Below are 56885 nucleotides of genomic sequence, written 5' to 3' on the forward strand. Positions count from 1 at the left end.
GCGTCAGCCTTCGTAGTGGTCGCGGACCAGCCGGTCGAGCAACCGCACGCCAAACCCCGAAGCCCAGGACTGGTTGATCTCGGTGGCCGGCGAGGAGATCGCTGTGCCGGCGATGTCGAGATGCGCCCACGGCGTGTCCTTGACGAAACGCTGAAGGAACTGCGCGGCGGTGATCGACCCGCCGAAGCGGCCGCCGGTGTTCTTCATGTCGGCGTTCTTGGTGTCGATCATCTTGTCGTATTCGGCGCCCATCGGCATGCGCCACAGCCGCTCCTGCGTGGCCTGGCCAGCGGCGGCGAGTCGCTCGGCCAGTTCGTCATTGTTGCAGAACAGGCCGGCATACTGGTTGCCGAGCGCGACCATGATGGCACCGGTCAGCGTCGCCAGATCGACCATGAATTTCGGCTGGAAACGGTCGTTGCAGTACCAGAGCGCGTCGCCCAGAACGAGGCGGCCTTCCGCGTCGGTGTTGATGACCTCGATGGTCTGGCCCGACATCGAGGTGACGATGTCGCCCGGGCGCTGGGCATTGCCGTCGGGCATGTTCTCAACGAGGCCGATTATGCCGACGACATTGGCCTTGGCTTTGCGGGCGGCGAGCACATGCATCAGTCCGGTCACGGCTGCAGCGCCCCCCATGTCGCCCTTCATGTCTTCCATGCCGGCGGCCTGCTTGATCGAGATGCCGCCCGTGTCGAAGACGACACCCTTGCCGATGAAGGCGACGGGCTTGTCCTTCGCCTTGCCGCCATTCCACTGCATGACCACCAGCCGGGGCGGCCGCACCGAACCCTGGGCGACGCCGAGCAGAGCGTTCATGCCGAGCTTGCGCATTTCCTTCTCGGTCAGCACCTCGACGGTGACGCCGAGTTCCTTCAACTCCGACGCCCTGGCGGCGAATTCGACCGGGCCGAGCACATTGGCCGGCTGGTTGACCAGGTCGCGCGCCAGCCACACACCGTCGACCACCCCTTCCGTCTCTGCGAAGGCCTTCTTGGCCGCGGCCGGGTTGGCGCAGAGCACGGTGATGCGGGCCGCCTTGTCCGGCGCGGCGCCGTTGTCGTCCTTCTTGGTCTTGTAGGTGTCGAAGCTGTAGGCGCGCAACTGGATGCCAGCGGCGATTGCCGCCGCCTCCTGCGGGCCGATCGCGACGTCGGGGAGTTCGGCGACGACGGTCGCGTCCTTGCCTTTCTTCAACTGCGCGGCGATCGCGCCGCCGAGCCGCCACCAGCAATGTTCGGTGATCGCCGACGTCTTGCCCACTCCGACGGCAATGATGCGGTCGAGCGGCGATTGCTCCGGCGCGAGGACGTCGACGGCGGCGCCGAACTTGCCCTTGAATTCGGCGACCTCGAAAGCCCGCGGCAGCACGTTGCGCGGATCGCAGGCCTTGGCCGCGCCGGAAAGGCCATTGTCCTCCGCCGCGAGCACGATCGCCGCCCCCTTTTTGGGAGGTGCGAGCTTGGCAAAGCTTATCACGGGTCTAAGGGTCATCGGCATCCACTTCCACGGCTTCTGGCGGCGCAACCTTTGTGAGTTTTCGCCGGTTTGGCAAGAATCTTCACCTGTACCAAGGGTGCACCGTAGCGAAATCGTCGTCAAACCGTCGCCGCTGCCGCGGAACGCCGGGCGAGCGCGGCGTTTGGCCGTGGCCGGCCGCTGCGAACGTCGAAGATGAATTTTCGCCCAGCCTTCGCTATGTTTAAAATTTGCGATCTGCCGTTAAGCAGCTATTAACCCTGCCTCTTGGCGGTTTCTTAGCCCTAGGCGGTCGACAATGAGGTCATCCGGGACAGGGCGCGGCGATGAGGCGGGGGTCGCGCCAGTTGAACTACCTCGGGCTGGCGCATAGGTTAGACGGGCTCCGTCCTCGGCGGGCTCCGAGGGACGGCCATGGAATTCCTCCGCTGATGAACGTCATCGAGCGCTACATCTTCACGAAGGGCCTGTTGACCTTCATCGCGACGCTAAGCGGCACGATGGCGATCGTCTGGGTCACCCAGGTGCTACCGCGCCTCGACCTGGTGACCAGCAACGGCCAGAGCGCCGGCAACTTCATGTATCTGGCGAGCCTGATCCTGCCTTCGGTCGTGCCCGAAGTGCTGCCGTTCTCGATCGCGATCACGGTCGCGCAGATCTTCGCCTCGATGAATACCGATTCGGAACTGGCGGTGATCAATGCCTCAGGCGCCTCGCGCTGGACGGTGGTGAAGCCTATCCTGGTGCTGGCGACGATCGCCAGCCTTGCTTCGTTCCTGTTCGCCAACGTCATCGACCCGCTGTCCAAGCTGGAATTCCGCCGGTTGCTCGCCAGCGCGCGGGCCGACCTGATCTCGCTGGTGGTGCAGGAAGGCTCGTTCCGCCAGGTCGAGAAGGGGCTCTACATCCAGATCGGCGAGCGGCTGCCGGGCGGCGATCTGAGCAGCGTTTTCCTTGCCGATTCGCGCGAAGAGGGTGTCGATTTCATCTACTACGCCAAACGCGGGTCGGTGGTGGAGGAAGGAGACGACCGGACGCTGGTGATGAACGACGGCATGGTGCAGCGCAAATCGCGCAATGGCGACGTGTCCGTGATTCGGTTCGATTCCTATGCCTTCGACCTGTCGGCGCTGGCTTCCAAATCGGAAGGCAGCAAGATGTATGCAAAGGACCGCAACCTTCTTTACCTTTTCGATCCGGATCCGAACGATCCGATGTTTCAGCAAAAACCGCAGGAATTTCGCGCCCACCTTCACAGACGCCTCGCCGAATGGCCGTACTCGATCGTCTTCGCGCTGATCGGGCTTGCGGTCGCCGCAGATGCGAAATCGCACCGCGAAGGCCGCATCCATCCTCTGGTCACCACGCTGACGCTTGCGCTGTTCGTGCGCTGGCTGGGTTTCTTCATCGGCAACCAGGCACAGTCGTCGGTGCTGTTCATTCCGCTGATCTATGCGGTGCCGATCGCGGCATCGGCAATCTGCATATGGTTCATCGCCACGAACCGGTCGATGGAACTGCCGGTGACCTGGGCTGAATCGCTGACGGCATGGTCGCGCCGCATCGGCGACCGCATGGCCTTCCTGCGCATAAGGGGCGGCACCGAACCCGGGCAAGGATCGGCGCCATGATCTGGACGCTCGGACGCTACTTCTTCCTGCGCTATGCGACGATCACGGCGTGGTTCCTGGTCGGAATCTTCGCGCTGGTGTTCCTGATCGATTTCACGGAACTGTCGAGCCGCACCTCGGCCCTCAAGAATTTCACGGTGCAGATCGCGCTGGCGATCTCCATCCTGCGCGTGCCGATGATCGTCCAGCAGGTCATTCCCTTCATCTGCCTGTTCGGCGCGATGGCGACGCTGGTCTCGCTCAACCGCAAATACGAACTGGTGATCGCAAGGGCCGCAGGCATCTCGGCCTGGCAGTTCCTGTTCCCGATCTGTCTTGCGGCATTCGTCGTCGGTCTGCTGACCATCTTCGTGCTGAACCCGATCGCCGCGCGCGGATTGGCGCGCGCAGAAAACATCGAAGCCCATCTGAGGGAGGGCGATCTGGCGCCGCCGACGGCCTTCAACGTGCCCTGGATTCGCCAGAAGACCGCCGACACAGACACGATCGTCGGCGCCAAGATGGTGCTCAACCAGGGGCTGGAACTGGTCGACACAACCTTCTTCTCCTTCGATCCCGAAGGCAACATCGTAGAACGCCGCGATGCACGCCGCGCCTACCTGCGCGACGGCTACTGGGAGTTGCGGGATGTCAGGCGCCAGCGCGACGGCCAGCAGGTCGAGACGGTGGCGGAGGACCGCGTTCCCACCAACCTGACACCGCAATTCGTGCAGGAACGGCTGGCGCAACCGGAGACGATTCCCTTCTTCGAATTGCCCTCGAAGATCGAGGTGGCACGCACGTTCGGGTTGAAGGCCAATGCCTTCTCCATGCAATTCCACTCGCTCGTGGCGCTGCCGATGCTGCTTGTGGCAATGACGCTGATCGCCGCGACCGTGTCGATGCGCTTCGCCAGGCTCGGCCAATCCATCACGATGATTCTGGGTGGCGCGCTAGCTGGCTTTCTGCTTTATGTGGTGTCTGTTCTGGTGAGGGCCTTCGGCAACGCTGGATTCGTGCCACCTTATGTGGCTGCTTGGTTGCCGGTGGTGGTCACATTGTTCTTCGGGGTTACGTTCCTGCTTTACAAGGAAGACGGCTAGTGAGGGGTCCGTCAGACGCATACAGACCCAGAGCGGCTCGCCTCGTGCGCCTTTACGCCACGACGGCAATGGCCTGTGCGCTCGGTCTCGGCGCCGCCGGCTTCGCGGCCGCGCAGGACGTGGGCGCGCTCGCCGAGCGCATGGCGGGCGAAGCGCCAAGCGATTCGCAGATGCTGCTGGAAGCCGACACGCTCGTCTACGACGTCGACGCCGACATGGTGACGGCCGTCGGCGGGGTGCGGATCGATTACGGCGGCAACAAGCTTGTCGCCCAGAAGGTGAGCTACAACCGCAAGACGTCGCGCCTGGTGGCGAGCGGCGGCGTGCAGATCATCGACAGCAGCGGCACTAAGGTCTTTTCCGAAGAGATCGACATCACCGACGACTTCGCAGACGGCTTCGTCAACGCGCTTCGGGTCGAGACGATCGACAAGACCTACTTCGCGGCCGAAAGCGCCGAGCGCAAGGGTGGCCTGGTGACCACCTTCAACAACGGCGTCTACACCGCTTGCGCACCCTGCGAAGAGGAGCCGGATCGTGCGCCGGTGTGGCGCATCAAGGCCAAGAAGATCGTCTGGAACGGCAAGACCAAGACGGTCCGTTTCGAACAGTCGCGTTTCGAGTTCTTCGGCTTTCCGATCGCCACCCTGCCGGCGTTCGAGATCGCCGACCCGACAGTGAAGCGCAAGAGCGGATTCCTCTTCCCCAGTTTCGGGGGTAGTTCGGATCTCGGCTACGGCATATCGGTTCCCTACTATTTCGCCATTTCGCCGACCATGGACCTGACCCTGACCGGGACGGGCTACACCCAGCAGGGTTTCCTGGGCCAGGCCGAGTGGCGGCAGCGCTTCAACAATGGCGAGTACAGCCTGAAGATCGCCGGCATCCACCAGGAGGATCCCGGCAATTTCGACGACCAGAACAGCGTCAATTCGGGCCCGACCGGCGATCCGAACGACTGGCGCGCCATGGTCGGCACCAAGGGCCGGTTCGACATCAATCCGCGTTGGGAGTTCGGTTGGGACATCCTGTACCAGAGCGACAAGAACTTTTCGCGGACCTACGGAATCGAAGGCTTCGACAGCTTTGTGCAAAGGTCGGAAATCTACCTGACCGGCCTGAACGATCGCAATTTTTTCGACCTGCGCGGCATGAAATTCGACGTTCAGGAAGACGAGTTGGATTCCAGTCCATTCTCGACCGACGACTATCAGCCCTGGGTGCTGCCGAGCTTCGACTACAGCTACATTCCGGACGAGCCCATTGCCGGAGGCGAGTTACGCCTCGACGTCAATGCCCGCTCCATATACCGCTCGCGGCTCGACGATTCGACCTTCGATGCGGACGAGAACCTGCGGGACGATCTTGTCCAGGGCATCGAAGGCTATTCAAGCCGGCTGACGGCAGAGGCCGAGTGGAGGCGCTCCTTCGTCACCGACGGTGGACTTGTGGTGACGCCGCTGCTGCAATTCCAGGCCGACACCACCTATGTCAACCAGTCGCAGGCTTCGGTCGACGCCATCAATGCGCTCGCCACCACTCCCGGCGCCGCCGCGCCAGTCGACATCCGCTCCGACTACAACCGTGTGATGGCTACCGCCGGCATGGAGGTGCGCTGGCCGGTGCTGTTCTCCAGCGCCAACTCCTCGCATGTGCTGGAGCCGATGGCGCAGTTGTTCGCCCGACCGGACGAAAAATACGGTTCTGTCTATGCGATCCCCAACGAGGATGCCCAGAGCTTCGTCTTCGATGCCAGCACGCTGTTCGAACGCGACAAATTTTCGGGCTATGACCGCATCGAGGGTGGAACCCGAGCCAATCTCGGCCTTCGCTACAGCGGCACCTACGACAATGGCTGGATGACCAACGCGCTGTTCGGTCAGTCCTACCACATCGCCGGCGAGAACTCCTTCACCTCACCCGACCTCGTTCATGCGGGCGCGGAATCCGGCCTGGAAACCGACACGTCGGACTATGTGGGTCTTGTCGGCTTCGCTGCGCCATACGGCCTGTCGGCCTCGGTGAGCGGCCGGTTCGACGAACAGACTTTGGAACTTCGCCGCTCCGAGGCCAAGGCGGGCTATGTGAGCGGACCGGTGAGCCTCATCGGCAATTACACCTTCATCCAATCGCAGCCGCTTTACGGTTTCGACGAGGATCGTCACGAGGTCGGTGCCGGTGCATCGCTCCGCTTCCACGAGAACTGGCGTGTGTTCGGGTCGGGAACCTACGACATCGAGGCGGACATCATGGTTTCCGATTCCATCGGCTTGGCCTATGACGATGAATGTTTCGCCTTTGCCTTCACCTTGTCGAATTCGCGCGACGTCGACGGCAGCGACGACGACGAGCGGAAGTTCGGGTTCAGCATTTCATTGCGCACGCTCGGCGACGTCGGCGACGGGACGACGTCCTTCGGCTCCAACGATACGAATTCGTTTGTCCGCTAGAGTTCGGGCGCGTCATCGTTTCGCCCAAGACATCGTCCATCGAGCAGTTTGGTAAGCAGCAGGAAAGAGAACGGATTCCGTGAGGATCGCCTCCGTGAGAAAAACGCTTCTGTCGCTCAATGCGGCCATCTTCATCGTCGCGGCCGCATTTTCCGTGCCGACGGTGGGCCCCGCCTATGCCGCGAGCGAGATCAAATACGTCGTCAACAACGTACCGGTCACCAACTACGACATTCAGCGGCGCGCCGCCTTCCTGAAGCTGCAGCGCAAGAAGGGAAACCTGACGAAGCTTGCCGCCGACGACATGATCGATCAGACGCTGAAGCAGGGCGAGATGAGGCGCCTCAACATCAGGATGGCCGACACGGAGGTGGATGCGGCCTACGCTCGTTTCGCGAAGTCGAACAAGATGACGCCGGCACAGTTGAACGGCGTCCTCGACAAGGCTGGCGTCACCGCTCAGCATTTCAAGGACTACATTCGCACCCAGCTTGGATGGAACCGGGTGTTGTCTGCCCGCTTCCGGGCGCAGGGCGGCACGATGAGCGAACAGGACGCGGTGCGCCGCATGCTGCAGGACGGCGGCAACAAGCCGTCGGCCACCGAATACGTGCTGCAGCAGGTGATCTTCGTCGTACCTGCATCCGAACGCGGTTCCATGGGCAAGCGCAAGAAGGAAGCCGAGGCCATGCGCCAGCGCTTCACAAGCTGCGAGAGCACCCGCGAATTCGCCAAGGGCCTGATCGACGTGACCGTGCGTGATCTCGGACGCGTGCTGGCGCCGGAACTACCGGGCGACTGGGCCGAGCAAATCAAGGCGACCAAGATCGGCGGTGCGACGCCGGTTCGCGAGACCGACCGCGGCGTCGAATTCATCGGCATCTGCCGCACGCGAGAGGTTTCGGACGACCGCGTCGCCAAGTCTGTCTTCCAGGCCGAGGGCAGCGAGGATGATCAGGCCGGCGAACTCGACAAGAAATACATGACCGAGTTGCGCGAGCGCGCGAAGATCACCGAGCGCTGATTTTCATAGGCTCTCGCCCTGCGGGAAGCCCATGTCGGCGCGATCGATGCGGGTTCCGTGTAAGACTGTTCCACCAACAAGACTTTTGAGCGCCCCATGCCTTCGCCGGATCGACCGCCATTGGCGCTGACGGCCGGCGACCCCGCCGGGATCGGGCCGGAAGTGGCGCTCGCAGCGTGGTTGCGGCGCAAGGCCGGGGTGCCATGTTTCTACCTGCTCGGCGACGCGGCTCTCTTGGCGAACCGGGCCAAACGCCTCGGACTCGACGTGCCGGTCACCGAGGTCGCGCCGGTAGACGCCGGCAGGAGTTTCGCACAAGCACTGCCGGTGGCGCCGCTCGCAGCGCGATTCGCAGACCGGCCCGGCGAGCCGGACGTGGCGAATGTGCCGGGCATACTCGAATCCATCGACCGGGCGGTGGCGGACACGCTCGATGGCCGGGCTTCGGCGGTGGTCACCTGCCCTATCGCCAAGAAAGTGCTCTATGACGGAGGCTTCCGGTTCCCCGGCCACACGGAATATCTGGCGGAGCTGGCGCGGGCGCGCACCGGCGTGTCGGCGCGGCCGGTGATGTTGCTCGCCGGGCCGGACCTGCGGACAGTGCCGGTCACGATCCACATCGCGTTGGCCGAGGTGCCGGCGCAGCTTCGCCAGCAGGACATTTTCGAGACCTGCAAGATCGTCGCCGGGGAGCTGCGGCGGCGTTTCGGCATCCAAAGACCCCGCCTCGCGGTCGCCGGACTCAATCCGCATGCCGGCGAGGACGGCTCGATGGGTCTCGAGGACGAAAGGATCGTGCGACCGGCGGTGGAAGCATTGCAAGGCGAGGGCATAGACGCGCGCGGGCCGCTGCCGGCCGACACGCTGTTCCACGCGCGGGCGCGAAAGACCTATGACGCGGCGATCTGCATGTATCACGACCAGGCGCTGATCCCGGCCAAGACGCTTGCCTTCGACGACGCCGTCAACGTCACGCTCGGCCTGCCCTTCATCCGCACATCGCCCGACCACGGCACCGCCTTCGACATCGCCGGCAAGGGCGTGGCGAGGCCGGACAGCCTGATCGCGGCGCTGAGGCTCGCCGGCAACATGGCCGCACGGACCGTGCGATGACACTCGCAGCCGACGGCCTGCCGCCGCTGCGCGACGTGATCGAGCAGCATGGGCTGCAGGCGAAGAAGTCGCTCGGGCAGAATTTCCTGCTCGACCTCAACCTGACCGGCAAGGTCGCACGGACCGCGGGCGAACTGAGCGGCGCCACCGTCGTCGAGGTCGGCCCCGGCCCCGGAGGCCTGACCCGCGCGCTGCTGATGCACGGCGCGAAGCGGGTTGTGGCGATCGAGCGCGACGAGCGCTGCCTGGCGGCGCTCGCTGAAATCTCCGCGCATTATCCCGGACGGCTGGAGGTCGTCGCGGCGGATGCGCTGAAGACCGACATGGCGGCGCTGGCGCAGGGCGAGACCGTCAAGATCGTCGCCAACCTTCCCTACAATATCGGCACCGAGCTGCTGATCCGCTGGCTGACGCCGGCTGCGTGGCCGCCGTTCTGGCAGTCGCTCACTCTGATGTTCCAGAGAGAAGTCGCGGAGCGCATTGTCGCCGAACCGGGTGACGATGCCTATGGACGGCTCGGCGTGCTTGCCGGCTGGCGTTGCAAGGCCGATATCGCCTTCGACATTCCGGCGCGCGCCTTCACGCCGCCACCGAAGGTGACGTCGTCCGTCGTGCATCTGGAGCCGCGCGCGACGCCGCTCCCCGCCGACATCCGCAGGCTGGAGCGCGTGACCGAATCGGCATTCGGCCAGCGCCGAAAGATGCTGCGACAGAGCCTGAAGAGCCTCGGCGGCGAGGCGCTGCTGGAGGCAGCGGGGATCGACGGCACGCGGCGGGCGGAGACTCTCAGCGTAGAAGAGTTCGCACGGCTGGCGAACGCTATCTGAGGTCTGCCGAAATCGGTTGCATACAGCCCTCTCCGAAAATCGAAAGCTACGTGAGATGCCGCAAGCCAATACCGGCCTTGCTAGCTGCAAAGCTTGGTCTTAACCTTCAACCCGGGCCGGAAAACTTGGGGGTTAAAACCTGTGAGCGCAGGCGGGGAATATTCAGACCTATACTTCACCAGGGAACAACTGATGCTCTCGGCCGGAGAGACAGTCGAGGTGGCAACCGACCTGATGAACGGCGCGCCCGCGGAATTGGAGATAACCGATATCGACCGGGCCTTCGTTCAGCGGGCCCTGCTTATCGTCGTCGACAAAAGCGAGAAGACCACGGCATTGTTCGATGTATTCGCCTCGTTCATGACGAAGGCGCCGTCCGGCTCGGTCCTGAAGATCGTGCAAAACCTGGCCACGCGGACGGCCCGGCGCTGGTTCAAGCAATATATCGACGACACGCCGAAATACAGCGCCCTGGGCAGGGCCGGCTTCCTCTACTACAGCCCGATGCCCATGGAGTGGCGCGTCAGGGTGGCCACAAAGGACGTAGGGATGATCACCAACTATCTGCTGACCAAATAGCGCCGCACGGTTTTGCTTGGGTCGGTCCTCGACGTGCGATGGTCGAAGTCCGTTCCCGGAGCGTGTCGCCGCCGGAGCGAACGCTACACGCTCCGGGCGGCGGCGTTCATCACGTCTTCTCGTCCAACAATCCCGAGACGAAGTCGAACAGGCCGGGACGGCGGTCGCGGCGCAGACGCTCGGCAGTGACGATCGCTTTCACCTGCCCGAAGGCGCGGTCGAGATCGCGGTTGACGACGACGTAGTCATAGTCGCGCCAGTGCTCGATCTCCAGCCGCGCATTTTCGAGCCGCCGCGCGATCACCTCTTCGGAATCCTCGGCGCGGCGCTTCAGCCGGCTTTTCAGCTCGGTCATGGAAGGCGGCAGGATGAAGATGGAGACGATGTCGGCGCGCATCTTGTCCTTGAGCTGCAAGGCGCCTTGCCAGTCGATGTCGAACAGCATGTCGCGGCCTTCCGCCATGGCCGCCTCCACCGGCTCGCGCGGCGTGGCGTAGCAGTTGCCGTGGACCTCGGCCCATTCGAGCAGCGCGTCGGAATCGCGCAGGCGATCAAACTCGCGCTGCGAGACGAAGCGGTAGTGGACGCCGTCGATCTCGCTGCCGCGGCGGGCACGGGTGGTGACGCTGACGGAGAGGCTGAGTTCGTGATCGCTTTCGAGAAGATTGCGGGCAATTGTCGACTTGCCCGCGCCGGATGGCGAGGACAGAACCAGCATCAGGCCGCGGCGGCGAATGCCCGCTTTCTGCTGTCCGTTCTCCATCCCTACTCCAGATTCTGAACCTGCTCGCGGAACTGGTCCACCACTGCCTTGAGTTCAAGGCCGATGGCGGTAATCGCGGCCGCGTTCGACTTAGAACACAACGTGTTTGATTCGCGATTAAATTCCTGAGCAAGGAAATCCAGCTTGCGCCCGACCGGGCCGCCGGCGGCGAGCAGCGCGCGGCCGGACGCCACATGCGTCTTCAGCCGGTCGATTTCCTCGCGGATGTCGGCCTTGGTCGCCAGGAACGCCGCCTCCATGTGCAGGCGGCTTTCGTCCAGTCCGGCAGAGGCGTCCATGAGCAGGGCGACCTGTTCGGCGAGCCGGGCGCGGATTGAAGCCGGCTCACGCGAGGGGTCGGCCTCGGCCCGTGCAACCAGCCCCTCGATGGTGTCGATATGGCCGCGAAGCACCGCGCCGGTCGCTTCGCCTTCGACCTGGCGGGCCTTGCCAAGCTCAACGACAGCACGATCGAAGGCCGACAGGATCGCGGCGTCGAGGCCGGCGCGCGCCTCCTCCGTCTCCTGCAACTCCGACGGTTCCAAAACGCCACGCAGCGCAAGCAGCCCATCTGCGCTGGCCGGCGCAGTGCCGAACTGTTCCTGAAGCCGTTTGGCGAGGCCGGCAAGGTCCTTGAGAAGAGCTTCGTTGATGACCGGCTGCGCGCCGCCGACGCCGACGCGCCCGATCGTCAGCGTCGCCTGGAAATTGCCCCGAGCGAAACTCTTCTGCAGCGCCTGGCGCACGCCCTGCTCGAGGCGCTCGTAGCCGGGGGGCAGACGCAGCCTGACCTCGATCGTCTTGCCGTTGACCGATTTGAGTTCCCAGGCGATCGATGTTCCGTCGATCTCGCCCGTCGCCCGGGAAAATCCGGTCATGCTCTGAAGGATCATGGCGCGGGTTCTTCCTTCCATGGACTCGTACGCTGGAAGGCGGATGCTTCCGGGACAATTTTGAAGTCAGCCCATTGGATACCGGCTCGCGCCTGCCCCGTCCAGTCACGCAAAGCGGAGGTCGCGGCGACGCGTCGGAGCGACGCCACCTAGATGCCGGCATTCTATCCGCTGCCGCTGCCGACCGGCGGTGTCATATGCGTTCGGAATCCGTGCGGCTTTGCTGAGGCACGGCTCGCCAACAGGTGCAACCCGAGATAGTCTTGAGTTCGGACGCTCGACAGGAGGCATCATGCGTACCCGACTCATCGTGAGCGCAGCAACATTGCTGGCTTTGACGGCACTCGCTCTGGCAAAGGCACCCGCCGATATTGCAGACCTGGTGGGAGCCCGCGCACCCGGCGCGGAAAGCGAGATGCAGAACAGGGGCTACACCAACGTCAAGAACAATACCTGGTGGAACGCCGGCAGTAGCACCTGCGTCCGCGTCCACGTCTCACAGGGCAAATATTCCGGCATCACGCAGGTGAAACCATCGGCGTGCGGTCACGGTTCGGGTGGCAGCGCGGCAGTGGTGTGCCCGCCCGATCTCTCGCAAGCCGATCTCTACAAACATCCCGGCTGCAGCCTCTAGGGCAGGTTGCACTCGGGTTGGGCGCAAACTGCAATAGCTGCTGCGGCGGCTATTGCGCAGTGTCGGTGCCGGGCTCGCCCTGCTCGCCGGTCGTCCCGGCCTGCCCTTGCTGCTTCTGGACAGCCCGCCAGCGCGCGACATTCTTGTTGTGCTCATCGAGCGTGCTGGCGAAGACATGGCCACCGGTGCCGTCGGCCACAAAATAAAGATCGTCGGTCTGCAGCGGATTGGCCACAGCTTCGAGCGCGGCCCGCCCGGGATTGGCGATCGGCGTCGGCGGCAGACCGTTGATCACATAGGTGTTGTAGGGCGTCGGCTTCTCGATGTCGGACTGATAGATCGGCCGGTCGGCCGGCTTGCCGGCGCCGCCGAACAGACCGTAGATGATCGTCGGATCGGACTGGAGGCGCATCTTCTTGCGCAACCGGTTGACGAAGACGGACGCAACATGCGGGCGTTCTGAATCGACGCCGGTTTCCTTCTCGACGATCGAAGCCAGCGTGACAAATTCGTTGACGTCGGCGACCGGCAGGTCCGGCGCACGCTTTGCCCAGATCTCTTCGATCAGCGCAGCCTGCTGTGCCTGCATCTTTTCGACAATCGCCTTTCGCTGGGCACCGCGCGTGAAGCGTTGGGTATCGGCCGCAAGGCTGCCCTCCGGCGGCATCTGCGGCATGGCGCCGGATAGCGCTTCGTTGTCGGCGATGCGCCGGAACGCCTGCGCGACCGTCAATCCTTCGGGCACGGTCAGCGAATGCATCACCGACTTGCCGCTCTGTAATAGCCTGACGATGTCGTTCATCGAGGCGCCCACCGGCACCTCGTATTCGCCGGCCTTCAGCGTGTCCTTGCCGCCATAAGTGCGCAGGCCCAGCCGGAACACAACGGCGTCTGTGATGAACCCACCCTGCTCCAGTTGGGACCCGATCTGGCCGACGCCGCTGTTCTCCTTGACCAGGAACGTCCTCATCGCCGTGGTTGGTCCCGGCGCGAAGAAGGCTTGTCTGCCAAAGTAGACGAGGAGACCGGCCGCGACGACCGCCAGGATCACCAGCGAGACGAGGAAGTTCATGAAGACGACAATCTGGCTGCGCGATGCCCGCGAGCGGCGGACCGGCGGCGGCGTTCCCTTTTCCGGACGCAACGCCTCGCTCGCCGTCTTCGCAACGGGCGGCTTCTGCGGCTCTTCCCGGCGGCCGAACTCGGCTGTGCTGGTCTGTGTGTCGCTCATCGCCCTAGCCTGATGACTCTGTCTCCTGCGCCGAAACCCGCTTCCAGGACACTACGCGCGAATATGGCAAAATTCCCGGCAGTCTGAAGCGGCGGCCCGCCTCAGCCGTTGTAACGCTGGAACACCAGCGACGCGTTGGTTCCGCCGAAGCCGAAGGAGTTTGACAAAGCCACGTCGACCTGGCGCTGCCGCGCCTTGTGCGGCACCAGATCGATCGCGGTCTCGCGCTCCGGATTGTCGAGATTGATGGTCGGCGGCACGACGTTGTCGCGGATCGACAGTACCGAGAAGATGGCCTCGGCGGCTCCGGCGGCGCCCAAAAGATGGCCGATCGCCGACTTGGTCGACGACATCGATATTTTGGAGGCGGCATTGCCAACCAGCCGCTCGACCGCGCCCAGTTCGATCGTGTCGGCCATGGTCGAAGTACCATGCGCGTTGATGTAATCGATATCGGCAGGCTGGAGCCCGGCGCGCTTGATCGCGGCAGTCATGCAGCGGAACGCGCCGTCACCGTCCTCGGCGGGTGCGGTGATGTGATAGGCGTCTCCCGTCAGGCCGTAGCCCACGACCTCGGCATATATCTTGGCGCCGCGCGCCTTGGCATGCTCGAGCTCCTCGAGGATGACCACGCCGGCGCCCTCACCCATGACAAAACCGTCGCGGTCGCGGTCGAAGGGCCGCGATGCCGTCTCCGGCGCGTCGTTGCGATCGGTCGAAAGTGCCCGGCAAGCCGCAAACCCGGCCATCGACAGCCGCGTCACCGGGGCCTCGGAGCCACCAGCCAGCATCACGTCGGCATCGCCGAACATGATCAGCCGCGCCGCGTCCCCGATCGCGTGGGCGCCGGTCGAGCAAGCGGTGACAACAGCGTGGTTCGGTCCCTTCAGGCCGTGGCGGATCGACACCTGGCCGGACACCAGGTTGATGATGTTGCCCGGGATGAAGAAGGGGCTGATGCGGCGCGGGCCACGCTCGTTGAGCAACAGCGCGTTGTCGGCGATGCCATCGATGCCGCCGATGCCGGAACCGATCATGACGCCGGTGGCGTTGCGATCCTCATCGGTCTTGGGTTCCCAGCCGGAGTCCTTCAGCGCCTCGTCCGCCGCGGCGATGCCGTAGAGGATGAAATCGCCGATCTTGCGGAGCTCTTTCGGCTCCAGATAGGATTCTGGATGGAATGTGCTGTCGCTGCCGTCGCCGCGCGGGATGACATGGGCGATCTTACATGCGAGGTCGTCGACCTCGAACTCGGTGACCCGCCGGCAGGCGCTCCTGCCGGCAAGGATCTGCTTCCAGCCATGATCCACCCCGACACCGAACGGCGAGAGCAGACCCAGACCCGTGACTACGACACGCCTCATCGCAGCTTCTGGACGCGTTGACGGCATGCCGAACGGATCAGGCGGAAGCTTTGTCGATGTATTTCACCGCGTCGCCCACGGTGAGAATCGTCTCGGCGGCATCGTCCGGGATTTCGACGCCGAACTCTTCCTCGAAAGCCATGACGAGTTCGACCGTATCCAGGGAGTCGGCGCCCAGGTCATCGATGAAGCTCGCGGATTCCGTCACCTTGTCGGCTTCAACGCCGAGATGCTCGACCACGATCTTCTTGACGCGCTCTGCGGTGTCACTCATGTTGGCTTCCTCGTCTTAGGTTGTGTGCCTTCGTTAGCGGGCGGCTTGCCGCTAATCAAGCTGAAAGATGATGTTCGCCGCGACGCGCGGGTCGCGGCCGTGAATTGTTCGCTGGCCGTCAGTTCCAAGCCGATTACACGAAAACACCAGGCCGTCCAAGGCGGAAACGCCTGATTTCGGGCCGCGAGCCCTGACTTTGGGTCAGACGCTCAGATCATTGCCATGCCGCCGTTGACGTGAATCGTCTGGCCGGTGACGTAGGCCGCCTCGTTCGACGCGAGGAAGGCCACCGCCGCCGCGACCTCGGCGCCGGTGCCCATGCGCCTCGAAGGAATCGCGGCCATGATCGCCTCCTTCTGCTTGTCGTTCAGCTTGTCGGTCATCGCCGATTCGATGAAGCCCGGCGCCACGCAATTGACGGTGACGTTGCGGGTGGCGATCTCCTGCGCCAGCGATTTTGTGAAGCCGATCATGCCGGCCTTCGAGGCGCAGTAATTGGCCTGTCCGGGATTGCCGGTAACGCCGACCACCGAAGTGATGTTGACGATGCGGCCGCCGCGGCGGCGCATCATCGGATGCGTCAGCTCGCGAGTGAGCCGGAACACGGCGGTGAGATTCACCTCCAGCACCGCATCCCAGTCGGCGTCGGACATGCGCACGAACAGGCCGTCCTTGGTGATACCGGCATTGTTGACGAGGATGTCGACGCCTTCCAGATCGGCCTCCGCCTTCTGCCCGAGCGCCTTGACCTCGTCGCGGCTGGTCAGGTCGGCTGGGAACAGTTTTACGCGGTCGCCGAGATCGGCGGCGAGCGCCTCGAGCTTTTCCACGCGCGTGCCGTGAATGCCGACCGTCGCCCCCTGCGCGTGCAGGGTGCGGGCGATCGCCTCGCCGATGCCGCCGCTTGCGCCGGTGATCAGCGCCTTCTTTCCCGTGAGATCGAACATGACCGGATTCCTCAAAGTACAGGTTAGCCAGGCAATACCGCTGATATCAAAGGGCCGCCAGCGCGGCCTCGACATCCGCAGGCGTTCCAACATTGGCGGTTGCAATGTCGCGGTTGATGCGGCGCGCCAGGCCCGACAGAACCTTTCCCGCGCCGACCTCGTAGAGCGTGGTCACGCCGTTGGCGCCGAACCATTCGATCGTCTCGCGCCAGCGCACGCGGCCGGTGACCTGCTCGACAAGGCGCGCGGCGATCTCGTCTGGGTCGGCGAGCGGCCGGACCACGACATTGGCGACGACCGGCACGGCAGGCGCCTTCTTCGCGACCTTTGCCAGCGCCTCGCGCATCGCCTCGGCGGCGGGCGCCATCAAGGCCGAATGGAAGGGCGCGGAGACCGGAAGCATGATGGCGCGCTTGGCGCCCTTCTCGGTGCAGAGCTTTGCAGCGTTTTCGACCGCCGCCTTGCCGCCGGAGATCACCAGTTGCCCGCCGCCATTGTCGTTGGCGATCTGCACGCCCGGTCCGGCCTCGGCGCAGGCAGCCTCGACGTCGCCCTGCTCGAGACCGAGGATCGCTGCCATGGCGCCCTCGCCCACCGGCACCGCCGCCTGCATGGCGTTGCCGCGGATGCGCAGCAGACGCGCCGTGTCGGCGATCGAGAAGGTCCCGGCCGCGGCCAGCGCCGAATATTCGCCGAGCGAGTGACCGGCCACGTAGGACACCTTGTCCTTCAGGGAGAAACCCCGCGACTCCAGCGCGCACAGCGCCGCCAGCGACACCGCCATCAGCGCCGGCTGGGCGTTGGCGGTGAGCGTCAGGATCTCTTCCGGCCCCTCCCAGATCGTTTTCGACAGCTTTTCGCCGAGCGCCTCGTCGACTTCGTCGAAGACGGCCCTGGCCGCCGGAAAGGCGTCGGCGAGTTCCTTGCCCATGCCCACGGCCTGGCTTCCCTGTCCCGGAAAGGTGAACGCGATGGTCATCTCTGCCAGCCCTTGTTTCGGTTCGTTTGCGTGCCGTGTGGCGCGACGCCGCGAACGGAGTCAAGGACTATCGGTCGCATCCCCGCAATTCAATTTCCTACGCCGGCATTCAAATCCTTCCTGAATTTCGCCACAGGGTCTGGATTTTTATGACAAGGGAATGACATTACCGTGAAGGATGCGTGACAGGCGTCCGGCATCGAGTGCAGGGAAGCGCGCCTTGGGTTTTCGGACGCGGAGTTTACAGCCGCCACAGCGGCAACCGGGATCGGCGGGCGGCCAAGCTCGAGAGAGGCGCTGGACGACCTTGCGCGTCTTCGGTTCGATCGTGATTACGCTGGTGCTGGCGACGCTGCTGGTGTTCAGCGTCGAACTGGTTGCGCGCGGCTCGTTTGAGCAGACGCTGCAATTCTTCCAACAGCCGTTGCGGCCAGGCTGGACAACCGTGGTGTTGTTCGCGCTGCTGATCGTGTTCTTCGACGCGGTGCTCGGCAGGCCCTACCACGCCCTGTTCCTGATCGCCCCGGTGACCCTGGGGCTGGCCTTCGTCGGACACCAGAAGGCGTTCTATCTCGGTGATCCGCTCTACCCGGCCGATTTCCTCTATGCGCGGCAGATCGTCGAACTGATGCCGCTGCTGGTGCGCCAGCGTCCGTTCGCGGCGATCGGCTTCACGGTCGTCGGCATTGCCGCGGTCGCCGCGCTGGTGATGGCATGGCGCTACCGCTGCCGGCGCGCGCCGAAACTGTCGGTCCGGGCGCGCGCCTCGCGGCTGGTCGTGGCGCTGCCGGCGCTGCTGTTTTTCGGTTCGATCATGGACTACGCGACCTTCTCCTGGGCGCGCGACCGGTTGCAGATCTCGCCGGTGATGTGGGACCAGAAGGAGAACTACAACAGCAACGGGTTTGCCATCGCCTTCGCGCTCAACGTGCCGATGGCCAAGGTGACCGCGCCGAAGGGTTATTCGGAAGAAGCCATCGAGGCTTTTGCCGGAAAACCGCTGGCGCCGGTGTCGGTGCCCGCGGACAGGCCCGACATCATCATGGTGATGAGCGAATCCTTCTGGGATCCGACGCGGCTGCCGAAGACGACGATCACGCCCGACCCGATCCCGACGGTGCGCGCCATGCAGTCGGGCCACATGCTGTCGCCGGAATTCGGCGGCATGACCGCCAATGTCGAGTTCGAGGCGCTGACCGGCTTCTCCAACGCCTTCCTGCCCTATGGCAGCATCCCCTATCAGCAATATGTGCGCGCGCCGGTTCCGTCGCTCGCGCGGTTCCTGAAGAGCGAAGGCTACGACACCCGCGCCTTCCACCCTTATGCCGGCTGGTTCTGGAACCGGGCGACGGTCTACCGTGATTTCGGCTTCGACCGTTTCATGTCGGAGGAGACGCTGCCGGTGCTGGAAAAGCGCGGGCCGCTCGCCGCCGACACCGCTTTCATCGACGAGATCATCAAGAATGCGGAGCGGGCAAGCCAGCCGTTCTTCTATTTCGCGGTGACCTTGCAGGGGCACGGGCCCTATGAGCCGAACCGCTATCCGGATTCGACGCTCGTCGTGAAGGGCCCGATCAGCGAGGCGTCAAATAGCGCGCTGAAAACCTTTGCCACCGGCGCCGCGGATGCAGACCGCAGCCTAGCCACACTGATCGACTGGGCCAAGAAGCGCGAGCGGCACACGATCATCGCCTTCTTCGGCGACCATTTGCCGCCGCTCGGGCCGGTCTACACCGAGACGGGATTCATGAAGGACGTGGTGGCCGATCGCAACGCGCCGGCCGAAACGCTTGCCGCCGAGCACGAGACGCCGCTGGTCGTGTGGTCGAACCGCGTCGGTGCGGTGAGGGCCGTCGGCTCGGTCAGCCCGGCGTTCCTGCCGTATTATCTGATGCGCACCGGCGGCTTCAGCCACCCATACTACACTGGCTTCCTCGGCATGGTGCGCGACCGTTTTGCGGCGATCGACCGCAATATGCTGGTGAGCAGCAACGGCACGCCGACGCAGAACTGGTCGCGGGCCGAGGAGGTCGATGCGACGATCCGCGATTTCCGCTATCTCCAGTACGATCTGATGTTCGGAAAGCGCTTCGGTGAGGCCGCGCTGTTCCCGGAGTCGCAAGACCGGCCGAAAATCCTGCCGCCGCCGGTCTGAGGGCTGGCCGTCAGCCGGTGAACTGCAGTTTGGCGATGATGCTGGCGATGTTGCCAAAAATAGCCTTCAGCTTGGTGGGGTCGTTGGTGCCGAAATAGTACTCAGGCTTGGACGCGCAGTCTCCGTACAGCTTACGATTGGCGGCAGAATCGGCGCCAAGCAGGATTGTGAATATCTGCACGTTTTGTTTCTTAAGTTCCGTGCACATGGTGGACGTCCACGTGTTGACTTGGGTTACTGCCCTGCCCTTGTCCGTCGTGAGCATACGGTTGTCGGCCAGGAAACCGTAGGAGCCGTAGTCGGATTTATTGAGCGTCGTATCGTTCGCGCCAAAAACCTCATTCGTTCCGTCTGTGAAGACAACGACCCACTTGCTGACGTGCACATCATCGAATGGCTGGCCCTGCGTGTAGGGCTCACCAGGCGACAGGACGCGCCATCCCCAGGCCAGGCCCTCGGAGACGTTGGTGCCGGAACCGTTCCAGTAGGTCATCTTGCCGATCTGCGTCTTCAGCGAATCGAGATCCTCGGTCAGCGGCGCGATCGGTGTCGCGCAGGCACGGTTCGGACCATTCGTGAGCGGTGGCGTGGCCACGATGTTTTTCAATGTCGTCCCGTTGTACTTCGCCGCATTCCTCTGCTCCTTGACCTGCTTGGCCAGATCCTCGCTATTCGGCTTATTCGTCTTTGGCGCGGCATCGGCAAGGTAAGAATTGTTGAACGCAGACGCGTCGTTGCCGGGGGCGGTCTTGTCACCGGGCTCGTCGGGCGCGAAATAGGGTACGAACAACGTCTCCGGCTTCGTCTTGTCCGGAGCCGTGTCGTCGAGATTGTACGGGGCTGGCCGCGCCTCGACACAACCTTTCCATTCCACATTGAGCCGGTTGAACATGGCCAGTTGGTCGGGCCGCTTCCCGTCGACCGGATCGAAATGGACGCCGTTCAGCGAGTTCCCGCCGTTCTTGTCAATCCAATCTTCCTTGTAGTTTTCACCCTTGATGTTGACGGCGGTGACGAACGGCACGAGCGCGGCTCGCACCTTGCGTCCTGACACACCGCTGCCCTGCATGCCCTTCAGCGTGTCGACCAGGCTGCTGGCTGCATCGCGCAGCGATTTCATGCGGGCCTCGCCCATCGACCCGGTGTTGTCGAGCACCAGCGCCACCTCGACGTTCTTGCGCGATTCGAAAGCGACAGCCGTCACCTTGATCAGCGGATCGACCTTGAAGAACGGCATGAAATTGAGGTCGACATGCGATTGCGCGGTGGCCACGTTGCGGATGTCCACCAGTGTCTCGTTGACAGTGATGGTCGCGGTCGGATCGCGCAGCAGATTCTTGCCGGCGACGTTGGACGCGAAGAAGCGGTCGAACGTGTCCGTGCGCGAGACGTCGGTGGCGCCGATCCGCGACGCGGCCATGACCGCCGCGTCGAGCGACGCCTGGAGATCCGATTTCGCCGACATCATGTTGGTGACGTCGATGGCAAATCCCACGGCGAACAGCACTGCTGGAGAAGCCAGCGCCAGCGTCATGGCAAAATTGCCGGACGTCGACCGCAGGAACCGCTTGAACATTTTTTTGTCACCCCACCAGATTGCCCGGTGAGATTGCGGCCGGCGTCATGAAATTTCGGTTGAACCTGGCCGCCGCCGGCGGCCATTTCGACACAGGCTTAATGCCGCGTTGCAGTCCGTCAGGAAATTTTCATGATGCCGTCCGGTGCTCCTCGAGCCACGCTGCCGGTCGGACAACTCATCTAGTTCGGACAACTCACGTGCTTACGACATTCATGGTGGCCGATCTTGCGTCGCCGGCCAAATGCTGTATAGAGCGCGCTTCTGCCGGTCCCGGCTGGGGGCTGAACGGAGGGCCGGAGGTTTGAAAAAATCTCCGCTCGAAGGCAAACCGCCTTCAGCCTCCCGTGTCTCCGCTCTCCGACCGTCCATGCTCCTTTCTTCTCCTGAGGCGGCCGCCAGGCCCTCGACGGATCAGACAGGTTGCAGAGGCTTAGCCGCCGGTGCCGGGCAGAGTGTTGAAGAAAGGCGAAAAGCACAATGGCTCTCTACGAACATGTGTTTCTTGCCCGGCAGGACCTCTCGCAGCAGCAGGTCGATGCGCTTGTGGAACACTACAAGGGCATCATCTCCGCGAACGGAGGCACCGTCGGCCGGGTCGAGAACTGGGGACTGAAGTCCCTCACCTACCGGATCAAGAAGAACCGGAAGGCCTACTATACGCTGATGGACCTGACCTGCCCGCCGGCTGCGCTCAACGAACTCGAGCGCCAGCAGGGCCTGTCGGAAGACATCCTGCGCTTCCTGACGATCAAGGTCGAGAAGCACGAGGAAGGCCAGTCGGCCATGCTGCAGAAGCGCGAAGAGCGCAGCGAACGCGGCGGCTTCGGCGATCGCGACCGTGGGCCGCGCAGCTTCGGCGACCGTGACCGCGGTGACCGCGGCCCGCGCTCCTTCGGCGACCGCGAAGGCGGCGACCGTGGCCCGCGCAGCTTCGGCGACCGCGAGGACCGTCCTCGCCGTCCGCGTGAAACCGTTGAAGGAGGTGCCGCATAATGGTCGACATCAATCAGATCCCGACCCGGCGCCCGTTCCACCGCCGTCGCAAGACCTGCCCGTTCTCGGGCGCCAACGCGCCGAAGATCGACTACAAGGACGTGCGCCTGCTGCAGCGCTACATTTCCGAGCGCGGCAAGATCGTGCCGTCGCGCATCACCGCCGTCAGCCAGAAGAAGCAACGCGAGCTCGCCCAGGCGATCAAGCGCGCCCGCTTCCTCGGCCTGCTGCCCTATCTGGTGCGCTAACTGTCTTCGGGAGCCGGCTGCTTGCCGGCTCCCGGCTCTCCGCGACGGGCGCGGAGGGTTTTTCTGAAATCCCGAGTTGGGGCCAAAACCCCTAACTGCCGATACGGGCAGGACAGCGAACCGACGACCGACCTGTCAGACGCATCCTGTTCCGTTCCCCGAATTCCGCCGCCGCAAGCGGCCATTGAAGGAACAGAGACATGCAAGTCATTCTTCTCGAACGTATTTCCCGCCTCGGCCAGATGGGTGACACCGTCAAGGTCAAGGACGGCTTTGCCCGCAATTTCCTGCTGCCGCAGGGCAAGGCGCTGCGCGCCAACGAAGCCAACAAGAAGAAGTTCGAGGGCCAGCGCGTCCAACTCGAGGCCCGCAACCTTGAGCGCAAGACCGAAGCCCAGCAGATCGCCGACAGGCTCGACGGCAAGAGCTTCATCACCGTGCGCTCGGCCGGCGAGACCGGCCAGCTCTACGGCTCGGTGTCGACCCGCGACATCGCCGACCTGCTGACCGCCGAGGGCTACACGGTTGCCCGCAACCAGGTCGAACTCAACCAGCCGATCAAGACCATCGGCCTGACCAACGTGGCGATCGCGCTCCATCCGGAAGTCGAGGTCACGGTGACGCTGAACATCGCCCGCTCGACCGAAGAAGCGGAGCGCCAGGCGAAGGGCGAGACGCTGACGACCGCCGAGGCGATCTACGGCGACGACATCAACGAGAACGCTCGCCCGGATAATTTCTTCGATCCGGCCGCCGAGGAAGAGACCGAAGCCTGATCGTCAGGCTGTATATCCCATCGACAAGGCCCGGGTTCCGACCCGTGCTTTTTTGTTGCCGACGCGACCGCATGCAAGCGCTCCGTCGTCAGTGACACATGACGTGAGGACACCCAACCGAGCGCGAGGATCGACGAAAATCTCCTGACAATCGCCAAAAACGTATGAATTCCGCCGCTTTCAGCGCGACTGGCATCATTATCCATGCGGATTTTGTGCCAATCAGAACTTTTCAAGCTGCGACAAATTAAAGCAGAATAGGTCAGGCCCGCTGCCGAAGCGGCACCCGCGATTTGGGTAGGCACATGAACATTCTGTTGAAGCGCATCATCGACCGGGTGGTGCGGGTCGGAAACCTCAAGGTCACCAGCCCCGGCGGCACGGTCGACAGTTTCGGCGACGGCACCGGCCCGCTGGTGCACATGCACATCAAGACGCAGCATGCGGAGCGCGCGATCACGCTGCATCCGACGCTGGCGGTCGGCGAATCCTTCATGGACGAGGAGATCGACTTCATCCATGGCGACGTGCTTCTGTTCCTGCAGACCGTCTACCAGAACATGGCGCCGATCGGCGCCAACGACGCGCTGACGCGCGCCATCGAAGGCGTGCGCGTGGCGTTTCGGCGGCTGCAGCAGGTCAACACCCATGCCCGGTCGAAACGAAACGTGCAGCGCCACTACGATCTGTCGGGCGAGATCTACAAACTCTTCCTCGACGCCGACATGCAGTATTCCTGTGCCTATTTCGAGCGTCCCGACATGACGCTGGAAGAGGCGCAGCTTGCCAAGAAGCGCCACATCGCCGCCAAGCTGAAACTCGGCGCCGGCCATTCCGTGCTCGACATCGGCTCCGGCTGGGGCGGGCTCGGCCTCTACATCGCCAGGAATTTCCAGGCCGATGTGCTCGGCGTCACGCTGTCGACCGAGCAGCATGCCGTCTCCACCGAGCGGGTGCGCGCCGAGGGTCTGGAAGATCACGTGCATTTCGAGATCCGCGACTATCGCGACCTCAACGAACGCTTCGACCGCATCGTCTCGGTCGGCATGTTCGAGCATGTCGGCGTCAACCACTACCGCACCTTCTTCGAAAAATGCGCGACGCTGCTGAAGCCGGACGGCGTGATGCTCCTGCATTCGATCGGCCGCTTCGGTCCGCCGTCCGCCACCAACGCCTTCATCCGCAAGCACATCTTCCCGGGCGGCTACATTCCGGCGCTGTCGGAGGTGCTGCCGGTGATCGAGAAATCCGGACTAATGGTGGGCGACATCGAAATCCTGCGCCTGCACTACGCCGAGACGCTGAAACACTGGCGCGAACGTTTTCTCGCCAACCGCGACAAGGCGAAGGCGATCTACGACGAGCGCTTCTGCCGCATGTGGGAATTCTATCTGTCCGGCTCGGAAGCCGCGTTCCGCTGGCAGGACCTGATGGTCTTCCAGATCCAGTTGACGCGCAGGAACGACACGGCGCCGATTACGCGCGGCTACATGGAGAAGTGCGAGAAGGCGCTCGCAATGCATGAGATGGGGCATCGCGACATCGACGAGCACGGGGAAAAACCCAGGCGCGGCCGCAAAAAGGTTTCGGATAGGGAATAGCGGTTCGCCGCTCGTAGGCGGAGACGCGAAACCGCCGACCGAGCGCGCGTCTTTCGCGTCGATCGTGCGTCCTTCGAGGCTCGCCCGCCAAAGTTTTCTCTATAATTTCAAGGTTCTGCGGGCTCGCACCTCAGGATGAGGACGCTCGTGCCGGCAGCGCCAATCGCCAAGGTTCGTCAGATTTCCAGATACGCTCATGCCGCCATGGCGGAATTTCGCGTAGACGCTGAAAGTTGGCTTTTCAGGCACGACCGTCCTCATCCTGAGGTGCGAGCCCGCACAAGGTTGAAAACATTGACGAAAATCTTTGCGGCGAGCCTCGAAGGACGCACCCGACGGCAAAATTGTCCACTGGACAGCAATTCTCGCGAGTGATTCACGAACGTCGACGAGCGGAAAAAGCTGCGGGAGCAAATGTTGGTCCGGGCCAGAAATCAGACAACAGTCTAAGCTCCCGCAGAAAGGGATCTCGCGAGGAGCTTGGGCCGGATGAACTGCCTCGCGCCTTGCGGCTTCGACGAGGCCCACGTACTTCCAAGCATGTAAGGCAGTGATAGCATCGGTTCCGCGGCCAAAAAGGCACGAGCGGGCAAGAAGCTTCGAATCTTCGGCAAAACATTCCACGCAGGGCCGGCGGGACAGCCCAAGCGTTCGGCGAGCGGCCGCAACCGGGCTGCAACGGAGTGCGGCCGGCAAAACCCTTGAGCCCGCGGGCCGCTCCTGCCAGAAGAGGACGAAGCCACGGACCCCACCGATGAACTATGCGATATTCGCAGCCGCCGCCCTTGCCGAGATCGCCGGCTGCTTCGCCTTCTGGGCGTGGTGGCGGCTGGAAAAATCGCCGTTGTGGCTGGCGCCCGGCCTCCTGTCGCTCGTCGCCTTCGCCTGGCTGCTGACGCTGGCCGAGGCGGACGCCGCCGGCCGCGCTTACGCCGCCTATGGCGGCATCTACATCGCAGCGTCGCTCTGCTGGCTGTGGCTGGCGGAAGGCGTCCGCCCCGACCGCTGGGATCTCTTTGGCGCCGCGATCTGCATCGTCGGCGCCAGCGTGATCCTGTTCGCGCCGCGCGGCGCCTGAGGATGGAGCTTCCGCGCGCGCTGCGACAAGGCGTCGACCGGCTGCTCGAGAAGACGCCGCTGGCCGATCTGCAGCGAGCTTCCTCGCTACTGTCGTCGCGCTACCGCGCCGAACTGCGCGACGGACGCCTGCATCTCGACGGTGAACTCGCGGTGAAGTCGTATCTGGCCGCCCGCCTGCCCGCCACCTATGCGGCGATCCGCGCCAGCCTGGAAGCGGCGGCCGAACTGGTTCCTGATTTCGCGCCGAAAACCCTGCTCGACCTCGGCGCGGGGCCCGGCTCGGCGCTATGGGCGGCGCATGATCGCTGGCCGGAAATCGGCGATGCGGTGCTGGTGGAAGCGAGCGCCGCCGCGCGCAGTGTGGGCGGGACACTTTGCGCCGAGCTGCCGGCCGTCGCGGCGCGCTGGGTGGCCGGCGACGTGACGTCCGGCCTGCCCGACCTCAAGCCGGCCGACCTCGTCACGCTCTCCTACGTGCTCGACGAACTCGACCCGGCGCAACGCGGACCGCTGGTCGACCGTCTGTGGGCGCTGACCGCCGGCATACTGGTGATCGTCGAGCCGGGAACGCCGGCCGGCTGGCAAAGGATTCTCGCCGCACGCGGCCGGCTGATCGCCGCCGGGGCGCATCTCGTCGCGCCCTGTCCGCACGAACGCCCCTGCCCGCTGGCGCCGCCCGACTGGTGCCATTTTTCCCGCCGCGTCGCCCGCTCACGGCTGCACCGGCTGGCCAAGGGCGGCGACGTGCCGTGGGAGGACGAAAAGTACATTTTTGTCGCCGCCGCCCGGCAGCCAGTCCAGCCGCCGCAGGCGCGGGTGATCGCGCCGCCGCGCGGCGGCAAGGGGGTGGTGACCTTGAAGCTTTGCAAGGCGGATGGCGGTGCGGCCGAGCGCACCCTGAGCAAGCGCGACGGCGAGAATTTTCGCATCGCCCGGCGGCTGGACTGGAGCGATGCAGTGCAGCAGGATTTCGACAGCGGCAGCTAAGTGCCGAAGCTCTAAGCCTTGCCCAGATGCTTCGGCCAGAATTCCTGATGTATTTCGGCGGCTTCGTCTTCGAGGTCCGTCGGGCCAACGACAGCGACGATGCGCGCGCCGGTTTGCAACACCGCCCGGCTCGGCACGTTCAACCCGATCCCGGCAATCTCGCCAAGCCGCGCTTCGGAGCACGCAAACACCATGCGCCCGATGCCCGACCAGTAAATCGCCCCGGAGCACATCGCGCACGGCTCCGTGCTGGTGTAGAGCGTGCAGTCGGCGAGAAAAGCAGTGTCGTAGTGCCGCGCAGCCAGTTTAACCAGGTTCATCTCGGCGTGGTTCGTCATATCGTGGCCGGTGAAGACGCTGTTTTCGGCGCGCAGGATGACTTTGCCGTCCTTCACCAGCACCGAGCCAAACGGTTCGTCGCCGTGTTCCATCGCGGATCTCGAGAGCGCAATCGCCTCGCGCAAGAACGGCTCGTGGTTTTCCATCAGCGCCTCCCCCGAAAGCCAAAGCGAGATGATCTTGACTTGAATCAGAGGGATTTCCAAGGGCTGCACATCAGCTCCAAGTCTGCAAACCGTATCGCCACAACCGTCATTTTCTGGCTCTCATCAATGAGTCCTGAGCCAAGACTGTCCAGCTCCGGCTGAACCTCCGCAATGGGCCGGAAGCGGAGCTACACAGGTCCATCCGCGAGCTCGGCATCCAGCGCCGACGCAAGTTCGAAAAATCGCCTGCGGACGCCAGGCGAGTAGGGATTTGCACGCTCGATTGCCGCAAAGACCTCCGGCGCGTCGTGGCGGACCATGTTCACGGCCTCCAGCAACCGATCGAAGCTTTTGGTGGTCATGCGCTTCGGCAACGGCTCCATCTGCACCAGCACCTTTGCGATGAGATGCGTCAGCCCCTGGACCGTCGCCGCTTCGCGGTCATGGTCCTCAGGCGTGGTCATGATCACGTTCAATCGCAATTGATGCCGCAGGAACGCGGCCAGGCGAAAGCAGCGGCGGCCGCGGACCGGACATACGGCGATCTTCAATCCCGCGATGCCGTCGCGTGCGCTCTGCGGGCCGAACAGCGGGTGCGTCGCCACGATCTCGGCATGCTCGGGAATCCCGCGCTTCATGATGTCGGCCGGACCCAGTTTCACCGACCCCACGTCGAGCACGAGCGCTCCGGGCCGGATATGGGAAGCCACGGCATCGACGATCTCCCGCAGGCGTCCGACCGGCGTGGCAAGCACGACCACCGGGCAGCTCGCCGCCGTGTCAAGGTCGGTGAGCGCAACGCCAAGAGAATCGGCGATCGGCTGGAGGCCGGGGGCAGGATCATGGGCGCACAGCGCAAAGTACGGCCCAATGTGGCGGGCGATGAGCTGCCCAAAGGCGCCGAAGCCTATGATGCCGATTGTGGAGCCTGGCGTGATATCGCTGTCGTTTGGCATGGACTGACCTCAAAAAGGCTGCGAAGCCAGAGGCGTCCTGCTTGAACTCAACCGCTGGCGAGGCAGCGGTTGAACAACAAAGCACACCCGCCGCTATGAAAGCGGGGCGTAATACTGTGCGGCGGCGAAGAGTGCTTTCTTCATGCCGGGGCCTATAGGCGCCAGCGGATGGAATGTCAATTTATGTCGGCTTGGGGGGAAAGGCGGCCATCCGCGTCAGCCCTCATTCTCGCGTAGCGCCGCACGCCCAGTCGCTTTGGTCCGGCGATCCTTTTGCATCCCGACGATGGAACATCTGAGCCAGAGGAGAGAACTGGCCACACCACAAATTGCATAGGCCTTGCCCACAAAAGGCTGACTTGTGGGCTCGGCCAAGTTCGGGCAGGATTATCGTCCGGTCTGGGCAGGTGGGCGACCGTCAATCAACGTCCGGCGAGAGCTTCGACGTTGCCGGCAGCACATCTTGGTCTTGCAACTATCCAAACGCGACCTTGAGGGAGTTCGTCGTGGCGACTTTTACTGTGACCAATACCAACGATTCTGGAGCCGGCTCGCTGCGCGAGGCGATCGGCCTGGCCAACGCCAATGCCGACCCGGACACCATCAAGTTTGCCTCCGCGCTTACCGGGCAGACGATCGCGCTGACGACACTCCGCCTCGACGTCTCGACCGATATCACCATCGACGGCGACGTGAACGGAGACGACAAGGCCGACATCACGATTTCGGGCAGCGACGCCTTCCAGATCTTCAATATCACCGGAGGTTCAACGGACGTCACGCTGGCAAGCCTCGATCTGACCAAGGGTCGCGATAGCGGTAGCCCGGGCGCGGCTGTTGCTTGTAATGGCGGAACTCTGACCGTGGTCGACAGCACGATCTCGGACAACCATGCCGCCTCCAACGGCGGCGGCATTGGAGTGTTGTCCGGCACGCTGGCGGTCGTCAACTCCACGATCTCCGGCAACACGGCGCAGTCAGCCGGCGGCGGCGTGTATGTCGCCGCTGGTGGTCAAGCCAGCTTCGTGAACGCAACCATCGTCGACAATAGCGCCAAGAGCGGCGGCGGCATCTTAGCCCTCGATCCTGTCAACGAGCTGACGATCCGGAGCAGCACCATTGCGGGCAACAGCGCCAGCGAGTCAGGCGGTGGGCTGTATTCGGTTAGCACCGTCCCCATCAGCAACTCCGTCATCGCCGGCAACACGGCGCCGACCGACGCGGATGTCTATGGCGGAGCTGGCTTGATTTACGCCGATCATAGTTACTTCGGCACGACAATCTCAGGCTACACGGACAAGGGCGGCAGCATCAACGGCGGCGGCAACCCGCTGCTGGGCGGTTTGCTCGACAATGGCGGCACGGTGCTGACGCTCTCGCCGCTCGACGGCTCGCCGCTGATCGGCGCGGGCGGCAACGCCGGCCTGCCGGCCGACAGCTTCGACATCGATGGCGACGGCGACACTACGGAGCCCCTGCCGCTCGATGCGCGCGGCGGGACGCGCGTGGTCGGCGGCACGGTCGACATCGGCGCCGTCGAGCAGATCGTCGACGAGACCATCGGCGGCACGGCGGCGGCCGACACCATCGTCGGCGGATTGGGCAACGACGTGCTCCGTGGTGGCGCGGGGGGCGACACGATTGACGGGGGGGTGGGCATCGACACCGCGGACTATTCGGGTTCCGCGCTCGGCGTCAGTGTCAATCTTAACCTCGCCATACCTCAGATTTCTGCCGGGGATGCAAAGGACGACGTTCTGACCGGAATTGAAAACATCAGAGGTGGCGGGTTGGCTGACGTGCTGACAGGTGACTTTGGGGACAATGTGATCGACGGCCGCGCTGGCGCGGACATTTTGAGGGGTTTCGGTGGCGACGATCTCTTCTACGTCGACAATATGGGCGACATGGTTCTCGAAACAGCCGGCGAGGGCTTCGACCAGGTCGCAGCGCGAGGTGACTATACGCTCGGTGCCGGCCAGGACATCGAATGGCTCAACACCACCAATGCTGGTGCGGTGCGCAACATCGACCTGAAAGGCAATGAACTTGCCCAGACGATCGTTGGCAACAACGGCAACAACTGGCTTCACGACGGCGGTGTCGGCGGCGGCGATAGGCTTTGGGGTGGCGGGGGCAACGACTATTACACGGTCTATAATTCAACTGCCATCATTGTCGAAGGCAAAGGCCAGGGCGGCTTCGACCGTGTGGCCGCAGGGGTAAACTATACGCTCGGCGCAGGCGTCCAGGTCGAGTCGCTTCGCACCACCAGCCAGCATGCCGCCTACAGCATAAACCTCACCGGCAACGAGTTCGGCCAGCAGATCATCGGCAACGACGGCAACAACCGGCTGGATGGCAAGGGCGGCAGCGATACCATCCAGACCGGCCTCGGCAACGACACCGTGGTGTTCTCGGCCGCCCTTGACGGTAGTGCCGACACAATCACCGACTTCATCGTCTCCGACGATCAGATTGCACTGGACGACTTTGTATTCACGGCGCTTGGCGTCGGCGCGCTCGATGCATCCGCTTTCAAGGACGTCGCCCTTGCGCCGATGGATGCCGACGATCGCATCATCTACAACTCGAATACCGGATCGTTGTTCTATGACGCAGACGGGCTTGGCGGCGCGGCGGAAGTCAAGTTCGCGTCCGTCTCGATCGGCATTTCTCTGACCGCTGCCGATTTCGTGGTGATCTAGAAGGCTGCTGAGCAAGGCGTGTCTGGGGGCGAAAGCGGACATTCAAGCTCAGACGCCCTCGATCTTCTCCAGCAGTGCCGGCAATTCGCCGAGATGCGCGAGCTCGCGAAAACGCGCGTCTCCCGCCGGCGGCTCGACATGTTCAAGAACCCAGGTCAGCGGATGCGGCACGAACACGCCCCAGCTTCCGGCCCGGATCGCCGGCACCACGTCGGATTTCAGCGAGTTGCCGATCATCATCGCATGTTCGGCGCCGTCGCCGTGGCGGGCGAAGATGCGCTGGTAGGTGGCGGCCGACTTGTCGCTGACGATCTCCACCGCATCGAAAAAATCGCCCAGCCCGGACTGCGCCAATTTTCGTTCCTGGTCGAACAGGTCGCCCTTGGTGATCAGCACGATGCGGTATCGGCCCGCCAGCCCTGCAAGCGTGTCGGCCGCATGCGGCAAGGTCTCGACCGGATGCGACAGCATTTCGCGGCCGGCGTCGAGGATCTGGCCGATGACGGCGGCAGGCACTTTTCCATCGGTCACCTCGACCGCCGTCTCGATCATCGACAGCGTAAAGCCCTTTATGCCGAAGCCGTAGTGCGCAAGATTGCGTTTCTCCGCTGCGAGCAGCCGTTCAGCAAGATCCTTCGGCTCGGCGAAATCGGCCAGCAGCGCCTGGAACCGCTCCTCCGTCAGCCGGAAGAACTGCTCGTTCTGCCACAGCGTGTCGTCGGCATCGAAGCCTATGGTGGTCGGGGCGGGCATGGTCGCACCTCGTTCGTGCCGCAACGGGCTACCGCACCTTGGCCGTGGCGCGCAACCGGCTACGCACCCGACGGCGTCAGGCGCGCCTCCTCGAGAATCCAGTCGCGGAAGGCGACGATGCGCGGGTCGTCGGCGACCGCTGCCGGATAGGCCAGATGATAGGCATATTCCGGCCTCACCTTGATGCCGAGGTCGAAGGGCCGCACCAGCCGCCCCTCCGACAGGTCGTTTGCCACCATCGAGAAATCGCACAGCGCGACCACATTACCCTCGACCGCCGCCTGGATGACGAAGGATGAATCGGTGAAGAGCAGGCAGCGGCTGTCATCAAAATCCTCGACGCCGGCGGCCGCCATCCACATGCGCCAGTTCGGCCAGGTGACGCCCTGCCGCGACCATTCGATGTGGACCAGCGTGTGTTGCAGAAGGTCGCGCGGCTTCTCCAGCGGCGGCCCGGATTTCAGCAGGCGCGGGCTGCACACCGGGAAAATGACGTTGTCGAACAGCCGGTGCGTGGCGACGCCCGGATATCGTCCGGTGCCGAAGCGGATCGCGACATCCACGTCGTCCTGGTCGAAGTCGCGCAGGTCGGAGGAGATGTCGAAACGTAGGTCGATGCCCGGGCACTGGCCGCGAAACCGGTCGAGCCGCGGCACCATCCATTTTGAGGCGAAGGTGCCGTCCATGGTCAGCTTGAGCTGGGCGATGCCGCGCGCCAGTTTTTTCGCCCGCGCCACCGCGCTCGCCAAGCCCTCCAGCGCCTCGGCCGCCGCCTCGTGGAACACGGCGCCCGCCTCGGTGAGACGGATGCTGCGGCTGCTGCGGATGAACAGCGCCATGCCGAGCTGGTCCTCGGTCTCCTTGATCTGGTGGCTGACAGCGGCCGGGGTCAGGCCGAGTTCTTCCGCCGCGCGCGAAAAATTCAGGTGACGGCTGGCGGCGTCGAACACCTTCAGAGCGCGTGTGCCGGGAATGTGGAGCGCCATCGATCTTCAAATGAAATTTGCAGATGCGGCAAATATTGCTCGTTTTTCGTTTCTATTTCAATCGCCTATCTAAAAGGTACCAAATAGCTCTTGAAAAGGCATTTCAAATGTCCGCCCTTACCGTCACAACCGGCCGGCACCGCGATTCCAGCCTGTCGACGCTGGCCTTGCGCCTGCTCGAATTCCTGCACGCGAAAATCTCCCGGCGCCAGGCGATCGAGGAGCTGGAAAAACTCTCCGACCACGATCTGCAGGATGTCGGACTGGAACGCCGCGACATTGCGGCGGCAATCGACGGCGAGATGAACCGGATCAGTCTGCGCACGCTGGGCCGGTAGCCCGTCACCGCCGCAACGGCGTCAGGGTTTTGCCGGCGTCACGATCTCGTAGGTGCAGGCGAAGGATGCCGCCGCTATGCGGTAGGTATCGCTCGTATCGGTCGGAACCTGCACGATGGCGTCGCCGGGCTTTGCCGTCATTGCCTCGCCCCACGGTGCGGTGAAGCTGAATTCACCGATCTCGGCGGGCACGATGAAATAGCCCATGTCCGAGCCTTTCGGCGCGAAGGCGCGCCAGCCTTGCTCGTCAGGCTCGGACTGCGCCTCGCCATAGCGGGTCGGGAATTTCGCGGCCTTGACCAGAATCTCCTCGTTGCCGGTTTCCGGGCAGCGGTTGCGCACCACCCAGTCGCCTTCTTCCGCGGGTTTGGATCTTGTCTCCGCACCCTCGCCCTTGATGATGGTGACGATCACCTCGCCCGGCCTAGCCGGCCGGGCATCGACGGGTCTGGTCTTGCGGGCAATTCCGGTCCGAGCCTCGGCCTTCGCCTTTTCGAACAGCTCGATCTGGTTTCTTTCGGTCGTCGCGCCATAGGCATGGGGAGCGGTCGCCAACCCCGCCGCGACAAAAACGGAAAGCAGAACGGACTGTGCGGTTGCCATTTGCTCGCCCTCGATTGAACCCGGCACATCATAAACACGAAGCCTTGCCAAGCCAATGTGGCGGCCGGTTGAAGCGAATCTGGACCGCATTGATGTTCTTGATATGTTCGGGTTGAACTGCTAGCTTCGACGGATAGGAGTCAAGTCGATTCCGGTTGCTGAAAAACTGTCCTGTGGATCGTTTGCGGGCCCTGTGGACCGTGGGATCAAAGGTGCAAGGGTGGGCCGCCTGCAATTGACTCACCGCCATCCCCTTCTGCTACCGAATGGCGGGCTGGATTCGAGGACAAGATGGCAGAGGCAGCACGCAAGCTCAGCGTGGCGGAGACGCCGCTTTACCGGGAGGCGCCGAACAATATCGAGGCCGAGCAGGCGCTGCTCGGCGCCATTCTGGTCAACAACGACGCCTTCTACCGCGTCTCCGACTTCCTCAAGTCGGCGCATTTCTACGAGCCGCTGCACCGCAAGATTTTCGAGGTGGCGGGCGAACTGATCCGGATGGGCAAGATGGCCAATCCGGTGACCATGAAGACATTTTTGCCGGCCGACGAGAAGGTCGGCGACATGACGGTGGCGCACTATCTGGCGCGGCTGGCGGCGGAGGCCGTCACCGTCATCAACGCCGCAGACTACGGCCGCGCCATCTACGATCTCGCCACCCGCCGCGCGCTGATCACGGTGGGCGAGGACATGGTCAACATCGCCTATGACGCGCCGGTCGACATGTCGCCGCAGTCGCAGATCGAGGACGCCGAGCGGCGGCTGTTCGAGCTTGCGGAAACCGGCCGCTACGACGGCGGCTTCGAGAGTTTTTCCGACGCCATCAAGACGGCGATCGACATGGCCAGCGCCGCCTATATGCGCGACGGCCACCTCTCCGGCATCGCCACCGGCCTGCGCGACCTCGACAGCCGCATGGGCGGGCTGCAACCCTCCGACCTGATCGTGCTGGCGGGACGCCCCGGCATGGGCAAGACTTCGCTGGTCACCAACATCGCCTTCAACGTCGCCCATGCCTACGAGCCGGCGCAGCAGGCCGACGGTTCGTTCAAGGCGGCGAACGGCGGCGTCGTCGGTTTCTTCTCGCTCGAAATGTCGTCGGAACAGCTCGCCACCCGCATCATCTCCGAGCAGGCGGAGGTCCCCTCCTCCAAAATCCGCCGCGGCGACCTGACCGAGACCGATTTCGAAAAACTGGTCGGCTGCACGCAGATGCTGCAGAAAATCCCGCTGTTCATCGATTCGACCGGCGGCATCTCGATCGCCCAGCTCGCGGCGCGCGCCAGGCGGCTGAAGCGCCAGCGCGGGCTCGACGTTATCGTCATCGACTATATCCAGCTCATGACCGGCTCATCGAAGCGCGCCAGCGAGAACCGCGTGCAGGAAATCACCGAGATCACCACCGGGCTGAAGGCGCTGGCCAAGGAACTCGCCGTGCCGATCATCGCGCTGTCGCAGCTTTCCCGACAGGTGGAGAGCCGCGAGGACAAGCGGCCGCAGCTTTCGGACCTGCGCGAATCGGGCTCGATCGAACAGGACGCCGACGTGGTCATCTTCGTCTATCGCGAGGAATATTATCTCAAGAACAAGGAACCGAAGCCCGGAACCGACGAATACATCAAATGGGAAGGCGCAATGAACGATGCGCGCGGCAAGGCCGAGGTCATCGTCGCCAAGCAGCGCCACGGGCCGACGGGCACCGTGTCGCTGGCCTTCACCGGCGAATACACGCGCTTCTCCGACCTGGCCGAGGAGCATCATCTGCCGGAGAGGTATGAGTGAGCGGCGGTATCGCTCTGGAAAAAATCCGCATTCCATGCAATATATGCAACATGCATGAGGTGCATGAAAGGACGCGGACATGATCAAGGTCAGCTCGGCGGAATTCCAGCGCAACATCGGTCGCTACCAGGACATGGCCCTGACGCAGCCGGTTTTTGTCACGCGCAATGGGCGGGAACGGACGGTAACGGTCTCGGTCGAGGAGTATCGCCGGCTGAAGCGGCGGGATCGAGAAGTGCTGGGGCTGGACGATTTTACCGAAGAGATGATCGCGGCAATAGAGGCCAGCGAGCCCTCGCCGGAAGCCGAAGCCTTCAATCATGAATACAAAGGCTGATTTTGGCGCCCCTTCCGAAGCCGGTTCCAGGATTGGTCATTCGCTACAGCTATCTGTGGGCAAATGAACATGACGCCGGCCGGGAAGAGGGCCGCAAAGACAGGCCTTGCGCAATAATCGTGTCGGTCGAGACCGACGAAGGCACGACATCCGTTGTCGTGCTGCCGATATCGCATAGCCCGCCGGCGGGCGGCGTGCCCGCGATCGAAATCCCGCTGGACACCAAACGCCGTCTCGGGCTGGACGACGAGCGATCCTGGGTCGTTCTATCGGAAGCCAACCAATTCGTCTGGCCCGGTTTTGACCTGCGTTTCTCAAAACCGGGCGATGCATCGAGCGTTGCTTACGGCGAAATGCCCGCGAACTTCTTCCGCGATCTGCGTGCTGCTTTCGTCAAGGTGCTCCGCGAAAAGCGCGCGCGTCTGGTCTCCAGGACCCAATAATCAATGCCCAAACCCCGCATCCAGTTCATCTGCCAGGCCTGCGGCAACGTCACCTCGCGCTGGGCCGGCAAATGCGAAGCCTGCGGCGAGTGGAACACGCTCGTCGAGGAAGGCACGGCCGGCGGCATCGGCAGCGGCCCTTCCTCCCTGCGCTCGGCGCGAAAGGGCCGCGCCGTGGCGCTCACCTCGCTGTCGGGCGACATCGAGGACGCACCGCGCATCGCCAGCGGCATTTCGGAACTCGACCGCGCCACCGGCGGCGGTTTCGTGCGCGGCTCGGCGCTGCTGGTCGGCGGCGATCCCGGCATCGGAAAATCGACGCTGCTGACCCAGGCCGCCGCTGCGCTGGCGAGCAAGGGCCATCGCATCGTCTATGTCTCGGGCGAGGAGGCCGTCGCGCAGATCAGGCTGCGCGCCCAGCGCCTCGGCGTCGCCAATTCGTCGGTGGAACTCGCGGCCGAGACCAATGTCGAGGACATTCTGGCCACCATCGCCGATGGTCGCCGGCCGGACCTCGTCATCCTCGATTCGATCCAGACGCTGTGGACAGACGTCGCCGATTCGGCGCCGGGCACGGTGACGCAGGTGCGCGCCGCCGCGCAGACGCTGATCCGCTATGCGAAATCGACGGGTGCTGCGATCGTGCTGGTCGGCCACGTCACCAAGGAGGGCCAGATCGCCGGTCCGCGCGTGGTCGAGCACATGGTCGACGCCGTGCTCTATTTCGAGGGCGAAGGCGGCCACCACTACCGCATCCTGCGCACGGTGAAGAACCGATTTGGGCCCACCGACGAGATCGGCGTGTTCGAGATGTCGGACAAGGGGTTGCGCGAGGTTTCGAACCCTTCGGAATTGTTCCTCGGCGAGCGGCATGCCGCGGCGCCCGGCGCCGCGGTGTTCGCGGGCATGGAGGGCACGCGGCCGGTGCTGGTGGAAATCCAGGCGCTGGTGGCGCCGTCCTCGCTCGGCACGCCGCGCCGCGCGGTCGTCGGCTGGGACGGGGCGCGGCTCGCCATGGTGTTGGCCGTGCTGGAGGCGCATTGCGGCGTGCGCTTCGGCACGCACGACGTCTATCTGAACGTGGCCGGCGGCTACCGGATCTCCGAGCCGGCCGCCGATCTCGCGGTGGCGGCGGCGCTGGTGTCGTCCCTGACCGGCCTTGCCCTTCCCGCCGATTGCGTCTATTTCGGCGAAATCAGCCTTTCGGGTGCAATCAGGCCGGTTGCGCATGCGCAGCAGCGTCTGAAGGAAGCGGAAAAGCTGGGCTTTGGACAGGCGGTCCTGCCGCGCGGCAGCGATGAACAGAACGGCGCGAATGCCGGCATGTTCCAGCCGGCGACGCTGGCGGATCTGGTCGTGCGGATCGCCGGCTCACTGCGGCGCGACGCGGAAGACTGAATGGAAACGCCAGGCCCGCAGGCGGGGCGGCAGGCGCGAGGGGCCATGAAGTGGGGAATGAATGCCGATAACGCTGCTTGACGGAATTCTCGTCGGCTTCACGCTCGTTTCCGCGATGCTCGCCATGGTCCGCGGCTTCTCCCGCGAGGTCCTGTCGATCGTGTCATGGCTTGTGGCGGCTGCCGCCGCCTATTTCTTCTACAAGCCGGTCCTGCCCTATGTGCAGCCCTACATCGACAACGAGCAGTTCGCCATGGCGGCGGCGGCCGGCATCGTGTTCGTGGTGGCGCTGATCATCGTGTCGCTAATCACCATGAAGATCGCCGACCTGATCGTCGATTCGCGCATCGGCGCGCTCGACCGTACGCTCGGCTTCGTCTACGGCGCGGCGCGCGGCGTGCTGGTGGTTGCGGTTGCCCTGCTGCTGTTCAATTGGCTGGTCGGCAGCCAGAAGCCGCCGGCGGTCGCCAACGCCAAGTCGCTGCCGATGCTGGAAAGCATCGGCACATGGATCGAAGGCATGCTGGCGAAGCTGCCGGACAATCCGCAGGATTCGATCCTGAAGAAAATCGTCCCCGACGAAGGCGAACCCGGCGCGCCGCAGCCAGAAGCTCCGGCAACAGATGCGCCGGCGGAAAATCCGCCCGCCGAAACGCCGCCGGCCGACGCGGGCCCGGCGGACGCTCCACCCTCGGAAGCGGCCCCGACCGAGACGCCTCCGGCCAACAATTAGCGGCTCGCCGCTCGGCTTCTTCTTGACGGCACCAACCGCGTTGCCGTCCGGATCCGCCGGCACCGCATAGCTGGTGCTCGGCGGGCCCTGCCCTCCTCGTGCCTTGGGTGTGGTGCACTGCGATAAAATGCCGGTGGTATTGCCCGGGGCGTTGCCCTATATGACGGTTTTCCGACAGCAAGGTGGCGTTCCCCGATGGCAGACGCATCCTCTTTCCTCGCCGCCGAGGCCGACGATCATTTCCACGACGAATGCGGGGTGTTCGGCATCCTCGGGCGGCAGGACGCGGCGGCGATCGTCACGCTCGGCCTGCACGCGCTGCAGCATCGCGGCCAGGAGGCGGCGGGCATCGTCTCCTTCGACGGCACGCAGTTCCATGTCGAGCGCCATGTCGGCCTGATCGGCGACACTTTTACCAAACAGTCCGTCATCGACCGGCTGCCCGGCAGCCGCGCCATTGGCCACACGCGCTACGCCACCACCGGCGGCGCCGGCCTGCGCAACGTCCAGCCCTTTTTCGCCGAACTGGCGGAAGGCGGCCTCGCCATCGCCCACAACGGCAACATCACCAACGCCATGACCGTGCAGCGCGTGCTGCAGAAACAGGGCGCGATCTTCTCGTCGACCTCGGACACGGAGACGATCCTGCACCTCGTCGCCACCAGCAAGGAACGCGACACCAATTCGCGCTTCATCGAGGCGATCAAGCAACTCGAGGGTGCGTTCTCGCTGGTGGCGCTGACCGCCAAGAAGATGATCGGCTGCCGCGATCCGCTCGGCATCAGGCCGCTGGTGCTGGGCGACCTCGACGGCTCGTGGATCCTGGCTTCCGAGACCTGCGCGCTCGACATCATCGGCGCGCGTTTCGTGCGCGACCTGAAGCCCGGCGAGATGGTGGTCATCACCTCCAAGGGCATCGAGAGCATCTTTCCGTTCGAGCCGCAGAAACCGCGCTTCTGCGTCTTCGAATATGTCTATTTCGCCCGGCCGGATTCCTCGGTCGAGGGCCGCAACGTCTACGATGTGCGCAAGCGCATCGGCGCGGAGTTGGCGCTGGAGAGCCCGGTCGAGGCCGACATCGTCGTGCCGGTGCCGGATTCCGGCACGCCCGCCGCGATCGGCTTCAGCCAAGCCGCCGGCATCCCGTTCGAGCTCGGCATCATCCGCAACCACTATGTCGGCCGCACCTTCATCGCGCCGGGCGATTCGATCCGCCACATGGGCGTGAAGCTCAAGCACAACGCCAACCGGAAAATGATCGAGGGCAAGCGTGTGGTGCTGGTCGACGATTCGATCGTGCGCGGCACCACCAGCCAGAAGATCGTGCAGATGGTGCGCGACGCCGGCGCGCGCGAAGTGCATATGCGCATCGCCTCGCCGCCGACCCGCGCCTCCTGCTTCTACGGCGTCGACACGCCGGAAAAGGCAAAACTCTTGGCGTCGCGCATGACGGTCGAGGAGATGGCGAGCTTCATCCGCGTCGATTCGCTGGGCTTCCTGTCGCTCGACGGGCTTTACCGAGCCGTCGGGGAACCCGGCCGCGACAACGAGCAGCCGCAATTCTGCGACGCCTGTTTCTCCAACGAATATCCGACGCGGCTGCTCGACTTCGAAGGCCACGACAATGTGCGCACCCTGTCGCTGCTGGCGACCGGCGGGCAGTAGAACAGCGGCAGTATCGTTTGCCACGATGTTTGCCCTTGGCAATGTGTTAGTCGCTTGAATCCATTGACGTCAGATTCGGGCTGAGCCAGCTTTTTTACCCTTTCTACCAAGGAATTTGTCATTGCCGGGCGGAGCGTCCGCAAAGGGTGGAAAGCGGTCAGGCAGCTATTCGTTGGAAGCAGCGCAAAGCTGCCGTCTTGACCTCCCAGTAACGCTGCTTCTACAAGTAGGATATGGCAACAAACCTCTGATTAGCCGCGCCCAGCGGCATTGAGCGAAGCATAGTCACGCACAAATGCGGGACAGCTTCCATTTGCCATAGCCCAATCAGAGATTTTTGAATGGCCACGCTCCACCTTACTTGCGGTCTTCCCGGTTCCGGGAAAACGTCGCTGGCCAAGATCATTGAACGGGAAGCGTCTGCCCTGCGTCTCACCGGAGACGACTGGATGCACATGCTCTACCCCGGTGTTTCCACTCCGGAAGCCGAAACTGGTCCGTGTCGGGGTCGCATTGAGGGCTTGCAATGGCAGATCGCTCTGCGTGCCCTGAAGCTCGGCTGCAACGTCGTGGTCGATTGGGGAGTATGGTCACGGGCGGAACGTGATATCTGCAGGGAGCAAGCCCGTGCGGCTGGTGCGAAGGTCATGCTCTGCTTCCTCGATGTTCCCTTTGAGGAGCTTTGGGACCGGGTCTCCCGAAGAAACGCCGTGCTTCCTGCGGGCACATTCAACATCTCCCGAACAGACCTGCTAAGGTGGTCGAAGCTGTTCGAGCCACCCACCGCGGAAGAGATGGCGCTTTACGATGGGCCAGCTCACCCTAAGTCCTTCACCTGACCAACGGCAGCTTTCTGGCGGTCGCGCATATGTTGCGAAGGTCCGGCATGGGTCTAAACACGACGTTCATCTGAAATCCGGGGACAGTTTTATTACTCAATTCCTGTCGAGCGCTGCCGTGGCGGCCGGGCTTGAACCCGGAATTGAGTAACTGTCCCCGGGATTTCCAGCGCGAAAAAGGGGATGGAATTTTCGTCCCACCGGAAAATTTTCTCGAGAGCACGCCGGAAGATGCCGCCAAGCCCTTGTTTTTGCTGACGCCGCCTTTTCCCGCCCGACGCCGTGGAACGCCGTCGGATACGATTTTCATCTCCCTCTCCAAAACCATGCCTCATACTCTTCGCCGGTGCGGCGCAGAATCTGGATGAGCTGAAAGAGACGATCGGCTTTGCGCATATGCTGACTCCTGCTGCCACAATGGTGGCAACAGCGGTGTGAGACAAGCTTCGTGCCGAGCGGCAAAGGGGCCGCCATCGAAGGAGACAAATGTGAAATTGGCATCAGTGCGCATCATCGCCGGCAACATCAAGCAGATGGTAGCCTTCTACGAAATGGTCACCGGCGTGAAAGCGCAGTGGCTGGCGCCGGTCTTTGCGGAACTGGTCCTGCCTGGCGCCGTCCTGGCGATAGGATCGGTCGATACCGTGCCACTCTGGCAAGCCGGCAGCTCCGAGCCCGGAGCGAACCGCACGTTGTTTCTCGAGTTTCAGGTCGAGGATATCGAAGCGGACTATGCGCGCCTCAAGGACCAGGTCCCGTTGGTGCATGAACTCAAGACCATGCCCTGGGGCAATGAGACCTTTCAGTTCCGAGACCCCGAGGGTAATGCCATCTCGCTCTATATGCCGGCAACGGAAGAGGCCAAGAGACGGTTTGCAGGCCGATGAACTGAATGGGCGAGAAGCTTCGAGACCGAAACGCTATCGCGCCGATCGAGCCAAGAATTCATGGCTCGCGAATGGCAGCTTGCAGCCTTTCACGTCCGATGTACGAGTGGCGGGTCGAGACACGACGTTCATCTGAAATCCGGGGACAGTTTTGTTACTCAATTCCTGTGGAGCGCTGCCGTCGCGGCCGGGCTTGAACCCGGAATTGAGTGACTGTCCCCGGGATTTCCAGCGCGAAAAAGGGGATGGAATTTTCGTCCCATCGGAAAATTTTCTGGAGAGCACGCCGGCATATGCCGCCAAGTCCTTGCTTTTGCTGACCCCGCATTTTCCCGCCTGACGCGCGGACCACCGTCGGATACGATTTTCATCCCCCTCCCCAAAACCCTGCCTCATACTCTTCGCCGGTTTCCCTTACGAGAGGCCGTGATGGCGAAAGGGAGGGGTGGCGATGGAGAAAAGTCCGGCAATCGACAAGAACTGGGAAGCGTTGAAGCGCCTGCTGGCCATGCTCGTCGGCATGGCCGAGATGGCAGGCGGCGGCTCCACCCTGCCCCGCCATCTCCACCGCGCCATCCTCAAACTGCTGCGGCCGGCCGAGTCGGCGGCGCGGCGGCTGATCATCGCGGCGGCGCGGGGTCTGGTCGTGATCCTGCCGCCGCTTCGCCCACGCAAACCGAAGCCGAAGAAGCCAAAGCCGACATCCATCTTCGTGCGCGACGGCATTGGCACCGGCATCGTGCTGCGGCCCGGCGCGCCGATGCCGGCCCATCTGGCCCATCTCGTTCCTCGCAAGCCTGCCCAGCGCGCCAAAAACCTGTCGCTGCTCGATCCGCTCAAAAATCCGTTCCGCATCCACCGCCGCCATGTGCCGGCACGCAGCGTGCCGCGCATTTCGGGGCTCGATTTCAACGCACCGTACCGCCCCCTGCCTGCCCCGCCGTCGCCCGATGATCCGGTCGACGCGGCGCGTCTCGGCCAGCGGCTGGAAGCGCTGGGCCGCGCGCTCGACGACCTGCCGGGCGAGGCACAACGCTTCGCCCGCTGGAAGGCACGCAACGACGCCGCACGTGCGCGGGACAGGCAAGCCCGCGCCGCAGGCGGCGAACAAGCTTCCGGCGCGGTCCGGTTCCGGCGCGTCTCGCCGCTGCGGCGCGGGCGTCCGCCCGGCGGACGGCTGTCGCGCTACGACCCGACCGCCACCCATCCGCGCAACATCCGCGAGATCGACGAGATTCTGGCGCACGCCCATGCGCTCGCCGTCTACGCGCTGGAAACGCCCGACACGTCATGACGGCGCCGCCCAAGCGGGCAGATCCCGAAAGACGAAGCTTTCCAGCGGGCTCAATGGTCAGACGGAATAAAATCCGGGCGTGGCGACGATCCGTGCTGCCCGCCAGGAACGATGCGTGTCCGGTGGCAGAGCTGGCGGAACCTGCTCAGTTCTCGCGCTGCCAGATGATCCCGCGCCTGATCGCCAGCGTCTTTCCCGGTCCGTGCACCGCCGCGAAAAGCAGGCCGGCCAGGAAGGTAAAATGGTCGACGAAGAAGCCGAACTCATGCTGGTTGCCCTCCCACCGGCCGGGGCCGTGGAAGGCAAAGGCGAGGAAGATGACGTAGATGCCGGCGAGAAGCGACGCCTCGGAAAAGAACGCGCCGGTCAGGAAGCATAACATCAACGCCACTTCGAAGATCGCCGCGAGCCACGCCAGCAGCAGCGGAAACGGAAAGCCGGCGGCGGCGATGTAGCCGGCGGTGTCGGCCATGCCGGCGAACTTGAACGCGGCGGCCATGGCGAAAAGCCCGGCGAAGATCAGCCTGGCGACGAGAATTGCGGCGGTTCTGCCCATTTTCTTCCCTTATCCGAGAACGAGATCCTTGCAAGGACGCGTCGGCTTGGACGTTTCCGACACACTCGCTGGTTGTTTTGACGCCTTTTGTCGATTCGTGCCGGCGGCGGGGCAGCATGGCGGGTTCCCTGAAGGACGGATTCGTCCTATGCGAAGCCTTTCCCATCGCAGCATGCAACGGATGCCTTGATGACAGCCTCACCCGACCTCAGCGGCCGCGTCGCCCTCGTTACCGGCGCCTCGCGCGGCATCGGCTATTTCACTGCCAAACATCTGGCCGCGGCGGGCGCCCATGTAATCGCGGTCGCCCGCTCGGTCGGCGGGCTTGAGGAACTCGACGACGAGATCAAGGCGGCCGGCGGCCAGGCGACGCTGGTGCCGCTCGACATCACCGACATGCCCGGAATCGATCGGCTCGGCGCCGCTATCCACGAGCGCTGGGGCAGGCTCGACATCTTGGTCGCCAACGCCGCGATCCTCGGCGTGATCGCGCCGATCGGCCATGTCGAGGCAAAGACCTTCGAGAAGGTCATGACTGTCAACGTCACCGCCACGTGGCGGCTGATCCGCTCGGTCGATCCGCTGCTGCGGCTCTCGGATGCCGGCCGCGCCATCCTGCTCACCTCGGGCCTGGCGCACAGTGCGCGCGCCTTCTGGGCGCCCTACGCGGCCTCGAAGGCCGCCGTCGAGGCGCTGGCGCGGTCCTGGGCGCACGAGACGGAAAACATGCCGCTCCGGGTGAATTGCTTCGACCCCGGCGCCACCCGCACCGCCATGCGCGCCCAGGCCGTGCCGGGCGAAGACCCGATGAGCCTGCCGCATCCGTCCGACATCGCAAGAAAGATCCTGCCGTTCGCTGACCCCGCATTCGCCGGCACCGGGCTGATCTACCAGGCGAAACTCGACCGGCTGGTGCGCCACAAGGATCCGGAGCCGGTCTAGAGCATTTCCGGGCAAATCCGGGTCAGCTCTGTTTCTCCGATGGCGAGGCGATCCGCCAGGAGAGGTGCGAAGGTCGTGGCGGCGCCACGGCCGAGCGGCTCGACGCAGCGGGCGCCCGCCAGCGGGAAACCCTTCGGGCCGGGTGCATTTGGCCCAAATCCGTCGGGTTCCGGCTCGGCCGTATCACCGATACGACCTTCGCCGAAACCCTCGACCTTGGGCCAAATGCCCTCCGGCAGAGCGACCCGGATTTACCCGGAAATGCTCTAGCGTCTCTGCAGGCTCTCAGAGCGACAGACCCCAAGGCGGCGCGGCCGGTGTCGGCATCCGTGCTGCGCCAATCCTCCGCCATGTGTGGTGCAGCGCAACCGCCCTCACCGCCAGTATAGGCTGATGGCCCGGCGCCGCATCCGTGGCGTCGTCTCCGGTAACCCATGCAATGGCAAACGCCGCCACCGCCGATCCGGCCGACCGCGTGCTGCTCGGCATCCTGCTGACCAGCATCGCCTATTTTCTGTTTTCGGCCCAGGACGCCGCGATCAAACTCTTGGTCGCCGGCATCTCCGTTTGGCAGGTCATGGTCTTCCGCAGCCTCGTGGTGCTGGCCGGTTGTTATGCGAGCGGCGGCGCCGCGCTTTTCCGCGACGCCAGCCGTTCACCCGTCGTCAAGCCGATGCTGTTGCGCAGCGTGCTCACGCTCGCGGCCTGGCTCTGCTACTACACGGCGGCGAAATATCTGCAGCTTGCCGAGATGACGACGATCTATTTCGCCGCGCCGGTGATCGTCACCGCGCTCTCCGTCCTCATCCTGCGCGAGCAGGTGCCACTGCTGCGCTGGGCGGCCGTGTTCCTCGGCTTCGCCGGCGTGTTCATCGCCTGCGACCCGGCCACGCTGGGCATCACTTTTCCGATCCTGCTGGTGCTCGGCGCGGCCTTCTTCTGGGCGCTGGCGATCGTTCTGCTGCGCAAGATCGCGCTGCAGGAGCGCACCATCGTGCAGCTTCTGCTCAACAACATGTTCTTCCTGGTCGCCGCCGGGGTGCCGATGCTTTTCGTCTGGCGTACTCCCTCCGTTGGAGAGTTCCTCCTGCTGTTGACGGTCGGCGTGCTCGGCGGGGCGGCGCAACTGGCGCTGTTCGACGGCATGAAGCGGGCGGCGGCGTCGGTCATCGCGCCGTTCGAATACACCTCGCTGGTCTGGGCGTTCCTGTTCGGCTACCTGATCTGGCACGACGTACCGCGGCTGGAGGTGGTTGCCGGCGCGGTTCTCATCGTATTCGCCGGCCTGATCGTTATTTTCGGCGAGCATTTCAGCCGGCGCGGCTCCTCCAAGACAGTGCTCGAAAAAAGTTCGAAAAAATTCTCGTGACGATGGAACCAATCGCGCAGCCATGTGTTTATGCACCTGACGGGCACCCCCCAATGCCCACCCCCCAAGCCCGTCACCTACTTAAAGCCAGCTTTCGAGCTGGCTTTTTCTTTACCGCGGCGGAGCGTTCGGCTAGTCCGCGCATTGACGCTAGCGCCGGATCGACTACCCTCCGGCCGGGGTTCGAGGGAGCCCACAGGGAATGACGGGTTGGAAGGCGCGGCATGATCCCGACTGCCATTGTCCTTGGCGTGCTGGCCGCGGTCTATCTCGCCGCGAGCGGCGCGCAGATGTTGCGCCTCGGACTTTCGTTCCGGCAGGCCCTGCTCTACCTGCCGCTGAAGCTTGCCTATCGCATCGACGACAGCCGCGTCCGCTGGGCGCGCGGCGCCGAGGCGCCGGTCATCTATGTCGTCAGCCACCAGTCGCGGCTCGACCCGGCGCTGATGCTGGCGCTGCTGCCGGACGACACGCTGCACATTCTCGACGAAGCATCGGCCCGGGCAACATGGATGGAGCCATGGCGCGAACTTGCCAGGACGATCGCCTTCAACGCCGAGCACGTCTTCGTCAGCCGCCGGCTGGTGCGCGTGCTGAAACGCAAGGGACGCATAGCGGTCTACTTGCCTGAAAACGTCGAGCCGGACACGCGCGCCTTCCGACTCTATCGCGCGGTCTCGCGCATCGCGCTGCAGGGCGACGCGCGCATCGTGCCGATCTTCATCGACGGCGCCCGCCACAGCCGTTTCTCGCTGGCCGGCCAGGGCAATGCCGGCCGCCGCCTGCTGCCGAGGCTGCGCATCGGTGCGCTGGAACCGCTGACCATCAATGAGCTGGTCGCCCGCGCTGGCGCCGCCACGACGACCGCTTCGAATGCGCTGTTCGACCGGATCGCCGAAGCACGCGGCCTAACAACCCTGTCGCGGCGCAGCCTGTTCCAGGCGGTTCGCTCCGCCGCGCGGCGCTTCGGCCCCGACCGGACGATCGTCGAGGATGCGATCACCGGCGCGCTGACCTACCGGCAGTTGCTGATGGCGGCGCGCATCTTCGCCGGCCGTTTCGCGCGGATCACCGCTCCCGGAGAAGCGGTCGGCGTGCTGCTCCCCAATTCCAACGGCATCACCATCTCGCTGCTCGGTCTCCTGTCGGCGGGACGCGCCGCCGCCATGATCAACTACACCGCCGGCCCGGCCAACGTCACGTCGGCGACGCGCACCGCGCTCATCCGCACGATCGTGTCGTCGCGCGCCTTCATCGAAAAGGCCGGGCTGGAGGACATCGTCGAAGCAGTGCGGGCCGGGGGCGCGAAAATCGTCTGGATCGAAGATATCCGCGACGGCATCGGCAGTTTCGACCGGCTGGTCGCCGCGCTCTGCTGGCAAAGCCCGGTCGGCGGCCAGGATCCCTCCACCCCGGCGCTGATCATGTTCACTTCCGGCTCCGAGGGCGCGCCGAAGGCGGTGGTGTTGTCCAATGCCAATCTGGTCGCCAACGCCATGCAGGTCGAGGCGCGGCTGGCGATCGGCCCGGACGATTTCCTGTTGAACGTGCTGCCGGTGTTCCATTGCTTCGGGCTGCTCGGCGGGTTACTCCTGCCGCTGCTCACCGGCGTTCGCACGCTGCTCTACCCCTCGCCGCTGCACTACAAGCAGATCCCGCAGGTAGCAGCAAAACGGCGGCCGACCGTCCTGTTCAGCACCGACACGTTCCTCGCCGCCTACGCAAAGGCAGCCGACGACGACGATTTTTCCAGCCTGCGGTTCGCCGTAGCCGGGGCCGAACCGTTACGCGCCGAGACGCGGCGGGTCTGGAAGGAGCGCTTCGGCACTCAGGTTCTGGAAGGTTTCGGCCTGACCGAGGCAGCGCCGGTGGTGGCGGTCAGCACCGCCACACACAATCGCGAGGGCTCGGTCGGCCGCCTGCTGCCCGGCGTGCGGGTGCGGCTGGAACCGGTGGACGGTATTTCCGATGGCGGGCGCCTGTGGATCAGAGGCCCGAACGTGATGATGGGCTACATGTCCGCCGACCGGCCCGGCGTGCTTCAGGAGCCGCCGGACGGTTGGCACGACACCGGAGACATCGTCTCCTTCGACCGCGAGGGCTTCGTCTTCATCCGCGGCCGCGCCAAGCGTTTTGCAAAGATTGCCGGCGAGATGGTTTCACTCGGCGCGATCGAAGTTCTGGCGCAATCGCTTTGGCCGGAAAGCCGGCATGCGGTGGTTGCGGTGCCGGACAAGAAGCGCGGCGAACGGATCGTGCTGATCACCACCGCCGGCGAAGCCGAAGCCACCGCTTTGCGGCAGCGCGGCAAGGAGACCGGCGTGGCCGAACTGGCGTTGCCGCAGGACATCGTCATGGTCGACGACATCCCGATGCTGGGCACCGGCAAGATCGACTACCCCGCGACCAGAAGGTTAGCGCTCGACCGGCTCGGGCTTGCGGCTGCCGCCTGAGACCCCACGCCGCTGCAGAGTTGATTCAAAGCAACGCTGCAAATCCTTGATTTCGCCCGCGGAAACGCTCCCACGTAAGAGTCCGCTCGGCTCTGTTCTCAGCCGGCGTTCTCGACCGGCGGTCTCTCATCCTTGGCCGTCTCGGCCACGGAGCGGCGGGAATAGGCGCGCGCGCTGAGCGGCAGGAAGACGAGATAGGCGATGACACCCACCGTCAGCGTCTCCCATGGGTAGATGAAAAGCAGCAGGGCACAGAAAACGACGCCCAGGATCATCGGCATGACCGAATCGCCGGGGACCCGCAAGCGTTTTCCCGACCAGACCGGCAGGCGGCTGACCAGCAGGAAGGCCACCAGGACCGTGAAGCCCGATGCGATAAAGGCAGCCGTGCGGCTGGGCTCGACGGCGCCGATGAACAGCAGGTACACGGGTAGCAGCACGACCACCGCGCCGGCCGGCGCCGGCACGCCGACGAAATATTCGCCCTGCCAGGCCGGACGGGTCTTGTCCTCGTCGAGCACGTTGAAACGCGCCAGTCTCAGCCCGCACGCGATGGCGAACAGCAGCGCCGCGATCCAGCCGGGAGAGCCGGCGCGATCAAGGAGATATGCATAGAGAACGAGCGCCGGCGCCACGCCGAAATTGACGATGTCGGCCAGCGAATCCATCTGTGCGCCGAATTTCGACGTCGCCTTGAGCATACGGGCGAGGCGACCGTCTATGCCGTCCAGGAAGGCGGCGATCAGCACCATCATCACCGCCGTCTCGAAGCGGTTCTCGAAGGCGAGCCTGATGCCGGAGAGGCCGGCACAGATCGCCAGCACGGTAATCAGGTTCGGAAGCACCAGCCGCAGCGGAATCTCGCGGATGCGCGGGCCGCCATGGCCGTGCGGTTCGAAACGCTGGAACGGACCGGCCACCGGTCAGGAAACCCGGACCAGCGGCGTGGCGGGACTGCCGCCGAATTCGGCTATGACCGTCTCGCCGCCGACCGCCGTCTGGCCGACGGAGACTCGTGGCGTCGCCTCCGGCGGCAGGAAAACGTCGACGCGCGAGCCGAAGCGGATCAGCCCGAAACGTTCGCCGATGCCGATGTTTCCGCCCTGCTCGGCCCAGCAGACGATGCGCCGCGCCACCAGGCCGGCGATCTGCACGGCCGCCACCGTGCCGTTCGGACTGTCGATGACAAGACCGTTGCGTTCGTTCTCGCTGCTGGCCTTGTCCAGTTCGGCGTTCAGGAATTTGCCGGGACGGTGCTCGATCTTCGTGATCCGGCCGCGGACGGGGGAGCGGTTCACGTGGCAGGAAAAAACGTTCATGAACACGGAGATGCGAGTCATCTCGGCGCCGCCGAGGCCGAGTTCGCGCGGCGGCACGGCCGGGCCGACAGCCGAGACGATGCCATCGGCGGGGCTGATGACCAGCCGGTCGTCGGCCGGCGTGACACGCTGCGGATCCCGGAAAAAGTAGGCGCACCAGGCGGTCAGGATCAGGCCGATCCAGAACAGCGTGGTCGAGAACAGGCCCAGCACCAAAGTCACCACAGCGAAGCCGGCGATGAATGGCCAGCCCAGGCGATGGATCGGTACGAAGGCGTTCTTGATGGTATCGACGAGGGACATCGGTTCCCGACAGTTTGCTGACAACCGCGTCTATTTAGGCGATGACGCCGCGAGTGGCAACGCAGCCGCGATTTCGTCCAAGGCTCTCTGCGGCCTTGAGCGGGCGTTGCGCGGGCCATCCGCCCCGCGGCCCTGGGCCTGCCTGCACATTGGGCCACAGGACCCTCCGTAAGCGAATCGGTCCAACCAAGCCGGGGGAATGTTGCTCGCCTTAACTTGACTGTAGCACTCCAGATAATTAGGACCCTTTCCATCCGGGAAGCCAGCCCCTCGGCCAGCCACTGGAGGTTGCATGAAGCCAAGGGGCAAAAAATTGATTGGTTCTTCCGGCACGCGCGCCCGCCGCGCAGGTTTGTTCGCCGCATTGTCGCTGCCGCTCGGCATGGCGGCCGCCCATGCCCAGGAGACGGTGCTCAGGCAGATCACCGTAGAGGCCGAAAGCGACGACACGCTGGTGCAGGACGGCTATGTCGCCAAGCAGGACCGGCTTGGCACCAAGGTGGACACGCCGATCGTCGAGATCCCGCAGGCGATCTCGACCGTCACCCAGGACCAGATCGAAGACCAGAAGCCGAGGACGCTCAACGAGTCACTGGGTTACACAGCGGGCGCCAACCCGAACAGCTTCGGCTTCGACACACGCTACGACGCCTTCTTCCTGCGTGGCTTCCCGGCCTACTACAACGGCATGTTCCGCGACGGGCTGCGCCAGTACAACGGTCCTTCCGCCTGGTTCAAGACGGAGCCCTACGGTATCGAGGGCGTCACCATCCTGAAAGGTCCCGCCTCCTCGCTCTACGGCATCAGCGGTCCCGGCGGTCTCGTCAACGTGGTGACCAAACGCCCGAAGGACGAGCAGTTCCGCGAGGTGGAAATCCTGGGCGGCACCTATGACCGCGCCCAGGTCGGCTTCGACTTTTCCGGCCCGGCCAACGACAGCGGCTCGATCCTTTACCGCATGACCGGCCTCGGCCGGCTGAGCAACACCGAATTGCCCGGTTATCCCGACGACAAGGCCTATTTTGCGCCCGCAGTCACCTTCCAGCCCGACGAGGACACAAGACTCACCATTTTGGGCGAACTTTCCCATTCGGTGACGGGCGGCACGGCGGCCTTCTACAATCCGGCCTACGGAATGGTTTCCGACATCTACGAGGGCGACCCGAACTACAACGACTTCACCCAGACGCAGGGGCGCATCGGCTACGAATTCGAGCACCGGGTCAACGACTGGCTGATGCTGCGCCAGAACCTGCGCTTCAACGCCGTCGACGCCGACATCGAATATAGCGGCCACTATCCGAGCGGCGCCGACCTTGCGCGCTATTGGGGCCACTACACCGAGGACATGAAAAACTTCGTCGTCGACAACATGGCGCAGTTCGAGTTCGACACCGGCGACGCCAGCCATACGGCGGTGGCCGGCGTCGACTACGCCTGGGCCGACTACGACGCCCACAGCGGCATCGGCTACGTCTCGGCCGAGGACACGGCTGACACGCCCGCGCCTTACGCCGGCGGGCAGCGCATGAACAATGTCGGCATCTACCTGCACGACCAGGTGGAGTGGAGCGATTTCACGCTGTTCGCCAGCGGCCGCTATGACTGGGTCGACACCAAGTCGATCGCAGCCGACGAAACCGAGAGCACACAGAAGGACGATGCCTTCTCCTACCGGCTCGGCCTGTCCTACCGGACCGAATGGGGCATCGTGCCCTACGTCAATTACTCCACCTCGTTCTCGCCGAATATAGGCCTCGTCTATGACGACGTGACCAGCGACGTTGGACGGGCGGCGCGACCAACCGTCGGCACGCAGAAGGAGATCGGCGTCAAATACGAGGTGCCGGACTACAACGCGATAATCACCGCCTCCCTGTTCGACATCGACCAGGAAGACGGCGTGGTGTTCGACGCCTCCACCGGCATCAACAAGCAGCGCCAGCTCGACCTGAACTCGCGGGGCTTCGAGATCGAGGCCAACGCCTCGCTCGACAACGGCTTCAGCGTCATCGCCTCCTATACGCATCTGCGCATGAAGATCGAAAGCGGCGCGGAGGGAACCGACGGCAACGAACTGTCGGCCACGCCCAACGACATCTTTTCGCTGTGGGGCCATTACCTGTTCCAGGACGGGTCGCTGGCCGGGCTCGGGCTCGGCGCCGGCATTCGTTATGTCGGCAGCAGCTACGGCGACGACCAGAACACGTTCGAGAACGAGGCCCGCACCTTCGTCGACGCCGCGCTGTCCTACGATTTCGGCGCCAAGAACCCGGCCTGGGACGGCGTGATGCTGCAGGTCAACGCGAAAAACCTGTTCAACGAGCAGAAACCGATCTGCTCGGCCGGCTATTGCTACAAGGACGAGGGCCGCTCGGTGTTCGGCAGCCTGCGCTACCGGTTCTGATGGGCGCGTCGAAAAACGACGCGGGCTCCGCTGCCGGCGTGGTGTTAGCCATCGGCGGGCTTTATGTGGCGCAGAGCGTGATCGGCGGCATAACCTGGACGGGCCTGCCCGCTGTCATGCGCGACGACGGCCTGCCGCTGGACAGCGTCGGGCTGCTGTCGCTGATCGCCCTGCCCTGGGCGTTGAAATTCCTGTGGTCGCCTCAGGTCGAGCGGTTTCGCCTGCCGCGCAGCGGGCGTAACCGATCGGGTGTTGTCGTGCTCGTCGGTGGCCTGATCAGCATTCTCGGCCTGGCGCTTGCCGGCATTCTCGGCCCAGGGAACCTGTTTCCGGTGCTCGCTTGCCTGACGGTGGTAGCCTTCGCGGCGTCGACGGTGGACATTGCCTGCGACGGTTATGCGGTCGAGGCACTGGCGAAAAGATTCCACGGCTGGGGCAACGCCGCCCAGGTCGGCGGCGCCTATCTCGGCTCGGCCATCGGCGGCGGCCTGTTTCTGGTGCTCGTGGCCGCCATGGGCTGGCAGGTGGCGGTCTGGGCGATGGTGGCGCTGCTGGTGCTGCTCGGCGTTCCGTTCCTGTGGCATGCCCGCTCGCACGCGGCAATCGAGACGCGGTCGCACACGCCTTCGCTGGCGTCAGCGCTAAGGCGCAAGGACGTGCGCAGGGGATTGCTCGCCGCCGCGATCTACGTCGTCGCGCAGAAGGGCAGCATGATGATGCTGGGTCCCTTCCTGATCGACGCCGGCTTCGATCTCGCCACGGTTGGCCTGCTCAACGGCGTGGGAAGCCTGCTGGTCGGTTTCGCCGCTGCGCTTGCCGGCGGCGCGCTGGTGCAGGCGTGGGGTGCACGGGCCGTGCTGGTGGTCGCGCTGGCCCTCCAGGCCGCAGCGCTGCTGTTTTTCGCCGCCTACGGCCTGTTTCCGGGCATGCCTAAGCCGCTGCTGATGGCGGTGGCCAGCTCGTCGGGCGTGATGGCGCTGGGTTTCGTCGCGCTCTACGCCCAGTTCATGGGCTGGTCCGACCCGCGCCAGGGCGGCGTAGACTTCACCCTGTTCCAGTCGATGGACGCGCTGGTCAGCCTGGCCTGCGGCGTGCTCGCCGGCTATGCGGCCGAGCACTTCGGCTACACGGCCTTTTACGTCGGCGCGGGCGCCGTTGCGCTCGCCGCCATCCCGGCGATCGCGCTGGTCGCCGACGGCAAACCGTCCGGCGGTGCCACCGCCGGGCCGGGCGCAAAACCTTCCGGAGTATTCGAGCGATGAACGTAATGTTACCGCTGAAGGCCGAAACGCTGGTCCGTGTGCGCTCCCCCGAGACGGTGATGGCGCATCTGCACGAGCATTTTGGCGAGCATGGCCTGGTCTCCGGCGAGCACGGCGGCTGGTCGGTCGAATTCGAGATCGGCAAGGCGTCGGTCGCGCTCCGCGACGGCAGCCTTGCGTTCCGGGTCGAGGCCGGCGACGACACCTCGCTGTCGTTCCTGCAATGGAGCGTCGCCGAGCACGTCAACGAATTCGCGCCGGGCGAGGAGCCGGACATCGTCTGGCGGGGCGGCACGGCGCCCGGAGCGGCGCTGCCCTACTTCCGCGAGATGAAAGTCGTGCGCGCGGTCGACGTGACGCCGGCGATGCGCCGCCTGACGCTTGCGGGCGAAAATCTCGGCCGCTTCGCCCACGACGGCCTGCATGTGCGGCTGCTGTTTTCCCCGCGTCCCGGCGTGACCCCGGTGTGGCCGGTGATGGCGGCAGACGGCCGGCAGGCCTGGCCCGAGGGCGAGCGGCCGGTTGCGCGAGTCTACACCATCCGCAGGATCGACGTGGAGGCGGGCGAGATCGACATCGACTTCGTGCTGCATGACGGCGACGAGATGCCGGGCGCGCAGTTCGGCAGGGACGCTCGCGCCGGCGCCGTGGTCGGCATGACAGGTCCCGGCGGCGGCACGCTGCCGCCGGCGTCGCGTTATGTTATTGCCGGGGACGAGACTGCCCTGCCCGCCATCTCCCGCATGCTGGAGGAATTTCCGGCCGATGCACGCGCCACCGTGCTGGTCGAGATCGCGAATGATTCCGAGCGGCAGGAGTTTGCGGTCAAGCCGGGCATCGACCTGCACTGGCTGTCGCGCGAAAACCGGCCGGCCGGTTCGACGACGCTGCTGATAGACGCACTGCGGGCGCTGAATGCCTCGCACTGGCCGGACGAACTTTATGTCTGGGCCGGCTGCGAGCACACCGCCGCCCGCGCCATCCGCGGTTTCCTCAAAGCCGAGCGCGGCCTGCCGAAGAAGCGATTTCTTGTCGCCGCCTACTGGCGGCGCGGCCAAGCAGGCGAGGTGGAGGAGTAGTGGTGGAGCGCTCCAGATGCGGGCGCCCTACCCCACCTCCGGCGTCCGCCGCCTGACGACGACGCCAAGATCGTCTTCCTCGCGGGCGATGCGCAGACGCTCTTCCGCCTCGGTCGCCTCGCGCTGGCGCGCCCACATCGAGGCATAGAGGCCGTCCTTCGCCAGCAGTTCGGTGTGGTGGCCGCGCTCGGCGATCTGTCCGTCCTTCAGCACGATGATCTCGTCGGCTGAGATCACCGTCGACAGGCGGTGGGCAATCACGATGGTAGTGCGGCCGCGCGACACCATGTCCAGCGCCGCCTGGATCTCCTGCTCGGTGTGCGAATCCAGCGCCGAGGTCGCCTCGTCCAGCATCAGGATGGGCGGCGCCTTGAGGATGGTACGGGCAATCGCCACGCGCTGCTTCTCTCCACCCGACAGTTTCAGCCCGCGCTCGCCGACCATGGTCTTGAAGCCGTCGGGAAGACGCGCGATGAACGGCCCGATCTGGGCAAGGTCTGCGGCCTGACGGATGTCCTCTTCCGAAGCGCCTACGCGGCCGTAGCGGATGTTGTAGGCAATGGTGTCGTTGAACAGCACGGTGTCCTGCGGGACCATGCCGATGGCGCCGCGCAGACTCTCCTGTGTAACGTCGCGGACGTCCTGGCCGTCCACGAGTATTTGGCCGGACTGGATGTCGTAGAAGCGGAACAGCAGCCGCGAGATCGTCGACTTGCCGGCGCCAGACGGGCCGACGATGGCCACCGTGCGGCCCGCCGGAACCTCGAAGCTGATGCCCTTCAGGATTTCGCGGGCGGGGTCGTAGGAAAAATGCACGTCGCGGAATTCGACGCGCCCCTGGCCTACCGCAAGCGCCTTTGCGTCCGGCCTGTCGACGATCTCGGCCGGCACATCGAGCAGGTCGAACATCTGCTCGATGTCGGTCAGACCCTGCCGGATCTCGCGATAGATGAAGCCGATGAAGTTGAGTGGCACCGAAAGCTGCATCAGCATGGCGTTGAGGAAGACGAAGTCGCCGATGGTCTGCGTGCCCGCCTGCACCTCGCGCGCCGACAACACCATGATGGCAAGCATGCCGGCGCCGAAGATGACGCCCTGGCCGAAGTTCAGCCAGCCGAGCGAGGTCCAGGTCTTTGTGGCCGCCACCTCGTAGCGCGCCATGGAGCGGTCGAAGCGCTGGGCCTCCATATGCTCGTTGTTGAAATATTTGACCGTCTCGTAGTTGAGCAACGAGTCGATCGCCTTGGTGTTGGCGTCGGTGTCGGAATCATTCATCTCCCGGCGGATGGCGATGCGCCAGTCGCTCGCCCAGACGGTGAACCAGGTGTAGAGCGCCACCGTGACCGCCACGACGACCACGTAGATCCAGCCGTAGGCGACAGCGAAGATGACGGCCGTCAGCGCGAATTCCAGCACAGTCGGCAGCGTGTTCAATATGGTGAAGCGGACGATGGTCTCGATGCCCTTCACGCCGCGCTCGATGATGCGCGACAGGCCGCCGGTGCGGCGCTCCAGATGGAAACGCAGCGACAAATCGTGCATGTGCACGAAGGTCTTGTAGGCGAGTTTTCGCACCGCGTACTGGCCGACGCTGGCGAACAGCGCGTCGCGCAACTGGTTCAAACCGACCTGGACGATGCGCACCACGTTGTAGGCGATCACCAGGGCCGCCGGCACCAGCAGCCAGTCAGGCAACGGCGGCGTGCGGGCATGGTCGCCGGCGAGCGCATCGGTCGCCCATTTGAAGAAATAGGGCACGGCGACAAGTACGAGCTTGGAGACAATGAGAAAGAGTGTCGCCCAGGCGACACGCATGCGCAAATCGCCGCGCTCGGCCGGCCACATATAAGGTTTCAAGTTAAGCAGTGTCGTGAGCGTCGAGCCCGACTCCGCCGAGACAGTTTTTTCGGCCAATTTCTTCTTCCCTGTTTCCGACGCGGTTTCCGCCACGAAGGGCGGCCGGCGCGGATCGTTGGTACCTAGCCCAGGCTCAACACACGTGGTTCGGCGCAACCGGCCGCCTGCGGAGGGCAGCAGGCATCGGCCAGCGCGGTGACACGGCTCGCCGTGTCGGCCAGCGCGCCGCGGTCGATCTCGTAGATGGAACGCTGACGCTCCTGACGGACCCGCACCAGCCCGGCCTCGACCAGCACCTTCAGGTGCTGTGAGACGGTGGACTGGGCCAGATCGAGCCGACCGACGACATCCTTGCAGCAGCAGCAATCGGCGTCCGCCAGGTGTGTGAGTATCTCCAGCCGGGCCGGGTGGGAGAGCGCGCCGAGACGCAGGGCAAGCCGCT

General features: G+C 64.3%; 52 protein-coding genes (1 of these 52 cut by a window edge). 32 read left to right on the forward strand and 20 right to left on the reverse strand.

Annotated features, from left to right (window positions below; translation table 11 throughout):
- Positions 1-3: 3 nt before the first annotated feature.
- Complete coding sequence (locus RB623_RS13585) at positions 4-1494, reverse strand: leucyl aminopeptidase (RefSeq protein ID WP_308057379.1); 1491 nt, start codon at positions 1492-1494, stop codon at positions 4-6.
- A 416-nt stretch (positions 1495-1910) separates the two neighbouring features.
- Between RB623_RS13585 and lptF the strand changes: the two genes are divergently transcribed.
- From lptF to RB623_RS13620, 7 genes are all read left to right on the forward strand, one after another.
- Positions 1911-3110 (forward strand): LPS export ABC transporter permease LptF, encoded by a 1200-nt coding sequence (lptF, locus tag RB623_RS13590; protein WP_308057380.1) that lies wholly within the window; start codon positions 1911-1913, stop codon positions 3108-3110.
- Positions 3107-4192, forward strand: coding sequence for an LPS export ABC transporter permease LptG (gene lptG / locus RB623_RS13595; RefSeq protein WP_308057381.1), 1086 nt, complete (start codon positions 3107-3109; stop codon positions 4190-4192). The genes lptF and lptG overlap by 4 nt, the downstream gene beginning before the upstream one ends.
- Before the next feature lie 68 nt (positions 4193-4260).
- The gene (locus tag RB623_RS13600; protein ID WP_308057444.1) at positions 4261-6642 is read left to right on the forward strand and encodes an LPS-assembly protein LptD; all 2382 of its coding nucleotides are present in this window, start codon (positions 4261-4263) and stop codon (positions 6640-6642) included.
- Positions 6643-6727: 85 nt separating this feature from the next.
- Positions 6728-7666, forward strand: a complete 939-nt coding sequence (locus RB623_RS13605; protein WP_308057445.1) for a SurA N-terminal domain-containing protein — start codon at positions 6728-6730, stop codon at positions 7664-7666.
- 96 nt (positions 7667-7762) lie between these two features.
- Positions 7763-8779, forward strand: a complete 1017-nt coding sequence (gene pdxA / locus RB623_RS13610) for a 4-hydroxythreonine-4-phosphate dehydrogenase PdxA (RefSeq protein ID WP_308057382.1) — start codon at positions 7763-7765, stop codon at positions 8777-8779.
- Positions 8776-9606, forward strand: a complete 831-nt coding sequence (gene rsmA / locus RB623_RS13615) for a 16S rRNA (adenine(1518)-N(6)/adenine(1519)-N(6))-dimethyltransferase RsmA (protein ID WP_308057383.1) — start codon at positions 8776-8778, stop codon at positions 9604-9606. Before pdxA ends, rsmA begins: the two co-directional genes overlap by 4 nt.
- A 219-nt stretch (positions 9607-9825) precedes the next feature.
- Complete coding sequence (locus tag RB623_RS13620) at positions 9826-10185, forward strand: hypothetical protein (RefSeq protein WP_308057384.1); 360 nt, start codon at positions 9826-9828, stop codon at positions 10183-10185.
- A 109-nt stretch (positions 10186-10294) separates the two neighbouring features.
- Here the strand turns inward: RB623_RS13620 and gmk are convergent, their stop codons facing one another.
- Positions 10295-10948 carry a guanylate kinase gene (gene gmk / locus RB623_RS13625; RefSeq protein WP_308057385.1) on the reverse strand — a complete coding sequence of 218 codons (654 nt, stop codon included), beginning with the start codon at positions 10946-10948 and terminating at the stop codon, positions 10295-10297.
- A 2-nt stretch (positions 10949-10950) separates the two neighbouring features.
- Positions 10951-11841 (reverse strand): YicC/YloC family endoribonuclease, encoded by an 891-nt coding sequence (locus RB623_RS13630; protein ID WP_308057386.1) that lies wholly within the window; start codon positions 11839-11841, stop codon positions 10951-10953.
- Positions 11842-12133: 292 nt separating this feature from the next.
- Between RB623_RS13630 and RB623_RS13635 the strand changes: the two genes are divergently transcribed.
- Entirely contained in the window at positions 12134-12475 is a 342-nt protein-coding gene (locus tag RB623_RS13635; protein ID WP_308057387.1) for a hypothetical protein, read from the forward strand.
- Positions 12476-12524: 49 nt separating this feature from the next.
- On the opposite strand, the gene mltG is transcribed toward RB623_RS13635, so the two are convergent.
- The 5 genes from mltG to fabD form a co-directional block, all read right to left on the reverse strand.
- Positions 12525-13706, reverse strand: a complete 1182-nt coding sequence (gene mltG, locus RB623_RS13640) for an endolytic transglycosylase MltG (RefSeq protein WP_308057388.1) — start codon at positions 13704-13706, stop codon at positions 12525-12527.
- Between the two features lie 101 nt (positions 13707-13807).
- Positions 13808-15070, reverse strand: a complete 1263-nt coding sequence (fabF, locus tag RB623_RS13645) for a beta-ketoacyl-ACP synthase II (RefSeq protein ID WP_308057389.1) — start codon at positions 15068-15070, stop codon at positions 13808-13810.
- Between the two features lie 37 nt (positions 15071-15107).
- On the reverse strand, positions 15108-15344 hold the full coding sequence (locus RB623_RS13650) for an acyl carrier protein (protein ID WP_308057390.1): 237 nt from the start codon (positions 15342-15344) through the stop codon (positions 15108-15110).
- A 209-nt stretch (positions 15345-15553) separates the two neighbouring features.
- Complete coding sequence (gene fabG, locus RB623_RS13655) at positions 15554-16291, reverse strand: 3-oxoacyl-[acyl-carrier-protein] reductase (RefSeq protein ID WP_308057391.1); 738 nt, start codon at positions 16289-16291, stop codon at positions 15554-15556.
- 46 nt (positions 16292-16337) lie between these two features.
- A complete protein-coding gene (fabD, locus tag RB623_RS13660) occupies positions 16338-17270 on the reverse strand; it encodes an ACP S-malonyltransferase (protein WP_308057392.1) in 933 nt (310 codons plus the stop codon).
- A gap of 178 nt (positions 17271-17448) precedes the next feature.
- Here fabD and RB623_RS13665 point away from each other — a divergent pair, with 178 nt between their 5' ends.
- Entirely contained in the window at positions 17449-19425 is a 1977-nt protein-coding gene (locus RB623_RS13665; protein WP_374121672.1) for an LTA synthase family protein, read from the forward strand.
- A gap of 10 nt (positions 19426-19435) precedes the next feature.
- Here the strand turns inward: RB623_RS13665 and RB623_RS13670 are convergent, their stop codons facing one another.
- Positions 19436-21001, reverse strand: a complete 1566-nt coding sequence (locus RB623_RS13670; RefSeq protein ID WP_308057394.1) for a pilus assembly protein — start codon at positions 20999-21001, stop codon at positions 19436-19438.
- 480 nt (positions 21002-21481) lie between these two features.
- Here RB623_RS13670 and rpsF point away from each other — a divergent pair, with 480 nt between their 5' ends.
- From rpsF to RB623_RS13700, 6 genes are all read left to right on the forward strand, one after another.
- Positions 21482-21997: a 30S ribosomal protein S6 gene (gene rpsF / locus RB623_RS13675; RefSeq protein ID WP_308057395.1), complete on the forward strand. Its 516-nt coding sequence runs from the start codon at positions 21482-21484 to the stop codon at positions 21995-21997.
- Positions 21997-22245, forward strand: coding sequence for a 30S ribosomal protein S18 (gene rpsR, locus RB623_RS13680; protein ID WP_188256182.1), 249 nt, complete (start codon positions 21997-21999; stop codon positions 22243-22245). Before rpsF ends, rpsR begins: the two co-directional genes overlap by 1 nt.
- A 200-nt stretch (positions 22246-22445) precedes the next feature.
- Positions 22446-23021, forward strand: coding sequence for a 50S ribosomal protein L9 (gene rplI, locus RB623_RS13685; RefSeq protein ID WP_308057396.1), 576 nt, complete (start codon positions 22446-22448; stop codon positions 23019-23021).
- A 305-nt stretch (positions 23022-23326) separates the two neighbouring features.
- A complete protein-coding gene (locus tag RB623_RS13690; protein WP_308057397.1) occupies positions 23327-24622 on the forward strand; it encodes a cyclopropane-fatty-acyl-phospholipid synthase family protein in 1296 nt (431 codons plus the stop codon).
- 754 nt (positions 24623-25376) lie between these two features.
- Positions 25377-25700 (forward strand): YnfA family protein, encoded by a 324-nt coding sequence (locus RB623_RS13695; RefSeq protein ID WP_308057398.1) that lies wholly within the window; start codon positions 25377-25379, stop codon positions 25698-25700.
- Positions 25701-25702: 2 nt separating this feature from the next.
- Positions 25703-26689: a small ribosomal subunit Rsm22 family protein gene (locus tag RB623_RS13700; RefSeq protein WP_308057399.1), complete on the forward strand. Its 987-nt coding sequence runs from the start codon at positions 25703-25705 to the stop codon at positions 26687-26689.
- Between the two features lie 11 nt (positions 26690-26700).
- Here RB623_RS13700 and RB623_RS13705 read toward each other — a convergent pair whose 3' ends face one another.
- Together RB623_RS13705 and RB623_RS13710 are read right to left on the reverse strand one after the other, a co-directional pair.
- The gene (locus RB623_RS13705) at positions 26701-27174 is read right to left on the reverse strand and encodes a nucleoside deaminase (RefSeq protein WP_308057446.1); all 474 of its coding nucleotides are present in this window, start codon (positions 27172-27174) and stop codon (positions 26701-26703) included.
- Positions 27175-27362: 188 nt separating this feature from the next.
- On the reverse strand, positions 27363-28130 hold the full coding sequence (locus RB623_RS13710) for a prephenate dehydrogenase (protein WP_308057400.1): 768 nt from the start codon (positions 28128-28130) through the stop codon (positions 27363-27365).
- Between the two features lie 506 nt (positions 28131-28636).
- Between RB623_RS13710 and RB623_RS13715 the strand changes: the two genes are divergently transcribed.
- Positions 28637-30838 (forward strand): calcium-binding protein, encoded by a 2202-nt coding sequence (locus tag RB623_RS13715; protein ID WP_308057401.1) that lies wholly within the window; start codon positions 28637-28639, stop codon positions 30836-30838.
- 48 nt (positions 30839-30886) lie between these two features.
- On the opposite strand, the gene RB623_RS13720 is transcribed toward RB623_RS13715, so the two are convergent.
- Both RB623_RS13720 and gcvA read right to left on the reverse strand, forming a co-directional pair.
- The gene (locus RB623_RS13720; RefSeq protein WP_308057402.1) at positions 30887-31591 is read right to left on the reverse strand and encodes an HAD family hydrolase; all 705 of its coding nucleotides are present in this window, start codon (positions 31589-31591) and stop codon (positions 30887-30889) included.
- Between the two features lie 59 nt (positions 31592-31650).
- Positions 31651-32577 carry a transcriptional regulator GcvA gene (gcvA, locus tag RB623_RS13725; protein WP_308057403.1) on the reverse strand — a complete coding sequence of 309 codons (927 nt, stop codon included), beginning with the start codon at positions 32575-32577 and terminating at the stop codon, positions 31651-31653.
- A 107-nt stretch (positions 32578-32684) separates the two neighbouring features.
- On the opposite strand from gcvA, the gene RB623_RS13730 reads away from it, so the two are divergent.
- Positions 32685-32915, forward strand: a complete 231-nt coding sequence (locus tag RB623_RS13730) for a DUF1127 domain-containing protein (protein WP_308057404.1) — start codon at positions 32685-32687, stop codon at positions 32913-32915.
- Positions 32916-32936: 21 nt separating this feature from the next.
- Here the strand turns inward: RB623_RS13730 and RB623_RS13735 are convergent, their stop codons facing one another.
- Positions 32937-33518 (reverse strand): hypothetical protein, encoded by a 582-nt coding sequence (locus tag RB623_RS13735; protein WP_308057405.1) that lies wholly within the window; start codon positions 33516-33518, stop codon positions 32937-32939.
- 291 nt (positions 33519-33809) lie between these two features.
- Between RB623_RS13735 and RB623_RS13740 the strand changes: the two genes are divergently transcribed.
- From RB623_RS13740 to RB623_RS13770, 7 genes are all read left to right on the forward strand, one after another.
- Positions 33810-35300, forward strand: a complete 1491-nt coding sequence (locus tag RB623_RS13740; RefSeq protein ID WP_308057406.1) for a replicative DNA helicase — start codon at positions 33810-33812, stop codon at positions 35298-35300.
- 79 nt (positions 35301-35379) lie between these two features.
- A complete protein-coding gene (locus RB623_RS13745; RefSeq protein WP_308057407.1) occupies positions 35380-35637 on the forward strand; it encodes a type II toxin-antitoxin system Phd/YefM family antitoxin in 258 nt (85 codons plus the stop codon).
- Between the two features lie 32 nt (positions 35638-35669).
- A complete protein-coding gene (locus tag RB623_RS13750) occupies positions 35670-36080 on the forward strand; it encodes a hypothetical protein (protein ID WP_308057408.1) in 411 nt (136 codons plus the stop codon).
- Between the two features lie 3 nt (positions 36081-36083).
- On the forward strand, positions 36084-37478 hold the full coding sequence (gene radA, locus RB623_RS13755) for a DNA repair protein RadA (RefSeq protein WP_308057409.1): 1395 nt from the start codon (positions 36084-36086) through the stop codon (positions 37476-37478).
- A gap of 61 nt (positions 37479-37539) precedes the next feature.
- Positions 37540-38211, forward strand: a complete 672-nt coding sequence (locus tag RB623_RS13760; RefSeq protein WP_308057410.1) for a CvpA family protein — start codon at positions 37540-37542, stop codon at positions 38209-38211.
- A gap of 195 nt (positions 38212-38406) precedes the next feature.
- Positions 38407-39876 (forward strand): amidophosphoribosyltransferase, encoded by a 1470-nt coding sequence (gene purF / locus RB623_RS13765; protein WP_308057411.1) that lies wholly within the window; start codon positions 38407-38409, stop codon positions 39874-39876.
- A 341-nt stretch (positions 39877-40217) separates the two neighbouring features.
- Complete coding sequence (locus tag RB623_RS13770) at positions 40218-40715, forward strand: AAA family ATPase (RefSeq protein WP_308057412.1); 498 nt, start codon at positions 40218-40220, stop codon at positions 40713-40715.
- Here RB623_RS13770 and RB623_RS13775 read toward each other — a convergent pair.
- Positions 40708-41025 carry a hypothetical protein gene (locus RB623_RS13775; protein WP_308057413.1) on the reverse strand — a complete coding sequence of 106 codons (318 nt, stop codon included), beginning with the start codon at positions 41023-41025 and terminating at the stop codon, positions 40708-40710. The two genes, RB623_RS13770 and RB623_RS13775, sit on opposite strands and share 8 nt — an antisense overlap.
- 178 nt (positions 41026-41203) lie before the next feature.
- Between RB623_RS13775 and RB623_RS13780 the strand changes: the two genes are divergently transcribed.
- Positions 41204-41602: a VOC family protein gene (locus RB623_RS13780; RefSeq protein WP_308057414.1), complete on the forward strand. Its 399-nt coding sequence runs from the start codon at positions 41204-41206 to the stop codon at positions 41600-41602.
- A gap of 451 nt (positions 41603-42053) precedes the next feature.
- Complete coding sequence (locus RB623_RS13785) at positions 42054-42896, forward strand: hypothetical protein (protein WP_308057415.1); 843 nt, start codon at positions 42054-42056, stop codon at positions 42894-42896.
- A 145-nt stretch (positions 42897-43041) separates the two neighbouring features.
- Here RB623_RS13785 and RB623_RS13790 read toward each other — a convergent pair whose 3' ends face one another.
- Positions 43042-43452, reverse strand: coding sequence for a DoxX family protein (locus RB623_RS13790; protein WP_308057416.1), 411 nt, complete (start codon positions 43450-43452; stop codon positions 43042-43044).
- A gap of 189 nt (positions 43453-43641) precedes the next feature.
- Between RB623_RS13790 and RB623_RS13795 the strand changes: the two genes are divergently transcribed.
- The 3 genes from RB623_RS13795 to RB623_RS13805 all read left to right on the forward strand — a co-directional run bounded on the left by RB623_RS13795 (position 43642) and on the right by RB623_RS13805 (position 48216).
- Positions 43642-44394: an SDR family NAD(P)-dependent oxidoreductase gene (locus RB623_RS13795; RefSeq protein ID WP_308057417.1), complete on the forward strand. Its 753-nt coding sequence runs from the start codon at positions 43642-43644 to the stop codon at positions 44392-44394.
- Positions 44395-44833: 439 nt separating this feature from the next.
- Positions 44834-45763: a DMT family transporter gene (locus RB623_RS13800; RefSeq protein WP_308057418.1), complete on the forward strand. Its 930-nt coding sequence runs from the start codon at positions 44834-44836 to the stop codon at positions 45761-45763.
- 224 nt (positions 45764-45987) lie between these two features.
- The gene (locus RB623_RS13805; RefSeq protein WP_308057419.1) at positions 45988-48216 is read left to right on the forward strand and encodes an AMP-binding protein; all 2229 of its coding nucleotides are present in this window, start codon (positions 45988-45990) and stop codon (positions 48214-48216) included.
- 98 nt (positions 48217-48314) lie between these two features.
- Here RB623_RS13805 and pssA read toward each other — a convergent pair whose 3' ends face one another.
- Positions 48315-49136, reverse strand: coding sequence for a CDP-diacylglycerol--serine O-phosphatidyltransferase (gene pssA, locus RB623_RS13810; RefSeq protein ID WP_308057420.1), 822 nt, complete (start codon positions 49134-49136; stop codon positions 48315-48317).
- A gap of 3 nt (positions 49137-49139) precedes the next feature.
- Positions 49140-49838: a phosphatidylserine decarboxylase gene (locus RB623_RS13815; RefSeq protein WP_308057421.1), complete on the reverse strand. Its 699-nt coding sequence runs from the start codon at positions 49836-49838 to the stop codon at positions 49140-49142.
- Positions 49839-50130: 292 nt separating this feature from the next.
- Here RB623_RS13815 and RB623_RS13820 point away from each other — a divergent pair, with 292 nt between their 5' ends.
- The 3 genes from RB623_RS13820 to RB623_RS13830 are packed head-to-tail and all read left to right on the forward strand — an operon-like array spanning position 50131 to position 54586.
- The gene (locus tag RB623_RS13820; protein WP_308057422.1) at positions 50131-52245 is read left to right on the forward strand and encodes a TonB-dependent siderophore receptor; all 2115 of its coding nucleotides are present in this window, start codon (positions 50131-50133) and stop codon (positions 52243-52245) included.
- The gene (locus RB623_RS13825; protein WP_308057423.1) at positions 52245-53507 is read left to right on the forward strand and encodes an MFS transporter; all 1263 of its coding nucleotides are present in this window, start codon (positions 52245-52247) and stop codon (positions 53505-53507) included. Before RB623_RS13820 ends, RB623_RS13825 begins: the two co-directional genes overlap by 1 nt.
- Entirely contained in the window at positions 53504-54586 is a 1083-nt protein-coding gene (locus RB623_RS13830; protein ID WP_308057424.1) for a siderophore-interacting protein, read from the forward strand. The genes RB623_RS13825 and RB623_RS13830 overlap by 4 nt, the downstream gene beginning before the upstream one ends.
- 27 nt (positions 54587-54613) lie before the next feature.
- On the opposite strand, the gene RB623_RS13835 is transcribed toward RB623_RS13830, so the two are convergent.
- Positions 54614-56500, reverse strand: coding sequence for an ABC transporter ATP-binding protein/permease (locus RB623_RS13835; protein ID WP_308057425.1), 1887 nt, complete (start codon positions 56498-56500; stop codon positions 54614-54616).
- A 65-nt stretch (positions 56501-56565) separates the two neighbouring features.
- Positions 56566-56885, reverse strand: partial view of a metalloregulator ArsR/SmtB family transcription factor gene (locus RB623_RS13840; RefSeq protein WP_308057426.1) — the 3' portion only. The gene runs 25 nt beyond the window's last position; the window shows 320 of its 345 coding nt (coding positions 26-345); the start codon falls outside the window, past its right edge — the gene reads right to left on this strand; its stop codon occupies positions 56566-56568.

Origin of the sequence: Mesorhizobium sp. LHD-90 (assembly GCF_030929505.1) — a bacterium.
Classification (GTDB): domain Bacteria; phylum Pseudomonadota; class Alphaproteobacteria; order Rhizobiales; family Rhizobiaceae; genus Kumtagia.

Coding starts and splice junctions, on each gene's coding strand:
- RB623_RS13785 (WP_308057415.1), top strand. CDS start 42,054: ATGGAGAAAAGTCCGGCAATCGACAAGAACTGGGAAGCGTTGAAGCGC.
- fabD (WP_308057392.1), bottom strand. CDS start 17,270: ATGACCATCGCGTTCACCTTTCCGGGACAGGGAAGCCAGGCCGTGGGC.
- fabF (WP_308057389.1), bottom strand. CDS start 15,070: ATGAGGCGTGTCGTAGTCACGGGTCTGGGTCTGCTCTCGCCGTTCGGT.
- RB623_RS13820 (WP_308057422.1), top strand. CDS start 50,131: ATGAAGCCAAGGGGCAAAAAATTGATTGGTTCTTCCGGCACGCGCGCC.
- RB623_RS13670 (WP_308057394.1), bottom strand. CDS start 21,001: ATGTTCAAGCGGTTCCTGCGGTCGACGTCCGGCAATTTTGCCATGACG.
- RB623_RS13775 (WP_308057413.1), bottom strand. CDS start 41,025: ATGAAAATCGTATCCGACGGCGTTCCACGGCGTCGGGCGGGAAAAGGC.
- RB623_RS13790 (WP_308057416.1), bottom strand. CDS start 43,452: ATGGGCAGAACCGCCGCAATTCTCGTCGCCAGGCTGATCTTCGCCGGG.
- RB623_RS13800 (WP_308057418.1), top strand. CDS start 44,834: ATGGCAAACGCCGCCACCGCCGATCCGGCCGACCGCGTGCTGCTCGGC.
- RB623_RS13745 (WP_308057407.1), top strand. CDS start 35,380: ATGATCAAGGTCAGCTCGGCGGAATTCCAGCGCAACATCGGTCGCTAC.
- RB623_RS13695 (WP_308057398.1), top strand. CDS start 25,377: ATGAACTATGCGATATTCGCAGCCGCCGCCCTTGCCGAGATCGCCGGC.
- RB623_RS13705 (WP_308057446.1), bottom strand. CDS start 27,174: ATGGAAAACCACGAGCCGTTCTTGCGCGAGGCGATTGCGCTCTCGAGA.
- mltG (WP_308057388.1), bottom strand. CDS start 13,706: ATGAGCGACACACAGACCAGCACAGCCGAGTTCGGCCGCCGGGAAGAG.
- radA (WP_308057409.1), top strand. CDS start 36,084: ATGCCCAAACCCCGCATCCAGTTCATCTGCCAGGCCTGCGGCAACGTC.
- RB623_RS13635 (WP_308057387.1), top strand. CDS start 12,134: ATGCGTACCCGACTCATCGTGAGCGCAGCAACATTGCTGGCTTTGACG.
- RB623_RS13720 (WP_308057402.1), bottom strand. CDS start 31,591: ATGCCCGCCCCGACCACCATAGGCTTCGATGCCGACGACACGCTGTGG.
- gcvA (WP_308057403.1), bottom strand. CDS start 32,577: ATGGCGCTCCACATTCCCGGCACACGCGCTCTGAAGGTGTTCGACGCC.
- RB623_RS13630 (WP_308057386.1), bottom strand. CDS start 11,841: ATGATCCTTCAGAGCATGACCGGATTTTCCCGGGCGACGGGCGAGATC.
- RB623_RS13710 (WP_308057400.1), bottom strand. CDS start 28,130: ATGCCAAACGACAGCGATATCACGCCAGGCTCCACAATCGGCATCATA.
- RB623_RS13815 (WP_308057421.1), bottom strand. CDS start 49,838: ATGTCCCTCGTCGATACCATCAAGAACGCCTTCGTACCGATCCATCGC.
- RB623_RS13665 (WP_374121672.1), top strand. CDS start 17,449: ATGCGTGACAGGCGTCCGGCATCGAGTGCAGGGAAGCGCGCCTTGGGT.
- gmk (WP_308057385.1), bottom strand. CDS start 10,948: ATGGAGAACGGACAGCAGAAAGCGGGCATTCGCCGCCGCGGCCTGATG.
- RB623_RS13735 (WP_308057405.1), bottom strand. CDS start 33,518: ATGGCAACCGCACAGTCCGTTCTGCTTTCCGTTTTTGTCGCGGCGGGG.
- rsmA (WP_308057383.1), top strand. CDS start 8,776: ATGACACTCGCAGCCGACGGCCTGCCGCCGCTGCGCGACGTGATCGAG.
- lptG (WP_308057381.1), top strand. CDS start 3,107: ATGATCTGGACGCTCGGACGCTACTTCTTCCTGCGCTATGCGACGATC.
- RB623_RS13700 (WP_308057399.1), top strand. CDS start 25,703: ATGGAGCTTCCGCGCGCGCTGCGACAAGGCGTCGACCGGCTGCTCGAG.
- RB623_RS13600 (WP_308057444.1), top strand. CDS start 4,261: ATGGCCTGTGCGCTCGGTCTCGGCGCCGCCGGCTTCGCGGCCGCGCAG.
- RB623_RS13770 (WP_308057412.1), top strand. CDS start 40,218: ATGGCCACGCTCCACCTTACTTGCGGTCTTCCCGGTTCCGGGAAAACG.
- fabG (WP_308057391.1), bottom strand. CDS start 16,291: ATGTTCGATCTCACGGGAAAGAAGGCGCTGATCACCGGCGCAAGCGGC.
- RB623_RS13760 (WP_308057410.1), top strand. CDS start 37,540: ATGCCGATAACGCTGCTTGACGGAATTCTCGTCGGCTTCACGCTCGTT.
- purF (WP_308057411.1), top strand. CDS start 38,407: ATGGCAGACGCATCCTCTTTCCTCGCCGCCGAGGCCGACGATCATTTC.
- RB623_RS13730 (WP_308057404.1), top strand. CDS start 32,685: ATGTCCGCCCTTACCGTCACAACCGGCCGGCACCGCGATTCCAGCCTG.
- RB623_RS13825 (WP_308057423.1), top strand. CDS start 52,245: ATGGGCGCGTCGAAAAACGACGCGGGCTCCGCTGCCGGCGTGGTGTTA.
- rplI (WP_308057396.1), top strand. CDS start 22,446: ATGCAAGTCATTCTTCTCGAACGTATTTCCCGCCTCGGCCAGATGGGT.
- pdxA (WP_308057382.1), top strand. CDS start 7,763: ATGCCTTCGCCGGATCGACCGCCATTGGCGCTGACGGCCGGCGACCCC.
- RB623_RS13805 (WP_308057419.1), top strand. CDS start 45,988: ATGATCCCGACTGCCATTGTCCTTGGCGTGCTGGCCGCGGTCTATCTC.
- RB623_RS13690 (WP_308057397.1), top strand. CDS start 23,327: ATGAACATTCTGTTGAAGCGCATCATCGACCGGGTGGTGCGGGTCGGA.
- RB623_RS13650 (WP_308057390.1), bottom strand. CDS start 15,344: ATGAGTGACACCGCAGAGCGCGTCAAGAAGATCGTGGTCGAGCATCTC.
- RB623_RS13740 (WP_308057406.1), top strand. CDS start 33,810: ATGGCAGAGGCAGCACGCAAGCTCAGCGTGGCGGAGACGCCGCTTTAC.
- rpsR (WP_188256182.1), top strand. CDS start 21,997: ATGGTCGACATCAATCAGATCCCGACCCGGCGCCCGTTCCACCGCCGT.
- rpsF (WP_308057395.1), top strand. CDS start 21,482: ATGGCTCTCTACGAACATGTGTTTCTTGCCCGGCAGGACCTCTCGCAG.
- RB623_RS13830 (WP_308057424.1), top strand. CDS start 53,504: ATGAACGTAATGTTACCGCTGAAGGCCGAAACGCTGGTCCGTGTGCGC.
- RB623_RS13585 (WP_308057379.1), bottom strand. CDS start 1,494: ATGACCCTTAGACCCGTGATAAGCTTTGCCAAGCTCGCACCTCCCAAA.
- lptF (WP_308057380.1), top strand. CDS start 1,911: ATGAACGTCATCGAGCGCTACATCTTCACGAAGGGCCTGTTGACCTTC.
- RB623_RS13795 (WP_308057417.1), top strand. CDS start 43,642: ATGACAGCCTCACCCGACCTCAGCGGCCGCGTCGCCCTCGTTACCGGC.